The 57,671-nt window shown below is 43.1% G+C and carries 31 protein-coding genes and 1 CRISPR repeat array (1 of these 32 running past the window's edge); of the genes, 2 read left to right on the forward strand and 29 right to left on the reverse strand.

From position 1 onward, the window contains the following. Nucleotides 1–87: 87 nt before the first annotated feature. Nucleotides 88–407: a CRISPR direct-repeat array (repeat unit 35 nt; unit sequence TTTCCGTCCCCTACCGGGGACTTATATTTCTCAAT). Nucleotides 408–541: 134 nt separating this feature from the next. From csm5 to I2D69_RS02415, 9 genes are all read right to left on the reverse strand, one after another. Beyond that, complete coding sequence (csm5, locus tag I2D69_RS02375; RefSeq protein ID WP_173718032.1) at nt 542–1,639, reverse strand: type III-A CRISPR-associated RAMP protein Csm5; 1,098 nt, start codon at nt 1,637–1,639, stop codon at nt 542–544. Beyond that, nucleotides 1,636–2,562, reverse strand: coding sequence for a type III-A CRISPR-associated RAMP protein Csm4 (gene csm4, locus I2D69_RS02380; protein ID WP_173718031.1), 927 nt, complete (start codon nt 2,560–2,562; stop codon nt 1,636–1,638). The genes csm5 and csm4 overlap by 4 nt, the downstream gene beginning before the upstream one ends. Before the next feature lie 19 nt (nt 2,563–2,581). After that, nucleotides 2,582–3,247 (reverse strand): type III-A CRISPR-associated RAMP protein Csm3, encoded by a 666-nt coding sequence (gene csm3, locus I2D69_RS02385; protein ID WP_173718030.1) that lies wholly within the window; start codon nt 3,245–3,247, stop codon nt 2,582–2,584. 12 nt (nt 3,248–3,259) lie between these two features. Then, nucleotides 3,260–3,661: a type III-A CRISPR-associated protein Csm2 gene (csm2, locus tag I2D69_RS02390; protein ID WP_173718029.1), complete on the reverse strand. Its 402-nt coding sequence runs from the start codon at nt 3,659–3,661 to the stop codon at nt 3,260–3,262. 1 nt (nt 3,662) lies between these two features. Then, nucleotides 3,663–5,999, reverse strand: coding sequence for a type III-A CRISPR-associated protein Cas10/Csm1 (gene cas10, locus I2D69_RS02395; RefSeq protein WP_173772960.1), 2,337 nt, complete (start codon nt 5,997–5,999; stop codon nt 3,663–3,665). Further along, nucleotides 5,992–6,729, reverse strand: coding sequence for a CRISPR-associated endoribonuclease Cas6 (gene cas6, locus I2D69_RS02400; RefSeq protein WP_195379331.1), 738 nt, complete (start codon nt 6,727–6,729; stop codon nt 5,992–5,994). The genes cas10 and cas6 overlap by 8 nt, the downstream gene beginning before the upstream one ends. A 330-nt stretch (nt 6,730–7,059) precedes the next feature. Further along, on the reverse strand, nt 7,060–9,027 hold the full coding sequence (locus tag I2D69_RS02405; RefSeq protein WP_195379332.1) for an oleate hydratase: 1,968 nt from the start codon (nt 9,025–9,027) through the stop codon (nt 7,060–7,062). Nucleotides 9,028–9,386: 359 nt separating this feature from the next. Then, the gene (locus I2D69_RS02410) at nt 9,387–9,950 is read right to left on the reverse strand and encodes a TetR/AcrR family transcriptional regulator (RefSeq protein ID WP_195379333.1); all 564 of its coding nucleotides are present in this window, start codon (nt 9,948–9,950) and stop codon (nt 9,387–9,389) included. Nucleotides 9,951–10,218: 268 nt separating this feature from the next. Continuing rightward, entirely contained in the window at nt 10,219–20,067 is a 9,849-nt protein-coding gene (locus I2D69_RS02415; protein WP_195379334.1) for an InlB B-repeat-containing protein, read from the reverse strand. Nucleotides 20,068–20,649: 582 nt separating this feature from the next. Here I2D69_RS02415 and I2D69_RS02420 point away from each other — a divergent pair. After that, nucleotides 20,650–21,201 (forward strand): prolyl-tRNA synthetase associated domain-containing protein, encoded by a 552-nt coding sequence (locus tag I2D69_RS02420; RefSeq protein WP_118577811.1) that lies wholly within the window; start codon nt 20,650–20,652, stop codon nt 21,199–21,201. 116 nt (nt 21,202–21,317) lie between these two features. On the opposite strand, the gene I2D69_RS02425 is transcribed toward I2D69_RS02420, so the two are convergent. The 4 genes from I2D69_RS02425 to I2D69_RS02440 all read right to left on the reverse strand — a co-directional run bounded on the left by I2D69_RS02425 (nt 21,318) and on the right by I2D69_RS02440 (nt 26,242). Next, the gene (locus I2D69_RS02425) at nt 21,318–22,337 is read right to left on the reverse strand and encodes a sugar ABC transporter permease YjfF (RefSeq protein ID WP_148461387.1); all 1,020 of its coding nucleotides are present in this window, start codon (nt 22,335–22,337) and stop codon (nt 21,318–21,320) included. After that, entirely contained in the window at nt 22,334–23,395 is a 1,062-nt protein-coding gene (locus I2D69_RS02430) for an ABC transporter permease (RefSeq protein WP_118577725.1), read from the reverse strand. The genes I2D69_RS02425 and I2D69_RS02430 overlap by 4 nt, the downstream gene beginning before the upstream one ends. Further along, on the reverse strand, nt 23,395–24,951 hold the full coding sequence (locus tag I2D69_RS02435) for a sugar ABC transporter ATP-binding protein (protein ID WP_330656207.1): 1,557 nt from the start codon (nt 24,949–24,951) through the stop codon (nt 23,395–23,397). The genes I2D69_RS02430 and I2D69_RS02435 overlap by 1 nt, the downstream gene beginning before the upstream one ends. A gap of 307 nt (nt 24,952–25,258) precedes the next feature. Continuing rightward, the gene (locus I2D69_RS02440; RefSeq protein WP_173772959.1) at nt 25,259–26,242 is read right to left on the reverse strand and encodes an ABC transporter substrate-binding protein; all 984 of its coding nucleotides are present in this window, start codon (nt 26,240–26,242) and stop codon (nt 25,259–25,261) included. A gap of 597 nt (nt 26,243–26,839) precedes the next feature. Between I2D69_RS02440 and I2D69_RS02445 the strand changes: the two genes are divergently transcribed. Beyond that, a complete protein-coding gene (locus tag I2D69_RS02445) occupies nt 26,840–27,988 on the forward strand; it encodes a GntR family transcriptional regulator (protein ID WP_173718024.1) in 1,149 nt (382 codons plus the stop codon). Between the two features lie 9 nt (nt 27,989–27,997). Here I2D69_RS02445 and I2D69_RS02450 read toward each other — a convergent pair whose 3' ends face one another. The 16 genes from I2D69_RS02450 to I2D69_RS02520 form a co-directional block, all read right to left on the reverse strand. Then, nucleotides 27,998–29,602 (reverse strand): response regulator, encoded by a 1,605-nt coding sequence (locus tag I2D69_RS02450; protein WP_173770587.1) that lies wholly within the window; start codon nt 29,600–29,602, stop codon nt 27,998–28,000. Further along, complete coding sequence (locus tag I2D69_RS02455) at nt 29,577–30,608, reverse strand: ABC transporter substrate-binding protein (RefSeq protein ID WP_195379335.1); 1,032 nt, start codon at nt 30,606–30,608, stop codon at nt 29,577–29,579. The genes I2D69_RS02450 and I2D69_RS02455 overlap by 26 nt, the downstream gene beginning before the upstream one ends. Beyond that, entirely contained in the window at nt 30,605–32,191 is a 1,587-nt protein-coding gene (locus I2D69_RS02460; protein WP_148461381.1) for a sensor histidine kinase, read from the reverse strand. Before I2D69_RS02460 ends, I2D69_RS02455 begins: the two co-directional genes overlap by 4 nt. Before the next feature lie 121 nt (nt 32,192–32,312). Beyond that, a complete protein-coding gene (locus tag I2D69_RS02465; RefSeq protein ID WP_148461380.1) occupies nt 32,313–34,325 on the reverse strand; it encodes a diguanylate cyclase in 2,013 nt (670 codons plus the stop codon). Nucleotides 34,326–34,328: 3 nt separating this feature from the next. Further along, a complete protein-coding gene (locus I2D69_RS02470) occupies nt 34,329–35,057 on the reverse strand; it encodes an HAD family hydrolase (protein WP_118577735.1) in 729 nt (242 codons plus the stop codon). 281 nt (nt 35,058–35,338) lie between these two features. Then, nucleotides 35,339–36,733, reverse strand: a complete 1,395-nt coding sequence (locus I2D69_RS02475) for a trypsin-like peptidase domain-containing protein (RefSeq protein ID WP_148461379.1) — start codon at nt 36,731–36,733, stop codon at nt 35,339–35,341. A 95-nt stretch (nt 36,734–36,828) separates the two neighbouring features. Beyond that, nucleotides 36,829–36,990, reverse strand: a complete 162-nt coding sequence (locus I2D69_RS20660) for a DUF6783 domain-containing protein (protein WP_347708374.1) — start codon at nt 36,988–36,990, stop codon at nt 36,829–36,831. An 81-nt stretch (nt 36,991–37,071) separates the two neighbouring features. Beyond that, nucleotides 37,072–37,575, reverse strand: coding sequence for a GtrA family protein (locus I2D69_RS02480; RefSeq protein ID WP_118577927.1), 504 nt, complete (start codon nt 37,573–37,575; stop codon nt 37,072–37,074). A 13-nt stretch (nt 37,576–37,588) separates the two neighbouring features. After that, nucleotides 37,589–40,024 carry a glycoside hydrolase family 3 C-terminal domain-containing protein gene (locus I2D69_RS02485; protein WP_195379336.1) on the reverse strand — a complete coding sequence of 812 codons (2,436 nt, stop codon included), beginning with the start codon at nt 40,022–40,024 and terminating at the stop codon, nt 37,589–37,591. 306 nt (nt 40,025–40,330) lie between these two features. Continuing rightward, the gene (locus I2D69_RS02490) at nt 40,331–44,224 is read right to left on the reverse strand and encodes an ATP-binding protein (protein ID WP_195379337.1); all 3,894 of its coding nucleotides are present in this window, start codon (nt 44,222–44,224) and stop codon (nt 40,331–40,333) included. 58 nt (nt 44,225–44,282) lie between these two features. After that, complete coding sequence (locus I2D69_RS02495; protein WP_195379338.1) at nt 44,283–45,740, reverse strand: extracellular solute-binding protein; 1,458 nt, start codon at nt 45,738–45,740, stop codon at nt 44,283–44,285. A 320-nt stretch (nt 45,741–46,060) separates the two neighbouring features. Then, complete coding sequence (locus tag I2D69_RS02500; RefSeq protein WP_173718016.1) at nt 46,061–47,944, reverse strand: leucine-rich repeat domain-containing protein; 1,884 nt, start codon at nt 47,942–47,944, stop codon at nt 46,061–46,063. A gap of 344 nt (nt 47,945–48,288) precedes the next feature. After that, nucleotides 48,289–49,113 carry an ATP-dependent sacrificial sulfur transferase LarE gene (gene larE, locus I2D69_RS02505; RefSeq protein ID WP_173735966.1) on the reverse strand — a complete coding sequence of 275 codons (825 nt, stop codon included), beginning with the start codon at nt 49,111–49,113 and terminating at the stop codon, nt 48,289–48,291. A 112-nt stretch (nt 49,114–49,225) separates the two neighbouring features. Beyond that, nucleotides 49,226–52,114, reverse strand: coding sequence for a tetratricopeptide repeat protein (locus I2D69_RS02510; protein WP_195379339.1), 2,889 nt, complete (start codon nt 52,112–52,114; stop codon nt 49,226–49,228). 105 nt (nt 52,115–52,219) lie between these two features. Beyond that, the gene (locus tag I2D69_RS02515; RefSeq protein WP_173769149.1) at nt 52,220–54,826 is read right to left on the reverse strand and encodes a leucine-rich repeat protein; all 2,607 of its coding nucleotides are present in this window, start codon (nt 54,824–54,826) and stop codon (nt 52,220–52,222) included. A 452-nt stretch (nt 54,827–55,278) separates the two neighbouring features. Next, nucleotides 55,279–57,671: the 3' portion of a leucine-rich repeat protein gene (locus I2D69_RS02520; protein ID WP_195379340.1), read on the reverse strand. The gene runs 1,321 nt beyond the window's last position; the window shows 2,393 of its 3,714 coding nt (coding positions 1,322–3,714); the start codon falls outside the window, past its right edge — the gene reads right to left on this strand; the stop codon is at nt 55,279–55,281.

Below are 57,671 nucleotides of genomic sequence, written 5' to 3' on the forward strand. Positions count from 1 at the left end.
GAAGTAAAAAAAGTAGTGGAGGTCAATCCTCTATTTTCATTATAGGCTGTGATAAGCTTTCATGATTCGTTGAAAATGGCATACGGGTTTCCGTCCCCTACCGGGGACTTATATTTCTCAATTGTTCCGGTTTTAACTTCGCACGCGGGTTTGAATCCGTTTCCGTCCCCTACCGGGGACTTATATTTCTCAATTGTTCATGTAAAATCCGAAATCACTGATTTTCCATCATTTCCGTCCCCTACCGGGGACTTATATTTCTCAATAGATGGTCAACTCTTACTATACATCAGTAAAGGAAACATTTCCGTCCCCTACCGGGGACTTATATTTCTCAATATTTATTGGAGTAGTAACAATAGTAGGAACTAGTTTCCGTCCCCTACCGGGGACTTATATTTCTCAATACCATCTCCGCAATTCCTTGTAAACACTGACTGTATTACGCAATTTGCGTGGGAAATGATTTTTCAGAAATATAAGTTTATTTTTCATTATAAGAAACTCTCCAAATGCCTATTTTATGCGGTGCGCGGGAAAACTAATATATTTTGAATTTACATTGCCCCATCATATAAGTTTTCCCACAATATTTCGTACATTTTAGGACATGAGGAGAAACTCCCAGTCTGCAATCTTTGTAATGCTTATGTTCCTTTGGCACGTAAGTTTTATCAAAAATATCCTGCACAGCTTGAACTCCTTCTCTTTCTCCTAACAGAGAATATATCACAGTTTTTGAGACAAATCCACTTCCGCCACCAAGAAATACCGTTTCATCAAACATCTGATCTGCAATAGGATATTTGCTCTGAAATACACTATAGTAAAATTGATAAAATTTTTTTACTGCTTCCATAATTTTCTCACTTGTAATCTGATTGATTGATTCGTCAACTTTCATACTCGTCTTTATCACAGTTCCTGGCTTGACACATTCACGAAGCAGATTTAGTGTTTTGCTGCTACCATCGATATGATATTCCCATTTCTGACAAAGTATCATATCTTCATTGCTCAGTGGTTTACTGTCACTGATTATAATTCCTGACATAATATCATTCACTGCATCTTTGCTTTTTTCTGTTCTATTTAATTTATGAAATGCTTTTTCTTCAATTCCCCCTATATTTTTTTGTAAAATATTTCTATTTCTAATCGGTCCATCCAATTCCATTTTTATCTTCTGGACATCTTGTTTATAGTACAGTGGATTTTTCATAATATCTGCTGCAAGTAAAATTGTACGAAGCATTCCCTTTATTGAACTGCCAGGAATATATGGATTTCCATAAGGATCTCGCATGAAATTCATAATTTGCATGCGCCCTTTTTCCATCTGAATATCTCCTACATTTATTTTATACTTCATACAGCACTTGATTTCATCCAGAGAAATTCGATTTCTTTCAACCCAATGCTTCAAATCTTCTCTTCCATCTACAACCATAAATTTTTCAAACTCAATTTCCAAGTGCTTTTTCTTGGCTAACATATACAACTTATCAATATCTATAATACCAACTGTATTTCTATTCAAAAAAAGATATTCCTTTTTCTGAATTTCCATGCCACTTCCGACATAAACAGGTCCGCATACCTCTAATTCTAACTGATATGTTTTTAATACTCTTTTCATATGTCTACCCCCAGAAAAAGTGCTTTCTCATATCTGAATATAGGGTGTGTTCCACGATTCTTTTCTGTTATCACAGTTCCTTTAAATACTTGCTGAAAACAAGATCCCGGTATAAAAACATATCTTTCCTGTTTTCTCATCTGTTGTTCTGCATATTTTTCCGAATCTATAAAGCCCCCTCGCTTTAACAGACTATAATAGGCACAATCAAGAATCTTCTCCAGCTCCATATCTGCTGCCATCGCAGTAGAAAGCAATATATTTATTTTTCCAGCTTTTTGTAATTTTTTTTCTAAATTTGTAGAAATTTCACTTTCCTGATATTCAAAGCGCCCTAATCCTGTGCTCTTCTTTCCTCCAACTCCAGTATACGATAAACTTTCTAATAATTCTTCAAACAAATTTTTCACTTTTTCATCCTGAAAACCAACTATAATATATAGCCCGTTTCCATCATTGAAATAAAAAGCATTTACTCTATATGGCTCTGGATCCTCATTGCCACTGATTCCAACAGATACTCTCATTCCTGATTTTCCTAGATTATGGAGTAAATCCATTTGATCTAACGGAAAATCTCCATTTATGTATTCTTCCAAAAGCTCTACTGGAATATATTTCATATTTTTAATCAACTTTTTTTCTCTCGAATCTCCACGCGAAGCTGAACTTTTTCGTTCAATTTTTAACATTGGTTTTGGAATAAAATATTCCTTTCCAATATAGGGAAATCCATCTGAAAATAATAACCTATCATTTTCTACAAATTCCAAAAATAAATTTTCCTTATTTAATTTTAATGCTTCCTGATAAAGAGCCGAAAAAAGAGTATCTGCATGAAATGATATATCTGTACTGTCGAGATTCCCATGTCCAAATCGTACTCCATTAAAGAATTCCAAACGATAACTTGTGTAATTCAATGTTTTCTCCTTTCAGAATTCACTCCTGAATTGCTTGTGATAATATCTTATTACACTGCGCCAATAATTCTTCACTTACCTCACCTACAACAGTTTCCGCAATTATATTCTCAAATGCAATTTTCCCATATCCCCGTGAACCACTTCCTCCAATATAATCGTATTGAAGCAAGCGCATACCCTCTGCCAGCGTTTCCACATCTTCTATCATTTCTTTTTCATCTTCCACTTCGTATATTAAATCTAACTCAAAAATAGAACCTCGAACAGCTCTCTCTATTTGTCTTGGGTTTGCTACTGCAGTAAGTCTGGAAATCGAATTCTCAAATTTCACCTCGGTCATACTCTGCAGACCTGCTCGTCTTAATTCTCCTTCATTCGCCAATACCATATCTGAAAATAACAGCCTGCTTCGCTTTACGTTTCCCTTCTTAGCTGAACCAAATAAACGTACAATTCTTTCATGATCATTATCTGGATCCTGAAGACTTTCATTAAATTCCTTAGCAAGTAAACTCCTCATTTTGCCTTTTAAAGAACTTCCAGGAAGCAATGGAAGATTTGATCTTACATCCCTTACTATTGGAGAATCAACTGCTCCAATTGCCGCAAAAGCACTGCTTCCTCCAATATGCATACCGGTTTTCACTAAAATATCCCCATTAATTCTAATTTTTGCGTACATAATGCTCCCCCTTTACTGTTCTTTTCCACCATAGTACTTATGAAATGCAATAAGAGCTTCCATATATCGACTAAAAAGCAAATAGTTCTTTTTACTTGCACCAATTTCTTTCAAACATTCAATTATTTCAGCCTTTTTTATAAACTTTTCTACCTTGTGCTCATTATCACGCCCACATTCATACATAACCCGAACTCTTAAATATTCTATTCTTCCTAGCAGTTCATCATCAAGCCTCTCCGACGGATAAAGTAATACCTGATTATATATATCAGCTGTCATTGCCAGAAGATTTCGAAGTTTAGAGGTCGTTACAATATTTACACGCCCTCTGTTCTTCACCTTTGATTCTTCTGCCAGATCCGAAATTACTTTTTCAGCCTTATCGACATAATTTTTCTCATTTATTCGCATATTAATGAGCCCCCTTCTCTCTGTGCATATAAGCATATAGATTTATTGCTGTTTTCAATTCTCTACAGTCTTTTTCAGATTGCACCCATTGATACATTTTTCTGGAAAACTTGCGATATTTTTCTTTCTTTTCACCTTCTTTATCTGGCTCCAAGCGAGACAGAAGATAGACAAATCTTGCAAAGTTAATTTTCTCCTTCTGATTTCGGATCAGTTCCAGCATGCGGTATAAGAATGACATTCCTCTTTCATCTGATTCTCCAAGAAAATCTTGAATTACATCATATTTTTCTCCAAGAACACTCTTATATAATTCTTCCCACCGATAAGTACCATCGCATATTTCAAGTTCATTAATCAAATGCGTCTCACCATCATCCATTAACGTCACAGAATCTTTTTCAGGCATTCTTTTTGACTCCGCTTCCATTTCCCCAGTTTCATTCGCAATGGCACCTATCGGATATGTACATTCATAAATTCCAATTCCAGACGATATTGACAAGGTTCCTTGCGTGTATTTTTTAAATTTTTCCTGTAAATCAATTGATAGCTCGATTACCTCATTCCACGCACCTACAATAAATACGTCATCTCCACCTGAATATACAATAGTTGCATTTCTTTCTGTCAACTTCTTTTCTCCATCAATATGATACTCTCCATTTTTTAAAATTGAACGAATATAATATTTAAAGAAAATTGATAACTGCCTTGAAAGTGCTGCTGTTCTTGACAATGTCGCATATTTTCCAGCAAATCCAGCAACAAAAGTCTGTCCTAAATTATCCACATCAGCTCTCAAAACACCAATACGTTTAATTCCTTCTGCCTTTTGCGCAAATTTTTCAAATGTATCCCCAGTAGTGTAATCTCCTACCCAAAGCTTTGTGGCAATATGTTTTCCAGTATACATCTGATTTTTTGCATATACCCTTACGAAATATGAATCTTTTTCCATACGTTTTGATAACGTTTTTTCATCATCTGCAAGAAGTAAATATCCCCCTGGAAGCGGAAGACCATCCGCTTCTCCTTCTAATACGACAGAAAAGAAATCACTATACAATACATTATTGGATAATTTCTGTATTTTACTGCATAATGGACATAGTCCATCTTCGCTTACTTTCCCAACATGCTTACATACTTTACATTCTTTCGTATAATCATCAGCCTTTTGGCTATTTAACCAAATAATTTCGTCCGCTTCATATCGATGCATTTTTTCCGCTGACAGTTTTTCTCCCACCCCGCGAAACATTTCAGAATAACTTCCCTCAGGAATATTCCTCAGAGAATTAGCACTACATTTGACATATCCACATGCAACGAACAGTTCATTTTGAAAATGCTTTAGGAACCATAACTTTAACTCTTTTTTCCAATCTTCCAATTTATGTAGCGTATCTTCCGTATTTGCCAATAAAAGATAACAATGTCCGCCACCAGAATACAATAAATTCGCTCTGGATAATTCTAATTTTTCAAGAAGCGTATCAATAATGTGCTCCATCATTATTTCTAAATAAAAAGAACGTGCTCTTAATGTACGTAATGCATTTTGGGAAGTAATTGTATAAATAAAATTCTGAATACCTGAAATATCTAAAGAGCAAAGTAAAAAAGCCTGTCTGTCATAAAATTCTTTCTCTTTCGTGAAAAGTTCATCCTTACAATTCTTTTTTCCAGCATTTAAATAATCATAAATGCAACTGGCTACTGCTGCTGTAAATTTTACATGATCAAATAATGAAATATCTGCCAGCTCCGCCTTTGCTGTAGATGACGGTACATATGACAAATTTGCCTCCATTACAGCCAACAGGGAATTCACATATTCATCATTCCAGTCTATTCCTCGAAGATTATCCGTTATTCTCTGACGGATTTTTATATAAAATGTCTGTGAAAAGTTTTTCTTCTCTTCTGACGGATAATTGATTCCACTTTCCGGATCCATGTCTCCCGGTTGATAATAATATTCTTGTTTATTTCCATTTAAAATATTAAAAATGCTTTGAAGTGGAACCGCGATTTCAAATCCTTTGTCATCGACATTTTCTTTTTCTCTTCTATCTGCAAATGCCGCGATATTATCAGCTATATATGTTATATACGCCAGGTTATCATCTTCAAGATTTGCACTCTTTAATAGCAGTGCATGATGATATTTAACACAATCCAAAATTTCCTTTTCTTTTATGTCAGCTTCTTCTTTTAAGTAATCATATCCACTTACGCTGTGGTTTCTTTTGTCACCACCTTCTCTGTAGATTACTTTTCCAATATCATGTAAAAGGCTTCCTATAATCAGCTTCGCTTTTCGATCATTCATCCTTTTTCCCTCCGCATCTTATAGCTCCCATTCCCATTCCAGTTTTTATTCCCACTCCTGAAAATTCCCCGAAATGAAAAAGAAGCCTTATATATCTTGCTATAGTCTCTGAACCTTTCACTTTAATTCCAATTTTTCCAACAAACCCAGTCACGTTTATTTTTTCCAATGGAAATGGTATTGTTTGTAAACGATAATTTACGACTTCACTGCTCCTGCACAGTTCCTCTAAAGTGTCTTTATCTTCCATTGTCATCTGCTGTGAAAATGCACTATATTTACGCATTAAGCTTCCATATATCAGACTTAAATCCGGATAAAAAATATAATTTCCATCATGCTTAAATGCTGTAGGTGTTAAAAAATATACCTCAAAATACCTAGAGCATTTCTTGTCATAAAACTCATCCAATAGAGTTTTCGCTTCCATCATTTGTATTGTTTTTTTCTCAGGAACAATTGTAATTCCTCGTTTTCTTAGTGTAATCTCTTTCAGCTCGGACATTGGAAGTATAATATTCTTATATGCTTCATCTGTAACAGTCTTTATATGCCAAACTACACCGTTCTCTTCTTTTGACACATATTGACTATACGGATTAAGCTGATTTCCATGAAGAATTCCCGCATACTCCGTGCTTATATTCTCCATAATGACACCTTGTAAATTTGAAGATTGCTGAAAATTTATTTCTGTTTTTCCAAACTCCATGCATAATTCTACATACATGTTTCATTCTCCGTTAAAATAATTATCATTTTGGTCAAGTATGCAAATATTATAATACAAACGCACTATAAAATCATTGTTTTTTTGCATTTTTTGTATATTTTTATATTATTTAAAGTGTCTAATCTATTATCTTGCAAAAACATGACACAAAAAACCGTTACCTATGTCTGCTCAAAACATAAATAACGGTTATGCCTACTTTGATTTTTTCACTCTCCAATATTCCAACATTTTTCAGTCTTCTATCTTTCATTCATTACTATTAAACAAAGAGCCGGATCACTCCGACTCTTCGCTCGTTTCAGCATATAAAATTTTTACAACCGCTTATTTCTCCAGCATATAATCCTTAATCACATCATGGTCTCTCAGTACCTTCTCCACTAAGGTTCCCTTGATTGCTTTCAGCAAAGGTTTTTTCACCAGATTCAGCGGTCCAGGAAGCTCGATTTCAAGTGGGGATCTGCCATCCATAAGTTTTACGCTGGCATCGAGGAGTTCTCTTACATCGTAAACGCTGCCCCATACTTCCGGAACACCACGATCTACGCCCATAAGTCCGTATACAGCTTCCATTGCGGTACGAACAGAATATTCTGTGGTGAAGATGGTGTCTCTTGGAGTCTCAGCAAACTGTCCAAGGAATGCAAAGTTCACGCAGCCATCCGGGATAACGTCCGGTCTGTCGCCTTTTGCTCTTGGCATGAAGAATGCAGTGATGTAAGGCATCATGGTCGGTACGCAGACTGCGCTGTTTTCAGCCAGATCCTCGATCTGATCCGTCGGTACGCCCATATGGTACAGCCACTCTTCCGTGATTTCTTTACCAGTACACTCTTTCATCGGTTTCTTTACATAATCGCCAGGTACATCTGTGAAGAGACCATATACCCAGACGCAAACCTTATCTTTGTCCTGATCCTTGAACTGACCCTGACGGTTGATGGTCCAGCTTAACAGCCAGCTGGAATCCTGGCAGCTTACGATACCGCCGGTAACAACATTGCCGCTCTTTGGATCTCTCTTGCAGATGTCGGTAATATAAGGAATGATCTTGTCATCCAGTGTGGTAACAGTTGCAGATTCCCAGTTGGTCTTCGCAATGTCGGAGCAGAATTTCTCCGGATGTCCGAAAGACGGATCCTGTTTTGCAATATTTTTCCAAAGGCTCCAGCAGCCGCTTGTACGAACCTCAGCATCTCCGTTTGGAGCGTGGTTCTGGTCACCGTAGATAGTTCCCTCTGTACAGCTTCCGTTGGTAACAAATACGTAGTCATTCTCAGTAAGAAGGATTCCCTTCTCAACACCCTTTACCTTGCACTCAATGGCAGTTGCCACTTTTTTGCCATCATGGATATCAAAGATTACATTGGTAACCTCTGTGTTGAACTGGAAGTCAACGCCTGCATCCTCCAGATATTTCTTCATTGGAAGGATCAGGGACTCATACTGATTGTATTTGGTGAATTTCAGAGCACTGAAATCCGGAAGTCCGCCGATATGATGGATAAAACGCTGGATATAAAGCTTCATCTCCAGTGCGCTGTGCCAATTTTCGAATGCAAACATGGTTCTCCAGTATAACCAGAATGTGGAATTCAGAACCTCATCATCGAATACATCCTCGATGGTCTTATCGTAAAGATCCTCGTCCTTTGTGAAGAACAGCTTCATGATCTCCATGCAGCCCTTCTGGCTCAGGTTGAATTTACCATCTGTGTGAGCATCTTTGCCCTGATTTACAGTAGCACGGCAAAGAGAATAGTTTGGATCATGTTTGTTCAGCCAGTAGTACTCGTCCAGAACGGAGGCACCTGGTTTTTCCAGAGATGGAATGCTATGGAAAAGATCCCAGAGGCACTCGAAATGGTTTTCCATCTCACGGCCGCCTCGCATAACGTATCCTCTCATCGGATCAAAAATACCGTCGCATGCACCGCCTGCAATGTCCATCGATTCCAGAATGTGAATGTGATCGCCAGGCATCTGTGCGTCTCTTACAAGGAAGCAAGCTGCTGCCAGAGAAGCAAGTCCGCTTCCTACCAGATATGCATGCTTGTCATCTACGCCTTCCGGTTTCTCCGGGCGGGCAAATGCTTCGTAGTTACCGTTTGTATAATAAATGCCCTTGCTGTTTTTCTCATTTTTGCCACGCTCTGTATTGCGGTAATTCGGGTCTACGTGTGCTTCTGTGATCTGTTTCTCCTCGCGGCTCTTGTTTGCCAGAACTGCTGCTCCTGCACCTGCTGCGGCAAGTGCTGCCATGCCTAATACGGAATGTTTTTTCTTTGACATAAAAATTACCACCTTTCTGAAATTTGCCGTTACATTATTTCCGGCTATCTGTGTTTATTCTTGTTTTAACTTTTCGAATCAGCTTCTAAGCTTTCTCAGTTTTGTTTCCTAACCTTCAGATAAAAAGCTTTTATTTGACTAATTCGAAATTCTGCTGCCTTTTATTTAGTATTTCCTGTTTCTGAGTGTATTCTACGTCAAAAAATAATTTTCCTCAATTTACAAAACAAGACGGATGACAAAAAACTTATCATCCGCCTTACTTTGTAAAGTTGATTTCGAAAACTTTATGTCCCGCCCTTTCAGGATTAAAGCTGCTATGCCATAGTTATCCCTTATTTTCCGGATAAACTTAATCTTTATTGCCCTTCCTTCTCCATATTCCGCAGAGAATTCCCAATATTTCCATGCATGGTCACGCAGACCATATTCGCGATTTCTTCTGGGGCTTCCTTCATTCCTCTCTTGATCCAATCAAGCATAACACCTACGAAACTGTATTTGTAAAAATCCGCAATAAATTTCTTCTGTTCCTCTGTAACCCTCAGATTCTCGCTCTGCTCTTCCACCACTCCTTCGATCAGCTGATAGGTCAAGCTGTACAGATAATTTTCCACCTGCTCTCGTTTCACAGAGCGATACACGTTCAAGATAAATGGTTTATTTTCCAAAACAGCCTCAAAAATCTGCTGAAGCCCTTCCTGCCAGGTGTCGTAAGTCTTTTTTCCCTGCAAAGCCCGGGAAGCGTCCTCAATACAGGACCATTCTACCAGGTCATAAATGTCTTTAAAATGATAGTAAAAAGCCATTCGGCTAATTCCGCAATCTGTAGTCAGGTCGCTGATGGTGATCTTGTCCAGAGGCTTCTGAAGGAGAAATTTCTTCAAAGACTCTTCCAGTGCATTTTTTGTGATATTGTTCATTCAGATGTGCTCCTCTTGATGATTTTATTATGCAGTACGGCATCATGCAATCCATGAGGTCCGCACAGATTCTAGAGCGTGTTTGAAAAATCATTCCTGCAATCTGCAGGCTCTAAGGATTTTATAAATCCTTTTTGATTTTTTGTCAACAGGAGCATTGTTGAAAAAGCCGCTTTCACACCATTTTCACAAAGAAATGCATGGGAAAAGCCCCCTTTCGTGGAGGGCACATGAAGTGCTTTTCCAGAAAGGGGGCTAAGGGGAAGCCTTATTTCATTATATCTTTTTCATCTTTCTTCTTGAGAAAAATGATAAGAAGGATTGCAGCGGAGGCTGCGAAGAGCATGAATGCAAGCTGGGTAAGAGGTGAATCGTCACCGGTCTTGACGCCATTTGTTGTAACTGCCCTGTCCTCTGGCTGCTGTGTGATCTGAGGAGCCTGGGTGGGCTCTGCAGGAGCTTCTGTAGGTTCCTGTACCGGCTCTGCTGTCGGTTCCGGTTCTTCCTTTCTGGATGTGTTGATAATAAGGACTGTTGCATCTTCTGATGTCTCAGAAAGTGTTACAAAGCCGTCATTTATTTCCACATCATATTCAAAGGTATCGTTTAATGCTACCGGTGTACCATCTGCTGTAACCTCCGTTACATACAGTTTTATTTCTTCGCCGCCTACAGGAACTGTAACTTCTGTTTTTGCTGTTGCAGTGGATTCACCGTCCATAACAAGTGGAACAATGTTCTGGCTTACGCCGTCTGCAAGCTGTGTACAGTCTTCATCTTTGAAAATTCCTGCATAGAAGGTCTCTTCAGATTTCAGGTCTTCGCCGTTTTTCTTAACAACTGTCTTATTAATTGTGATGGTTTTCACAATATAGTACTCGTCTGGCAGAAGCAGGAACTGATTATCAAACTGGAACTGTGCTGCTGTTCCGTTCTCCGTAATCTCTACTTTATTGCCTGCCTGATACTGTGCTACATAAGAACCATTGTTGTAGGTACCCTCTGCAACGACTTTGCCTTCTGCGTCGGTCTCTGCTACATAGTAGGTACCGCGTTTCAGCTGGTCAAATGTTACCGAAGAGGTTCCCTGATTTTCATCAAAGTGAATCATCTTTGTGTCAGCTGCCTTCTGAGTCATTGCCTCGTCGGAGAACAATGTCACATAGAAGTCTGCTGCACGGACTGCAAGGAGTTCACCCTGGATATTTGTAAGCCGTTTAGTTACTGTAATACTGCAATTTGCCGGATCTTCTGTTGGAACTTCTTTCTCATCTTTGCCTTCCGGTTTCGGGGTGTCGGCCGGATTCTCCGGTACGTCACCTGTTGCGGTTGCTGTATTGAGAATGGATTTTCCAAGGTCAGATTCTTTCACCTGATAGGTGTAGGTTACGGTCTTTGCCTCTCCTGCTTCCAGGATGCCAAGGTCAAAGCTCTGGCCTTCTGCAAGCCGGATTCCTTCCAGACTGTCTGTAATCTTCACATTTGTGAGTTTCACGTTTCCGGTATTGGTTACAGTTACGCTGTAGGTAATGATGTCGTTCAGGTCTGCTTTTCCTGCTTTGTCTTTCTGGGTTCCATCTGCTGCTGTGATGGAAACAATGTCCTTCTTCACTTCAAGCTTCGGATTTTCTACTGGGTTATTCGTGTTGTCTCCTGGCTTCTCGCCATCTGGATCCTCTGGATTTGCAGGAGTTCCTACTGCTGCGTTGCTGATCGTATTGCCTTTATCTGCTTCCTGTACCACGTAATCATAAGTGATGGTTGCTTCTGCTTTTGGTGCAAGGCTGCTGATTGTGAAAATTGTTACCTTTCCATCCTGCTTACTGTCTGCGCCCTGAATGTTGGAAATCGTTCCGGCTGCATTCAGAGTATCTGTGATCTCTACATTTTCCAGAGTCTGGTTTCCTGTGTTGGTCACGGTGAGGGTGTAATGGATGGTTTCGCCTGCTTTGAACATTCCGTTTTCGTGAGTGCTCTCACTGGATTTCTTGGTAAGTGTATAGCTTCTTACCGGATCAACGGTGGTTACTGTATCAGTGTTTTCAAATGGCTTACCGCCCTCGAATTCCACTTTTACCGTATTTACAAAGCTTCCGTTAGCAATATCTGCCTCTGTAATTTTATAGGTTGCTGTTGCTGTAACAGTTTCACCTGCAGGAACCTTCTCAACTGTGAGAACGTTCGGAGTCTCCTGCGGTGCACCTTCGATCACAACACCAGGAAGTTCAATGATCCTTACGGTTTTCGCTTCGTCATAGATATTCTTTACATTGATTGTAAAGGTAACAGTCTCATCCAGATCATAGGTTTTATCCTCATGGGTCTTGGTTACAACCTGGCCTGGATCTACCGGATCTTCTTCACTTCCGTCTGTAACCTTCAGAAGTCCTGCAAGAAGAATAATGGAATAGTTCTTTGTCACATCCTGTGCTTCTGTCTCGCTGCCCTCAGCTTCCTGGCTTGCTGCATTTGCAAAAATCTTCAGATCTGTGATCTTATTCTCGCTTTCGCCAACCAGTGTCTGGCTTCCTTCTACATGTGCGATTTCCTGCTGGCCATCTGCCAGAGTTCCATCTGCCAGTTTCCATGTAGGAACCGTAAGCTCCTCGCCGTCATATTTCTTCTCGCCGCTGTCAGCCTGGAAGGTTACCTGGCGTCTGGTGATTTCAAGAGCTCCGTCCTCCACCTTAAACACAACGTTTGTAAAGTTCGGGTTGATGTTCTGGAAATCTTCTGCCTTCAACTCCATATCGTAGATTCCGGCATCTGTTCCTTTTACCTCAGCATTTCCAGTGAATGTGAAATCTTTGTCCGTATACAGCTTGTTGCTGATGTCTGCTACCGTGTAGCCGGTAACTGTTTTCTCTGTTCCGTCATAGACTTCTGTACCACTGTTTTCTTTCAGTGTTACCACAACCTGATCTGTTACAGGTGTAACAAGCAGGCTGCCATTCTTAGTTTCAATGGTGTAGTTGTCAGCGTTGGTATTTTCATTCAGCTTATAGGTGAATGTATTCTCGCTGTCACCTACAGTTGTCTGAGTTCCAGTTACATCATAGGATGCACCTTCGCCCTTGACAAATCCATCGCCACTTACCGTTACATCCTTTGCTGTTAGCTCTGTTCCATTGTAAACCTTCTGGGCACTTGCACTGGTAAGAACCAGATTACGTTTTTCGATTACAAGAGAGCCATCAATTACATGGAAGGTAACTTTTGCAAAGTTCTTATTGGTATTTGTGAAGTTCTCTTCACTCAGCCCCATCATATAAGCATCTGCATTTGTTCCTTTTACAAGAGCTATACCATCAAAGTTGAAATCACTTTCTTTATACAAAGGACTGGTAATGGATACTGTGTAGCCTTCTACCGTTTTCTCTGTTCCATCGTACTTCTGAGTGCCTTTGTTACCTGTGATTGTTACCACTACTTCATCTTCGCTAGAGGAAACAGTAAGGATTCCTTCAAATGGTGTGATGTTGTAGTTATCCGGTTTGGTATTATCTTTCAGCTCATAGCTAAAGGTATTGTTGCTGAAGCCTGCCTCTGCCTGACTTCCGGTTACGTTGTATACTGCACCTTCTCCTTCTGCGAAGCCGTCACCGCCAACTGCCACATTATCATTGGTCAGTGGCTTTCCATCATATGTCTTGCTGTCTGTTGCGCTGGTCAGAGTCACATCTCGTCTGGAAATATTCAAGGTTCCGTCTACGATTTTGAAGGTAACACTTGCGAAGTTATGGCTTATGTTGTTAAAGTCAGATGGTTTCAGTTCCATGTTGTAAATGTCTGCATCTGTTGCTTTAATAACATCATTTCCACTAAATGTAAAGTCATTTTCTGTATACAGTTCATTGTCTATTGCTACGTCATAACCGGTTACTGTTTTCTCAGTGCCATCATATTTGGCGCTGCCACTGTGTTCGGTAATGGTGACAATTACGTTATCTGTAACCGGGGTTACCTTAAGGGTTCCCGGAGTAGTTTTGATATTGTAGTTGATTGCCTTGGTGCTGCTGTTCAGTCTGTAAGTGAATTCATTATCACTTGATCCTGCATTTGTCTGGCTTCCGGTTACATCATAATCTGCGCCTTCTCCAGGAACAAACTGGTCACCTGCGATCAGAATGTGATTCTTAGTCAGCGGAGTTCCGTCGTAAACTTTCTCGTCAGAACCACTGATCAGTTCCACATCTCGTTTGGTAATCTCAAGCTGTCCGTCTACAATTTCAAATACTACATTTGCAAAATTTTTATTCTTGTTTGTAAAGTCTTCTGCTTTCAGATTCATCGGATATGAACCAAAGTCAGTTCCTTTCGCTGTGGCATCTCCGCTGAAGGTGAAATCAGTTTCTTTATAGAGGGTGTTGTCAATTGCTGTGTCATAACCTGTAACAGATTGTTCCGCTCCGTTGTATTTCAGGGAAGCGCTGTGCTCTGTGATGGTTATGGTTACTTCGTCAACAATTGGAGTGATCCTGAGGGTTCCAGGTTCATACTTAATATCGTAGTTTTCCGCTTTATAGCCAGTTTTCTGAGTAAAGGTAATTTCATTCCTTACATCCTTATCACTTACATTTAAAGCACTTCCAATTGCTTTGACATCAGACACTTCGCCATTTACGAAGCCATCCCCACCTATAGTTACATCCGGACGGATTAATGGAGTTCCGTCGTAAACCTTAGCAGCACTCTCGCTGGTAAGAGTTACAGAACGTGGGATAACCTCTACATAACCATCCGTAACTACGATTGTTATATTTGTGAAATTCGGATTTCCATTTGCGAAAGCGTCTGCCTTCAATCCCATAAATGTGGTTCCTGCATCTGTTCTTTCTGCAAAAGCACTGTCATTACCAATGACTTCAATATCGTCTTTTTGGTAAACACCAGATGTGTCTTCCACAATATTGATAACATAACCTTCTGCCACTTTCGGAGTGCCATCATATTTCTCACTTACATGATTTCCAATGATTTCAACTTTTACTTTTGTGGTAACCGGGGTAATTGCAAGTTCTCCCTCAACCTGTTCAATGGCATAATTATCTGCATTGAATTTTCCTTCAACCGGTGTAAAAGTGATTGTGTTTGGTTTTGGACTGTCGGCTACATTTGTAACGCTGCCGATTGCTTTGATATCTGTTACTTCACCATCTACGAAGCCACTACCAGTTACTGTTACATTTGAATTGGTTAATGGAGTTCCGTCGTAAATCTTGCTGGCACTGGCGCTGGTGAGGAGTACAGAACGTTTATTAATCGTTACAGTTGCTTCTCCCTGAACAGATTTGTAACCATACAGGCTCGCCTCAAATTTCACAGTTGCCGGAGTATCTGCTACATTCCTGTATTCAGGTGATTCGTCCAGATCATATGCATTTGTCTTTTCATTCCAATATTTGATTGTTATATTTGGATTCTCAATTTCTGCATTTTTAATCCGTGCTGTCGCTGTTACTCCATAGCTGTTTCCATCGTATTCCTTTACTACATCTGCTGCACTTACTGTCAGACCATTTTCATTTTCGAAGATGGTAAAGTCTGCAGGGATAATAGTAAAGGTATAGTTGGTATATTCTTTTTCCAGAGCTTCTTTGCTGTTCTGGATACTCAGCACATTCTCATGAACCTTTATAGTATCGTCTCCTGCATCACTTCTGATTACTGCAAGATCAAGATCTTTAAGCTCATCTCCTACACTGTTTTCCAATATTGCCAGTTCAAAAGCAGGATCTGGATTTCCGTATACCTTGCTGGACTCTTTGGCTTTGATGGTTACCGGGCATCTGGCAATTTCAAGAGTTCCATCTACAATTACAAATTTTACATTTGTAAAGTTTTTGCTGATATTCTTGAAATTCGCTGCCTTCAGTTCCATATTGTAGCTTCCTGCATTAGTTCCTTCTATAACCGCATTTCCGTTGAAACTAAAATCTTTTTCAGAGTACAGCGTATTGCTGATATTCGTTACATCGTATCCTGTTACGGTCTGTTTGTTTCCGTCATAAATACCTGTGCCACTGTGTTCTGTGATCGTAACTACAACCTCGGTGTCAACTGGTTTCACTTTCAGTTTTCCATATTTTTTTTGGATTTCATAGTTTTCTGATTTGGTATTTTCCTTCAAAGTATAATCAAATACATTGTCAGATTCTCCTGCTTCTGTCTGTGATCCTGTCACTCCATAGGAAGCAATACCTTCTCCTTCTACGAATTCATCTTCTCCACCAACTACAATAGTGTCATTCGTCAGTGGAGTTCCGTCATAGAATTTTTCGTCCTTTGCACTTGTAAGTGTTATTTTACGCTGTGTAATACTTATCTTTGCTTCTACTGCAGGTCCCACATTTCCATTATTAACAACACGAACCTTTATTACAGTAGTTCCGCAATCTTTATATTTCGGAAGATTGGTAAAATTGTCATTGAGATCAGTCCACTGACCGTCTCCGATCTGATATTGAATCACATCTCCCTCAATACCAGGCGCTGTAATAGTGATGGTATGCTCCTGGCCATCGTACTTGCCAGTGTAATCCTCTACAGAAAGAGACTCTCTGTTATAATAAACTTTAAGGATTAAACCGCCGCCTTTTACTACAGCCCCACTGCGCTCGATTTCTCCACTTACACAAGTAAAGCCAGTATAACCCTTAGGTGTCGCAGATACCCATGCACCAATCTTTTCTGCACCCTGAAGTTCAAATTCTTTCTTATAGTAAGTTCCATCTGGATTCTGAAGCCAATGTTCTACTGTGTATGTTGCTTCTGGGGCTGCATACGTGAAAACGATCTCAGTAGTCTGGCCTTTAATTGCCTGTACTACCGCCGGAGAAGTTAACTGATAACCCTCGAAAACCTTATATACAACAGTTTTCATATTATCAGTTGTGGTCACAGACTCTGCTGTTCCAATTTCTTTTCCACTCTCGTCTACATAGCGAATCGTATAAGTCCAGTTTTCAAGCGGTTTATAGATGAAAACAATCTCCTGTTTATCATTGTTTATAATTACACTCTTTGAAAGTTCCTGCGGATAGTAGTCGTCTATAGGCTGCGCGTTTACACTTGCATTTTTTCCTTTCTCAATGCTCTGTGCTTCGCTTCTCCATAATTCCTTTCCATCTACATCCTTTGCTACAATATAGTAAGTGATAATATCAGAACTTTTCCATTTCGCATAAAGGGTCTGATTTTTTACAATCTGTGACTCTTTTACAAATTTGTGAGTAAAAGATTCATCTGTGTACCAACCGAGGAATTCATCGCCTTCTTTAATTGGTGTTGGTAATGTATCTCCAAGTGTATGACCTTTGGTCACTGTCAAAGTTGACTCAGTTACTGTTCCACCATTTGGATTAAAAGTTACTGTGTATGTTGGGGCTTTCCATTTGGCATATAATGTAATGGTATGGGATGGCATTTTTGTTTGCCAGTCAAATTCTGTGCCATCTTCACATGCCGGGGATGTATACCAACCAGCAAAAATGTAATCACTGTCCACGTTTGCTGGAGGCTGTACATCTTTATCCAATGGTTTATAACCGGAGACATTGGCTTCAAATTTTATACTTGCATCTGCAACACCGGTACAATTGGCAAAATGAAGTACATAGGAATTACGAGAATATTTTAGCCAAAGATTACCTTCTCCCTTTTCTCTCCATGACTTCCATTTGAATCCATCAATTGGCATTTTATCCTCATCGGTTAAAAACATATCTTTGCCTGCTTCAAATGTTGCATATACATTATATTTTTCAGCTACAGCTGTACTATCTAAAGTCTCTGTATAATATATAATGTTTTTTCCAGTTTTCAAATCATACCCATACATCACTAAGTTTTCGGCAGGCATGTTGGCAAGCAACGTATAATATATGTTTGTCCCTTTTCCTGTTGACCATAAATATTGGTTATGCGCAGAATCATTCCACTGTGCTGAAACATCCTCACCGTATCGTGCTGAAATTTCTAAATTACTGTCTACTTTCCAATCAGTTGGATTTCCCCAATAATTTCGTCTTTGTGGAACATAAAATTTTATTGTATATGTCTTTCTGTTATAATAAATATTCTTAACAGCCTGCCCATCGGCTGTAATCTGAATATCTCCTTTATTCTTTTCTACAGCAGGTTCAAATCCATTATAGCGATTTTTTTCTACGCTATAAGAAATATTTTTTCCAACAACATCAGTACCATCAACTATGTCCGCTTCGCCATTCTTGTTCTTAGCCATCTCATATGTTCCTGGAGTTTCCAATGATTCCTGCCAGTAAATAATTCTGTATGCAGCTCTTGTATTAATTTCCCATTTCGCTGTTACAGTAGTGTCTTCTGCCGGCATCGTTGCCGGGCAATTATTCCAGCCTTTAAATGTATATCCAAGCTTAGTTGGCTCTTTCGGCAGTGTTATAGAAGCACCATACAGGATATCACTTGGCTCAACATAACTTCCACCGTCTGTATTCCAGGTAAGACGATAGCTGTTTCTGTCATATTTAATTTCAACGACAGTAGAACCGTCCGCATTTACTTTTGCCTGACTCACCTCTTGTGAGGTAAAGCCTTTATATGCTCTCGCTGCAGCTACAGTTGTAGTTCCTGTAGTACCGTCAATTGTTTCACTAGCATCTTCTGTATACGTTTTTCCATCTGTATTCTGAAGCAAATGCTTAACTGTATAAGTTGTTGCAGTTCCTGTATAGGTAACTGTAATTGTCTGATCTGTCTCTACTTTTCCACTAAAAGTTACTGTTGACTGGTCAACACTAAAACCCTCTAACTGAGGTGAAGTAATCGTATTCTCATAAGTTACACCTTTTTCAAATTCAGCTACCCATGGCTGCGCTGCTACAGTTCCATCTGTATATTGATAAATAATCTGATATTTTACCTTTGCACCAATTTCAGAATACTGAGCTGTAACTTCCATATCTGCTGTTACATTACTGAAATCTTTATCCCATCCGATAAAACGATAGCCATCTTTTTCAGGTGCAGCAGGTGCTACTGCAGCTTTTCCACTTTCTATCTGCTGAGTAGTTAAGGTATGGAGGGTTCCATCCTTATCCTCATATTTAAATACAACTTCATAATAAGTAATAACGTTCTGTTCGTGATCTGTTTCATCAAGCATTAATAATGCGATATTATTCTCTGCAGCTGGTGGCTCTGCCACTGGCTCCTGAGCTACTGCTTTGTATGTAACAGTAACTTTCTCATCTTTTGTTACAGCCTGGATCTCGTAGAGACCATCTGCATTTTTCTGAATATCTGCCTGAGTGTCTGCAAAGCAAACATGGTCTACTTCATATCCATCGTTTGCTTTAACAGAAAAAGCAAAACTTTCATTTTCTTTTACTTCTTTTCTGTAAGAAGAAATATTCTCCACCGGAGCCCCTTCGCCGCGAACCTGGATTTTTCCAAAATCTGCTGCGTGCTCGTCGAAAGTTACATGATAAAGAATTTCTTTCGCTTCTTCTGAAGGTTGGCTTTCCTGAGAATTCTCGGCTCCATTTTCGACATTAGTCTGGTCTTTATTTTCCCCAGAGTCAGATGCAGTAGGCTGCTCTTCTGTTTTACTCTCTTCCTGGCTATTGTTCTGGGCAGGTTCTGCCACTGTCTGACCCGTCGGTTCCGCTGGCTTTTCCACCTCTGCCTGTGTCGCCGGTTCCGCTGGCTTTTCCACCTCTGCCTGCGCTGCCGGTTCCGCTGGCTTTTCTGACACTGCCTGCGCCGCTGGTTCCGCTGGTGTCTCCGCCACTGCCTGCGCCGCTGGTTCCGCTGGTGTCTCTGCCACTGCCTGCGCCGCCGGTTCCGTTAGTGTCTCCGCCACCGCCTGCGCCGCCGGTTCCGCTGGTGTTTCTGACACTGCCTGCGCCGCCGGTTCCGCTGGTGTTTCTGCAACCGGTGCTGATTCCTGAACTGCCGGTGATGCAGACTCTTCAACCTGAACCCCCGGTTCCTGAGCCTGCTCTTCTGCAACCACAGCTGTATTATCAGCCACATAATTCTCAGCGGTGGTCATCACTGTATTCTGCCCGATCATTGCTACAGCCAGCAACGTTGCCATCGCTCTCCTGAACTGTAAAAACTGCTTTTTCCTCATAATGCTTCCTCCTTTTCGCAACCTTTTTTTTGTTGGCAGTTGCTTAACAGTTACTGTCCACTGATAACGTTTTGTATAATCTAAAGCGAACAATAACATTAAAGCATTTGAGATCCGGTGAATCTTTACTGTCCTTCACTGGATGCTCCGGAGCATGCTTGAAAAAGATTTTCTGCAAGGATTGCGGGAATAATTTTTTCAAACAGGCTCCAGCCTGTATGGCACTGTGAGCCATACGGCTAAATCTCTACTATGTTTCAATTATAGCACCTCCTTTTCCACTATCCTGATTTTGGGGAATGAACTGCACGCTTAGGGAACGAAATGCACAAAAATTTACGAAAATGTGCATCTTATATTCGTAACTAAGGACAGATATCCGCCTCCGAACTTATATATGCACATATTTTCTGAAATATCCATCGCTATTCTGGAATGTATTTGAAAAATGTTTTCTAAAAGATGTGCATCACAATTTGTGGGAGAACATCCTCCACTTTACAAGAAAAACTCTCAATGCTACAATATTCCCCAGATATTTGACAAAAAAGACCCTGTGGGGGAATACATAAGGAGAACACCATGGAATTAAAGCTTGAAAACGGACGTCCCGCAGATACCACGGGCAGACTTGAAAAAGAGATACGTACTTATGATTTTCTTGATGCACTTCAGGTGCCTTATCAGAGGATTGACCATGAAACTCTGATGACCATTGAAGCTTGTAAAGATGTGGATAAAGTGCTTGATGCAGTAATCTGCAAAAACCTGTTTCTCTGCAACCGCCAGGAAACGAACTTCTATCTGCTGCTCCTGCCAGGCGACAAGAAGTTTAAGACAAAGGAAGTATCTTCCCAGCTTGGCGTTGCCAGACTTTCCTTCGGCAATGAAACTTATATGGAGAAATTCCTTGATATTACACCTGGTTCTGTCAGTATACTTGGACTTATGAACGATAAGGAAAATCATGTGCAGCTGCTTATTGATGAAGACCTCCTGAAGGAACCTTACATCGGCTGTCACCCTTGTATTAACACCTCCAGCCTGAAAATTAATATGAAAGATATGATGGAAAAAATTATTCCGGCTATGAAACATGAACCGATTTTTGTGAAATTGGGACAGGAAGAATAAAATTGCAATTAACTAATTTGTATGTTACCCTTTCTTCCATTATGCCCAAAATAAAACAGACAGATACACATTTCAATCATGTACCCGCCTGTCTCATTTTAGTCTTTATTCAATTTTTATTTGCTCTTCCGCTCCTTTACCAGTGCAAATACACTCTGAAGTACAATGAAGAAGCACAGCAGGATTGCTGTTACAATGTTGGACCAGGAGCTGATCAGTTTTCCATTGGTTTTAACCAAAGTAGAAATCGTACCATTGATCAATACACCAAATAAGGAACCAAGTACATTTCCTACACCACCGGTAAGAAGTGTACCACCGATGACTGCGGAGGAAATAGCGTCCATTTCAAGGCCGGTTGCCTGGGTGGTAGTACCTGCCATGGTATTCAGACAGTAGCAGATTCCGCCGATGGAAGTAAGGAAACTGGAAAGAATATATGCTTTCATCTGTGTTTTCTTAACATCAAGTCCCATCAGGGTTGCAGACTGCTGATTGCCGCCTACTGCGTAAATACTGCGGCCGAAGCGTGTGTATTTCAGCATCAGATAAATAGCAAGAATTACGATCAATGCAACTACAACAGTTACACGAAGGTATGGAAACTGCATGATTCCCTTTTTGTTCAGATACCCTCCAAATGGAAGGGAAATCTTAAAGCTGGAAAGAGTGGTAAAAATCTTGTCAGAAACAATACTTACCTGCTCTTTACAGATCACGGCTGTCATACCTCTGGCAAAGAACATTCCTGCCATAGTAACGATGAAAGGCTGGATTTCCAGATAGGAAATACAGAAGCCCTGAACAATACCAAATATAATGCCAATTGCAAGAATCAGAAGCATAAGTACCGGGCTGGACCATCCCCACTGCTCGATTCCCACTGCCAGGATCATACAGTCCATAGCAACCAGGGAACCTACGGAAATATCAATACCGCCAGTAAGCATAACGCATGTCATACCAGCTGTGATGCAGATCAGACCTGCATTGTTGATCAGGATGTTCAGAAATGTCTGGAAACGGGTAAAGCCTTTGTCCGCATATACGATACATCCTGCAGCATACATTACAAAGAATAATACAATGGTGATCAGCAGCAACAGGTTATTGCTGTTTATTTTTTTCTTTTTCATGCCCGAGCTGCCTCCTTTCCGGATTTCTTTGTCAGCTTCTTAAAGAAGGCTTTGGCTGGCTCAGCCTGAATTACTACGATAATAATAACTACGATTGCCTTAAATACCGGTGCCTGTGCAGAAGAAACACCAAGTGCATACAGAGTTGTGGTAATCGCCTGAATAGTGTACGCTCCGATGATGGAACCTGCCAGGGAAAACTTACCGCCGCCAAGGCTGTTGCCGCCAAGTGCTACAGAAAGAATTGCATCCAGCTCCATGTTCAGACCGATGTTATTGGTATCTGCTGAATAGATTCTGGAGGTTGCAACCATACCTGCAAGACCTGCACAAAGACCGCAGATTGCATAGCACATAAGGATGATCTTTGCGGAATTAAAGCCTGCGATACGGGAAGCTTTTTTGTTAATACCAACACTCTGGATGTAAGTTCCAAGTGCTGTGTAGCGAAGTACAATAGAAGCAATTGCCACACACACAGCTGCCACAATGATCGGTGTTGGAATGATTCCGCAGTAAGCACCAAGCTTCTGGAAGGACGGAACTCGAACATAAACGATCTGGCTGTTGCAAAGAAGAAGTCCTACTGCTCGTCCTGCCGACCATAGGATCAGGGTGGCGACCATAGGCTGAATATTCATATAGGCAACCAGAAATCCATTAAAAACGCCACAGATCAAAGTGACAAGAAGTCCGGCTCCAATGCCAACCAGCAGCGGATGCGCATATTCCTGCACATTTACATTTCCGTATCCTGCAAGGATCATACAGCAGACACCTGCGTAAAGACTCATTACGGAACCAACGGAAATATCAGTACCACCGGAAGCAGATACAACAAGTGTCATACCGATTGCCAGTATGGCGATTTCACTTCCACGGTTCAGGATGTCGATCAGACGTCCGTAAAGTACACCATTCTTAATGGAAATCATAAAGAAGGAAAGCGGTGCACTTCCTGTTGCAATATCATATACTACGTTGATCAGCATGACCAGGATCATACTGAAAACCGGAAGGAACAGACGTTTCTGCGCCAGTTTTTTGAAATTACCCATTACTGCTCACCTCCTGCGATTGCTTTCATTACGTTCATCTGGTTCATATCTGCCTCATCAATCTCTCCAACCTTCTGACCGTCACGGAGAACTGCCATACGGTTACAGGTACGGAGCATTTCCTCAATCTCAGAGGAAATGAAGATCAGACTCTTTCCTTCATCTGCAAGCTTCAGAACCAGCTTCTGGATCTCTGTCTTGGTACCGATATCGATTCCTCGGGTAGGCTCGTCCAGAATCAGAAAATCCGGGTTTGTTGCAAGCCATCTTGCAAGGATAACCTTCTGCTGGTTTCCACCGGAAAGCTGTTTGATCAAGGTCTCACGGCTTGCACATTTGATCTGGAGAAGATCAATATACTTGTCTGCAATCTCACACTGTTTTGTCATAGGGATCTTTTTCAGAATGCCCTGTTTTGCCTGAATTGCAAGGATGATATTTTCTCTTACGGACAAATCTGCAACAATTCCTTCCGCTTTACGGTCATCAGGAAGAAGTCCCATTCCAAGATGCATGGCATCAATAGGATTTTTCACCTTAACTTCCTTGCCTTTTACTTTCAAAGTACCAGTCTGGGCGCGGTCAGCACCGTAAATAGTACGTGCCAGTTCGCTTCGTCCGCTTCCAAGAAGTCCGGTAAGACCGATAACCTCTCCTTTGTGGATATCAAGGTCAAATGGTTTGATGGTTCCTGCGTGGCTTAAGCCACGGGCTTCGATTACCATCGGTTCTTTTCTCTTATCTCCTGTGGTCTCCGGTTTAATGGAAGCAAGATCGTCGAAATCTTTTCCCATCATAGCTGCTACCAGCTTCACTCTCGGAAGATCTGCGATCTCATACTCGCCAACCAGCTGACCGTTTCGAAGAACGGTAATTCCGTCACATACTGCATAAACCTGTTCCAGGAAATGGGTAACAAATATGATTCCTACACCTTTCTCCTTCAGTCTGCGCATCATGGTAAAAAGCTTTTCTACTTCACGGTCATCCAGTGAAGAAGTTGGCTCATCCAGAATGAGCACCTTGCAGTCCATATCTACAGCACGGGCAATTGCGATCATCTGCTGCAATGCCAGTGAATATTCTTCAAGATTACGTGTTACATCAACGTCAAGCTCCAGCTGTTTCATAAGGGCAGCTGCCTGACGGTTCATTGCCTTTCTGTTGACCGTTCCAAGCTTTGTCAGCGGCTCACGGCCTATGTAAAGATTCTCTGCCACCGAAAGGTTTGGACAGAGGTTTACTTCCTGATATACAGTAGAAATACCCTTCTTCTGGGCGTCCATGGTATCTTTATTTACGATGGGATGATCAAATCCTTCCAGATAAATCTCTCCAGCCTCAAATTTATTTACGCCGGTCAGGCACTTGATCAATGTGGATTTACCCGCGCCATTCTCTCCCATCAGCGCTCGGATTTCACCTTTTTTCAATGTCAGATCCACGCCTTCCAGTGCTTTTACACCTGGGAATGTCATGCAGATTCCCTGCATTTTCAATACTACTCCTGCCTCCAACGCGATTCCTCCCTTCCCGTTATCAACTTCATTTTTCATTCTCCTCGTTATCGCGTTATTTGCCATAGGTTCCTCTGTTCTGCGGCTCATAACCTCGTATAAACAACGGGATAAAACACGCTCTGCGAGTTTTACCCGTTATCGCGGCAGTCGCCAAGGTCTCATGCAAGCATGGACTTCGGCTCGTTGCTCGCGAAAATTAAGGGGAAGAAAATCCGCCTTGGGACTTTCCTCCCCTATTTGTTCATCTTTATCGGTTTTCAGCTGCTTGCTGATAACCAATTTCGATGTTTACGGATTGTTTCACAGCTCTGCTGTTTTCACACTCTCCGATTGATTTTTCTGATTAGTAAGCACGTCCAGCCAGAACTTCATCAGTCATAGTTGTTGCATATTCGCTCTCGATTCCAGGTGCTACGAATGCCTGATCCTCAACAAGTGTTGTCTTCTCAAATTCTTCGCCTGCCTGCATTTTCTCGATTACGCCCTTAACAACCTCAGCCTGGATCGGGTTACACTCAACATCACAGTTGATCTTTCCATCTAATGTATACTGAAGTCCATCATGTGTTGCATCGAAGGAAATAAGAGTTACATCGCCATCAACACCATAGGTGATACCTGCTGCATCCATTGCATCCATTGCGCCGTATGCTTCGTTATCGTTCTGGCAGACAACTACATTGAACTGTCCCTCGTAGGATTTGATGAAGGACTCCATAACTTCCTGGCCACCAGCCTGTGTAAAGTCACCGGACTGAGAATCAAGGATCTTCCAGTTGTCATGCTCGCCAGCTACCTGATTGAATCCTTCTGTACGTCCAAGTGCTGCGGAAGCTCCTACGGAACCTTCGATTACAAGAATGTTAGCATCTTTATCGCCAAGATACTCAGCTAACCAGTTACCAGCTGTGATACCTTCGTTTGTTGTGTTTGTTCCAACCCATGCATCATATAAGTCGTCGCTTGCTTCGATCTCACGGTCTGCGATGATTACAGGGATTCCTGCATCCTGTGCTTCCTGAAGAACGGTGTCCCAGCCAGCGGACTGGATCGGAGCGATTACGATGTAATCCATATCTTTACTAATGAATGTACGAACTGCTTCAAGCTGTGCAGCATTGTCATTGTCGCAGTCTACAAGATCAAGGCTGTATCCGTTCTCTTCTGAGAAAACGTCCTGATAGTTCTGGGTGTTTGCTGTACGCCAGTCTGATTCATGTCCAACCTGTGCGTATCCAACTGTTACCAGATCGTCAGCGTAAACCGGCATAGCCATCATGCTGAGTGTTGCTGCTGCGAGTGCCATAACTGCTAATTTCTTTTTCATAGTGATTATTCCTCTCTTTCTTTTAGAAAAAATACTTTTGCAGGTCGCGCCTGCCATTGGTTTCTCGTTCAACACTGATCCGTTTGCTGTCTTAGCTTTCCGTCCGTTCTTTGAATCCGTGTTCTTCTTGATGTCTATAATTTAGCGAAAATCAACATAAATTTCAATATTGTTTTCCCGTCTTTTGGTTGTTTCGTCAGTTCAAACAATACAAATTTGTTGGTTTTCATAGTGAAATACAGACAAATTTATATTATAATGAATTTCAGGCAGGAAAAGGGGTGATATTTTATGATTTCTCATTTAGAAAGTTTGTTTTCTTATGATTTTGTGAAAAATATTACACCTTTTTCTATGTTTTTCGATTTGGCAAACTGTCTAAGATGGAAAAAAAAGGTTTGATCATTTGAAAAAAGGTATAATATTTTGGGTTTTAGAAGTGAAAAAGCAGAAGATTTATTGGGAAATCATAAATAATTCATGTGAAAATTTTATGAAATAACTATCCCAGCAAAATAAAAAAACCAGAGTGGCGCGGCAGATTGCAGGAATGCTTTTTCAAACACGCTCTAACCTAAGAAAGAGGAACTAAAATATATGGCGATCAAATATAAATGGCTGGTTGAACAGCTAAGAGAAATCATTTCAGATTCTATTCAAAAGGGAATCAACAAACTTCCCACCGAACAGGAGCTGGCTGCCAGATACCGTGTCAGCCGACAAACGGTCCGGGCTGCGCTGGCGGTTCTTGAAGATGAGCGGGAAATCCGCCGCATTAAAGGGAGCGGAGCTTACATTACCGGGCTTTCCAGCCTGGAAGACCAGAATATAGTTGGAATTCTGATTCCAGATGAACAGCAATATGAATATCCTGCACTGATAAATGATATTCGTGTGACGCTGGCTGCGGAGGGATTTTCCTGCAAGGTTTACCCCACTCACAATCACGTGGACCAGGAACGGCAAATCCTTCAGTTTCTTTTGAAAAGTCCGCTGCGGGCGCTTATTGTGGAGCCTGTAAAAAGCGCCTTACCATCACCTAATACAGAGCTTTATCAAAGGCTGATACAAAGGGGAACTTTCATTTTGTTCCTGGGATGTGCTTATCCCCAGTTGTCTCAGATTCCAGTAATCTATGAAGATAATCTATATGGGGCTGGTCTTCTGGTGCAAAGTCTTGTGGAAAAAGGCCACTCTTCTATCGCCGGTATTTTCCAGATGGACGATCAGCGGGGACTTGAGCGATACCAGGGCTTTCTGGATGCCATGCAAAATCAGGGGCTGACTGTACCAGACCGCAACATCTGCTGGTATACTACACAGGAGCTGGATGATTTCCGTCAGAGCCGGGATATCAGCTTCCTGAAAAAATTTCTGGAACGGATCACCCCCGACTGCACTGCGTTTATTTGTGAGGATGACTTTATTGCATGGCTGTTATGGGAAGAGCTGTCGCTTGGACAGGAGAAAAAGATAGCAACTCACGCTTCCCTTTCATCCTCTCTTCAAAACACTGGATTCACAGCTGCTTCCGCCGGCCATAGTTTCGAAGCCACAATAGCACTAGCCACCTTCAATACCAGCTACCTCACTACATCTGGTCTGCTCTGCGCCACAACACTGACACACCAGACACACCAGCCTGGTACTCTGGCCGCCCAGATGAGCATAAACAAATTAAAAGGACTCCCTGTCTCTTCGCAGGAAGTCCCATGGCAGTTATCACTGCCGAAATCGCATAATTAATTTTGAATATCATGCAGTCCCCTTACTCCGATATTCCCTTGGGCTGCACCCGGATTTTTTCTTAAACACATAACTGAAATAATGGGGATCCTTATATCCCACCTCCTGTGCGATCTCTCCGGACGACTTGTCCGTCTCGCGCAGGAGTTTTTTCGCTCTGTCAACACGTTTGCAGGTAATATACTCTACAAACGTCTTCTGCATATTCTGGCTAAAAATTGCGCTTAAATAGTTGGCACTCATATTCACCGCATCCGCTACTTCATTCAGGGAAATGGTCTCTTTATAGTAATTCTCATCAATATAATCCAGCACTTTCCTCATGGCGCTGTTGCCCTGAGACTCATTCTTCTCATCCCTGATATCAATGGCACTCTGAAGAATGTCCACACAATACCCTGCCACCTGCGATGCCTTGATACTGGTATCCTGATATTTTCCCTCGATCCGTTCTGTATAACCCTCTTTTTCCACACCAATGGATTCCAGATACATAATAGTTGTAAACCGAATATGAAGCACCACATAATCCCGGAACATTCTGGACTCCAGTGCCTTACTCATTCCACCCAGATATCCCTGAACGAACTCCTGAATCTCACTGCTGCTTCCTTTTGTGAGAAAATCCTTGATGATCTCAGGATTCAGCTGTGAAGAATCCACTGCTGCCAGCCGGTTCTCCCCCTGCGAGTTTACATAACTTTCCAAAGTTTCTTCTGTAAGCACATGAAGCCCCGGCACCATAAAACGATATGCAAAATAATGATTCACGCTCTGATAACACTGGGAAAGCAGGCTCAATCTCTCCACTGGTTTTCCTACCGCCACATACCAGTCCATCTGCTCTTCCCCTTCGCAGGCCCGTTTCACATACTCCACGCAATTATCTGTCAGCTCTGGAAGCCGGGACAATTCCCCCTTTACCAGAACTCCATAACTGTTTACATTCCAGCGGAAAAGCAGATACTGGGGATAGCGGAGAAAATAATGAAGCACTTCATCCTGTTTCCGAAGAAAACCTGCCATCTTGTCCTTATTTTTCTCCTGTAAATACAGGAAAAGCAGATTATATCCTGCTGCCGTAATTTCTATGGACTGACGCTCTGCCTCATCATAAATCTCCTTAACCGACAGCTCGCCCTCCAGAATTTTCTCCATAAAACGCCGTCTGGAAAACTGCTCATACTCCTGGATCTCATTCTGGAACTGGGTGCGGTAGTCCTCCTGCTCCTGATCCTGCTCGATCTTATCTTTCAGTTCAAGAAGTACATTTTTCAGCTTCATTCTGGTAACCGGCTTCAGAAGATACTGGTCAACACCAACTTCAATTGCCTGTCTCGCATATTCAAAATCATCATAACCACTGATAATAATAATCTTCATCCGCGGAAATTCTTTGCTCACAATTTTACTTAAGGAAAGCCCATCCATAAAAGGCATTTTAATATCCGTGATCAATACATCCGGCTTCGTCTTACGGATCAGGGGCAAAGCCATTTCCCCGTCTGCTGCTTCTCCTACAAAACGGTATCCGAACTGATCCCAGGGAATCCTGTCCCTGAGCCCTTCGCGGATCACCGTCTCATCTTCAACCAGAAATACCTTCCGTAACATTTTCTTCCTCCCCAACGTTCTCCTGGGTATACACCCGCTCCGGAACATAATATGCTTTCTCTATTTCTTTGCCAGCTTCCATATCCTGAATGATCTGCTCCACGTATTTTCCCTGGTCAGGATTACACTGGACATCAATGTTGATCTCCCCATTTCTCACCAGCTCCACGCCCGCATCCACCGCATCAAAGGAAATTACCGTAATATCGCCGTTCACTCCTGCAGTTTTTCCTGCTTCTCTGATGGCTTCAAGAGCACCAAAAGTCATGTCATCGTTCTGTGAAACCACCACATCTATGTCCTCATACTGATCCAGAAGCCTTGCCATCTCTTCTTTTCCTTTTGCTGTGGTAAATTCTCCGTCTACCTGCTGCAAAATGTTCCAATTGCGCTGCACCTTTGCCACTTCATTGAACCCACGGGTTCTGCCGATGGTGGCGGAGGCGCCTTTGGTTCCTTTCAGCACTACAATGTTAACTTCGTCATCTTCCCTGCCCTGCTTTTTCATGTAATCCTCAAGCCAGTAACCGGCATCCTGTCCTTCGCGGACAAAATCGGAACCAACCCAGGAAGCATAGAGGGAGTCATCATCCACAGAAACCTTACGATCTATGAGAATTACCGGAATCCCGGCATCCTTCGCCTCCTGAAGCACAGTGTCCCAGCCAGATTCCTCAATAGGAGAAAGTACGATATAATCCACCTGCTGGGAAATAAAGCTTCGGATGGCCTTGATCTGATTGGCCTGTTTCTGTCTGGCATTGTCAAAAATCAGCATGTAGCCGTTTGCCCTGGTGAAAGCGTCCTGAATGGACTGCGTGTGGGCACTTCGCCATACAGATTCGCTTCCCACCTGGGAAACACCTACTACGATCAGATTGTCGTCCTCCGCAGGAGTTTCCTGCACTTTACTGCTGCTCAAAGGACTTCCCAGAAGAACCAGTGCCACAAGCACAAACACAACCGGTGCTACAGCCCAGATGTTTTTTCTTATAAACTGTCTCATACGCCTGTCTCCTCCTGCTGTGGCCGTCCACCCTCAATTATCTTATTGGCATTCTGCTGTTTCGGATTACTTTTTATTTTTTTATTTGCGTCAGAATTCACGCTGTTGCCGACTTCAACTACTTTTGCTGTATCATTCCCTGTTTTCTCAACCGGAGCTTCCAGAAGAGCCGGAATTACAATCTCCACTGTAGTTCCCTTACCCTTCTGTGACTGGATCTTCATTCCATACTCCGGTCCGAAATACATGTGGATACGCTCATTTACATTTGCCAGGCCAAAGCCCTTCTCCGTCTCCTGGCAGGGCTTCTCGATCTGCTGACGAAGCTGTTCAAGCTCATCCTCATCCATGCCCACACCATCATCCCGGACAGTCAGACGGATAATATCTCCCTCTTTTTCCCCATGAATGTGAATACATCCCTTAGCACGTTTATACTTGATTCCATGGTAAAGTGCATTCTCCACCACCGGCTGAAGAGTCAGCTTCAGAATCTGATATTTATAAATTACCTGATCCAGCTGAATGTCATATTCCAGAATATCCCGGTAACGCATTTCCTGGATCTGGAGATAACTGCTGATATGCTTCTCTTCTTCCTTAATGGAGATAAATTCCTTCCCTTTGCTGAGGATCTCACGGAAAAAGTCCGACAGTGTAACAACCATGGTCACCGCTTCGTCCGGCTCATTGGACTCGATCAGCCACACAATGGTGTCCAGCGTATTATAAAGAAAATGAGGCTGGATCTGCTCCTGAAGAAGGCGCAGATCTGCTTTTCGCATTTTCCGCTCGTCTTCCTTTACCTTATCGATCAGAGACTGCATGCTTCCTGCCATTTTGTTAAAGCTCACTGCAAGCTCAGCCACCTCATCCTCGGAATCCGCCTGGGCTCTGGCATTAAAATCACCCTGAGCGATTTTCTCCGTAGCCTGGTTCAGCTGACTGATAGGCTGTATAATACCGGAAACGATCATCACCGCGCTGACTGCAACCACAATGATCAGCACGCCGATCAGCACACTGCACACCACCATAAACCGCCTGATCTGATCCTGCAGGGTATCCGTGACCTTGTCCATATAACGTGTCTGATAATAAATATAATACTGAATATCGTCCTGGATCAATTCTGTCAAAATGTAAATATTGTTGTCCAGCTTCTCAATATTCTCATTATATCTGCCACCGGCAGAAATGCTGTCCACAATATCGTCCACCCTTTTTTCCAGGGTATCGATATTGCGAAGAAGGCTCTCCAGCCACAGCTTGCTCTCAGATTCTGTGGTAATGGCTGTCAGTCTGGTAAACTCGCTGCGTAATTCATCTATTAAAGTATATGGATTCTTAAGACTTTTGTCTGTTTCGATGGTATCCAGAGTGACGTAGCCAACAACCAGCTTATACAGGCTCTCGTCCATCTCTTCTTTGAAATTCAGATTGTAATTGTTCGCTACAGTCATGTTGCTTACGATCTCATCGTAGGTATTGCTGTAGCTTGCCATCGAGGCAAGAAGATACATCACAAGAAGAATAAACGGCAGTGTTACCACTGCCGCCAGTGTAAGAATTTTCTTTTTCATAAAGTAAAACTTACCCCCACTCCCGCAGGTCCCCCGACCTGCAAATGCTGCTGTTCACGATCTTTCCCAAAAACCCTTCGCCGAACAATACCGCAATATAATACATTATAATAATCCATGCCTACTGCACCGTCTCAATCATCTTCCCCACATAAGAATTCTGCACAAGCATAGGCTGTTCTGCTGCTCTCTTCATTTCCACCTGGATATTGCCTTGAATATCCTGCAAACACTCCAGAAGCAGCGGATTGAAGGTTCCGCACTCACCAGCCAGGATCATCTCCATAGCCTTCTCATGGGAAAATGCTTTCTTATAAACACGCTCGCTTGTCAGTGCATCATATACATCCGCAACAGAAACCACCTGGGCTGCAATCGGAATTTCTTCCCCCTTCAGACCATCCGGATAGCCCTTGCCGTCATAGCGCTCGTGGTGCCATCTGCAGATCTGGTAAGCCACCTTCACAAGCTCTTCATTCTGATAAACACCAAGGCTCTTCAGCATGGAAGCACCGATCAGGGTATGCTTCTTCATTTCCTCAAACTCTTCATTTGTCAGTCTGCCTGGTTTATTCAAAATCTTCTCGTCGATTCCCACTTTACCAATATCGTGAAGGGCAGATGCAATTGTGATCATGTACTGGTCAGACCATTTCAGATCATATTTGTCCGTTTTCTGCATCAGTCTGTCCAACAGAAATCCGGTCAACATCTTTATGTGCTGAACGTGCTGACCGCTCTCTCCATTACGAAATTCTACGATATGGCTGAGAATATCTATCAAAATTTGACTATTTTTTTCTTTTTCGCGAATTTGATCCGTTACAAGTGTGATTAGGCGCCTCTGTTTTGCGTATAATTTAATAGTATTATATACACGCCGGTAAACAACCTTGGCATCAAACGGGCGGCTGATATAGTCTGAAACTCCCATTTCATACGCCCGGCGTATATATGATTCTGTCTCCTCACTGGAGATCATGATGACCGGAATGTCCTCAATCCAATGGTTCCGGTTCATCGCCTCAAGAACTGCAAAGCCGTCCATGCCAGGCATTACAATATCAAGCAACACCAGTGAGATTCCTGCACCATACTCCCGAAGCACGGAGAGACATTCCTCCCCACTGCTTACTTCCATAGTCTTAAAATCATGGTGCAGAATCTCCGCAAGAATATCACGGTTCAGCTCAGCATCATCCACGATCAGAATCTGCTGTTTCAGCTCATCACGATTAACCTCTGCGCCGTCTGCATTTCCATCTTTTATCTCATTAGACTCGGTTACCACCAGATTCTTACGGGTTTTCGCCTGGTACATAAAGCGGTCAGCTCTTCCTACCACACTTCCGATGGTTTCATCTGCCCCGGCAATTGTTCCTCCAATACTCACAGAAAGCTGAATCCCGGCATATCCCGGCACAGTAGCCAGATGGATCTTATCATGGATTTCCTGCAGTCTTCCGGCAAATTTCACTTCTGTTACTCCGGGAAGCACCAGAAGAAACTCATCCCCTCCATAGCGGATCAGAATATCATCCTTACGGATATGCTTGCATATGGTTTCTGCAACAACAGTCAGTGCCATATCCCCGGCATTATGTCCATATGTGTCGTTATAAAGCTTAAAATCGTCCAGATCGATCATGGCAATTCCAGCCGGTCCCATCTTGGACTTCAATTCTTCTTCATAATAACGTCTGTTGTATGCCTTCGTAAGAACATCCTGATACAGTCTCTCGTTATATCCGGTAAGGCTGCTGATCAGGCGCTCATGATCTTTCCGGTCGATCAGGCTGCTTTTGTCCATTTTCTTCAAAAGCTCCATTACATAAGGATTACCGTCAATTTCCAGATATTTAGCCATGATCTGATAAATGTCATCTCCAATAAATTCCAGCTTGCACAGCTCTGCCTTCCGTAAAAAGGCTTCCATTGCCACACAGCCCTGGCAAAAATGTCCTATGCACAAATCTGCTTTTTTTGTCTGTCCGCCCTCTGCTGCCAACAGACCTTCTGCATTCAATTTCTCCAGTTTTTCCTGGTCAAGAAGCCTTACAAAGTTAAAAACCCTACGGTAACAGACCATCTCGTATTCTGCCTGCTCCATGGTGATTTTGTAATCTGATACCATACTTTATCCATCCTTCTTCGTTGTAAAGCATATTTGGACAATAAGCTTTCTCAACTCTTCCTCTGTATATGCAATATAATCTGGTTTTTCCATACCTTCCGGAACCGTATAACGGTGATGGTTCATCCAGATGGTCTTCCATCCGGCATTTTTTGCACCTGCAATGTCATTCTCCAGAGAATCCCCGATCATAAAAGTATTCTCCGGCTTCATTCCCCATTTTTCTTCTGCCATGCGGAATATCTTCACATCCGGCTTGACCACGCCCACACCTGCAGACACGATCAGCTGATCCTCTGTAAACCATTTATCAAGTCCCAGTGTGTGAAACTTCTGAACCTGATGGGAAAAAGGTCCGTTGGTGATCACGCCCATTTTCACTCCGGCAGCTTCGCATTCGTCCAGCAGTTGTGTCATTACCCCTGAAACATGAAGATGGGACTGATTCTCTTTATATCTCTTCTGGAAGAGCTCTGCCTGCTCTCTGGTAAAGGGAATTCCCAGGTCTTTCATAGTATTTTCAATTCTGTAAATCCGGGATTCATGAATGGAAACCTGTCCACTCTCGCTGAACAGAAACATTTCAGCGCTTCTTTTCCCGAAGATCCGGTAAAACAGCTCCGGATCCGGAAGCTTCCTGCCCAGACTGAACTCACAGGCTGTAAGCAACGGCTCCATCTGGCTGTATAAGGTATCATCTATATCGAAAACCAGAAATCTTTCGTTGTTCATTTTGCTGACTCTTTTCCTTTTTCGTATAACTCTAAAAAATATTATGCCGCAGTCTGCAGACAATAAAATAATTATACCTTTTTAAGGTAGGTTACGCAATCTATTATTCAGTTTTCTATGTGTTTTCTAACTATTTCAAAGCAGAGTATATTTGAAAAATCTGTTTCGCAACCGGCATGCCTCGCTTTGTGGGAAATTTTGCCCGAAAAAAGAGGTCCACCTTTTTTACAGATGAACCTCTCTCATTCTATTATTTATTTTATTCACATTTCCGAAGCTTTTTAATTCCAGCCCTCGCCGTACTGGAGACCTGAGCCGCCTTCGTTATTCTCCCAGTCTTCCAGAAGATTATCATCCTGGCTGCTTCCCTGACCGTCACCGTTGTCCTTGGAATCCGTACTCTGTGTATTTGTGTTCTCGCCAAGAGTTACAGTTACTGTCTCTTCTTTGTAACCTTTTCCATCCGGAACCTCAATGGTAAGCTCTACATCCTCACCAGGCTCGTAGTAGGAAAGGAAATCAACCAGCTGTTCCTTGGTTGTAACAACCTTGCCTGCAAATTTTGTAATGATGGATTTTGCTTCAATACCAGCCTCATCAGCTGCACCGCCTTCTGTTACGTCTCTTACAAGAACGCCTTCCGGAACACCGTATGCTTCACTTACTGCACTGTCAACACTCCGAACTGTGATTCCCAGAACACCGTGGTTATCAACTTTATCTCTGGTCTCCTCATTCATCAGGCTCTCCAGCGTATCTGTTACATCAGAAATTGCAATTGCATAACCGATACCCTCAACCGCTGTGGAAGCAAGCTTTGCAGAGTTGATACCAACAACCTCACCGTTCATGTTCAGAAGAGCACCACCGCTGTTGCCTGGGTTGATTGCTGCATCTGTCTGGATCAGGTTTGTAGCGGAATTGCTGTCGCTGTCATAATCGCCGACTGTATCATCAGAATTCAGCTGACGGTTCTTGGCGCTTACAATACCGGTTGTTACGGACTGACCATAACCAAGTGCGTTACCAATTGCAACAACCTGTGCACCAACCTTCAGGTCATCGGAATTACCGATAGTTGCAATCGTAATGGCATCCATTGTATCGCTGTCAATATCATCCAGGGAAACTGCTACAACTGCAAGATCCCTCTCGCTGTCATAACCTTTTACCTTAGCCTCACATGCTGTGCTGTCACAGAAGCCAACAGATAAAGTCTCCGCACCTTCTACTACATGATAGTTGGTTGCGATCAGAAGCTCGGAATCGTTCTTACCAATGATAATACCGGAACCGCTTCCCTGTACTTCTCTCTGCTCAGGAGAGTAAGCACCGTACTGACCAAACATTCCGTAGTAGTTCTGAACCTCTTCTACAGATTTGGTTGTAATGGAAACGATACTTGGCATTGCCTCTTCTACAATATCAGATACATCAAGGCTACCCTTTGCTGTACTCTCATCTTTGCTGTCATCCTGGGAATCATCCGATTTCTTCTCGGATTTCAGCAGCTCAACTTTACCTTCGCTTGCTGCCTGTACGTTCTGCTCATAGCCTGTCAGATAGTTAACTCCTGTATATGTCCCTGCTGCAAGGCCGCCTGCCAGTACTGCGCAAAGACTAATGCTTGCTGCCTTTTTAAGTTTTCTCTTTAATTCTTCATTTCTATTCTTCATGATAAAAGCCTCCTTTAGAAACTCTTTTATGTTCTTTTCATTTGATAGTTCACAGTATAGAGACAATTTGTGTTCTCTTTGTGGGAAAAATGTGTTTAAATTGTTAAATTCCGCCTTTTAATATTAGAGCGTGTTTGAAAAATCATTCCCGCAATCTGCACGCCCCACTTTGCGGGAGATTTCACCCGAATTCGGTTGCCGTAGCCCGCTACGGTGCCCTCATCCGAGCGAAATCTCCCACAAATTGTGACGCACATCTTGCAGAAAGCCTTTTTCAAACACGCTCTAGCATTAAAAAACCCGGACTGCAAGGCAATCCGGGTAAAGAACAATCATCTTTATTTGTTCGGCATGATCCAGAATTTCATGGTCGGGTAGCTGAGAACTACCTGAACCAGAATGTTCAGAACATTTGCGAGTGTAGGTGCAAGTGCTTCGGAAATACCGATGTTTACGAAAAAGCTCTGGCTGTAAGCCGGAAGTGCTGCGGATACAAGCACCAGCACAACTGCAAGTACAATGTATTTCGGTACAGCCTTCTCAAACGCTGCATTGGATTTGAAAACCAGGTTCTTCTGTACAAAGAAGTTTACGGTCTGGGCTGCTGCAGTTGCAACCAAAAAGCTTAAAAATCCACATAAACCAAGATTGGACTCGATATTATCAGCGTAATTGAACACCAGAAACTTAAATGGTGTATTTGCAAAGCTTTTGAAAATAAAACCGGTGCACAGCCACATGATAATGAAGTTTGTAATAGTTGCGCAGTTGGATAATACGTTGAATTTAATAAACTCCCAGATATTTGGGTGATCTTCGATTAACTGTTTGATTTTTCCCATAATGATACTCCTCCTATTTCTGCTCTTCCAGATCTTTCTCGTACTGCTTGTTCAGCTTCTGATTTCTGAAAAATCCGCTGATTACTTTTCCAAGACCGCTGAAATGGCCGTTTACAACCTTCAGAAGTCCCTCTACCATTTCCATAGAAACCATGCCGCCTGTCATCTTAGCGATTGCACGGAATGGCATGTTGTACTGGAACAAGGTGTTGAGATCCGGAATTCCCGCTGCCTCGCTCTTTTTCAGCTTTTCGCCCAGCTTTTTACAGATGAAGCGGGCAATTCCGCTCTTCGCGTAATACATCTGGCAAAGGGCATCGTTCATGCCAAGCTCGCCGCTCCAGCTTCCGTCCGGGATGGAATGTCCCAGGATCGTCTCGTACTCCTCATTTCCGACCTGCTGGATTTTTCCCTCCACGTAAGAAGAAACGCGGTTAGTATAGTATGGCATTACCTCAGTGGTTCCGATAATGGCAAGAGAATCCTGAAGACGGATATCCGCACAGCTTGCACCGATCATAATGCTGTAAACGCCGCCTTCTACTTCCCATTTATTTGTCTTCATATTCCAGTAACGGAATGTCTTGTCGTCGAACTTAATGGTAACGGTTTTCTCCTCGCCTGCCTTTAAGAACACCTTGGAAAAACCTTTCAGTTCCTTGACCGGGCGGAAAACTTTTGCTCCCGGAAGTCCTACATAAAGCTGGGCAATCTCTGCACCATCATACTTTCCGGTGTTGCGAAGGGTAAACGTCGCCCCATCCGGCTTCACCTGAAGATTGTCATATTCAAATGTAGTGTAGGAAAGACCATATCCAAATGGATAGTTTACCGGCACACCTGCGGTGTCGAAGTAGCGGTATCCTACGTAAATTCCCTCTCTGTACTCAGAGTTCCGCTCCTGTGACGGATAGTAATTGTAAGAAGGAGTATCCTCATATTTCTTAATGTAAGTTTCTGCAAGCTTTCCAGATGGATTAACCTTTCCGGAAAGGATGTCAAGAACTGCGCCTGCACCAGCCTGTCCCATGAGGGCGGTATGAAGCAGGGCTTTGAAATGATGGTGCCATGGCATTTCGATAACAGAACCTGCGCTGATGATACCAACCATGTTTGCATTTGCTTTTGCCAGCTCCTGAATCAGGTTGATCTGGTTCTGGGGAATGCGGAGATGCTTACGGTCAAGACCTTCTGTCTCGCTTTTTTCGTTCAGTCCGAAGAAAAACAGAACTACATCAGAACGGCGTGCAAGATCCACGGCCTCTTTTTTCATAGCTTCGTCTTCCTTGCCGTCACGCTGATAACCGCGGACGATTCCAGTTACGGAAATTCCGCTGGTCTCCAGCATGTCCTTGATGGAATCTACTTTTGTGGAGTTTACCATGGAGGAACCTGCGCCCTGGTATCTTGGGTCAAAAGCGAAGTCACCGATTATGGCTGCCTGAACCTTTTCTCCAACCGGGAGAATTCCACCTTCGTTTTTCAGAAGGACTGCACTGTTTTCGCAGGCAAGACGTGCCAGCTTGTGATGCTCCTCATGAAGAGCCTTCTTGTCAGCCACTTTCTTGTAATGTTTCGCATTTTCGGAAGTAGTAAGTACCAGGTCAAGAAGCTCGTCTACACGCTCATCGATATCTTTTTCGCTGATCTTGCCGCTTTCTACACTGGCAAGAAGCTCTCTTGCTGCATCAAGTCCTGGAGTCGGCATTTCCAGGGTGGAACCGTTCTTTACACCCAGGGAATGGTCGTTGGAAGCACCCCAGTCTGTGATCACAGAGCCATCGAAGCCCCACTCATCGCGAAGGATGTCTTTGAGCAGATGCTCGTTTTCGTTGGCGTAGACACCGTTTACTTCGTTGTAGCTGCTCATAACCGTTTTCGCGCCGCCCTCTTTGATGGCAATCTCAAAACCGGTGAGGTAGATCTCACGGAGAGTTCTCTCATCTACCACTGCGTTCATTGCCATACGGCGAAGCTCCTGGCTGTTTACAGCGAAATGTTTTGCGCAGGCTGCTGCTCCTGTGCTCTGCACACCGCGGATAAAAGCAGCTGCCATTTTTCCGGAAAGATAGGGATCCTCGGAAAAATACTCGAAGTTACGTCCACAGAGAGGATTTCTCTTAATGTTCAGTCCCGGTCCAAGAAGAACGTTTACGTCTTCTTCCATGGATTCTTCACCAAGGGCAACGCCTACCCTCTGCTCCAGTTCTTCATCCCAGCTGTTTGCCATAGCTGCCGCTGTTGGGAAACAGGTTGCCGGCACTGCCGGATTGATTCCCAGATGATCTCCTGCTCCAGCCTGTTTACGCACACCATTCGGTCCGTCTGAACAGAAAATCGCCGGAATATCCAGACGTGGGAAATCTCTTGTCTGCCACTCGCTTTTTCCGCTGAGGAATGCGGCTTTTTCTTTCAAGGTCATATTATCTATGATGTTCTGATATTTCATGCTTGTAATTGCTCCCTTCCATATCATTTCAAATACAATTGCTCCCCGCCCGGCGGCACGCTTTAACATAAAATGCAAACCGGAAACACAGGGAACCTCTAATAGTATTTTCCCTTTATTTCGTGAGCATAATATAACACAACCCCGTCTATAAAAGACGGGGTTATCACAAACTGTCAATATATTGCACAAGATGCATTAAAAGACCATTCACTTTCAATCCTGACTTGAAAATGAATGGTCTTTTTAATCAGTAAAGTGTAGTTTAGAACCTGTTTTAAAAAAGGGCTCTGGCACTTTTTATTTTCATCCCAGCACTTCCCAAAGTGTCTTCTCCAGCACCTGCAGATTCACAGGCTTGGAAAGATGTCCGTTCATACCGCTTGCAAGGGAACGCTTCACATCCTCGTCAAAAGCGTTGGCGCTCATTGCGTAAATCGGGATTTTTTTGCAGTCCTCACGATCCAGATTCCGGATGGTCCGGGTAGCTTCCAGTCCGTCCATTTCCGGCATCATAATATCCATAAAGATCATATCGTAATATCCGGGAACGGATTCTTCCATGCGCCGCACAGCTTCTTTGCCGTTAACTGCCTGCTCGGTTTCAATTCCGTAATTTTCAAGGATCGTACAGATAATTTCCATATTCAGCTCATTATCCTCAACCACCAGGATTCTTTTTCCCGGGAAGCTGATCTCCTCCGGCCGGCTGGTGACCGTAGTCTTCTCACCGCTTACCGGCTGAAACTTCACGCTAAAGCTGAAGCTGCTTCCCTTACCAGGTTCACTTTCCAGCTTAATATCGGAATCCATCATCCGCACAATTCTTCTGCTGATGGCAAGACCAAGACCAGTGCCCTGTTTTCTTGCATTTTCAGAATTATCCGCCTGCTCGAACTGCCGGAAAATAAGCTGCTGTTTCTCAGGTGCAATTCCAATTCCATCATCCCTGACCTGAAAATACAGATTGGAAAACCCTTTCTCTTCTTCCGTCTCGCGAACGGTCAGCCACACATGTCCATCTGGCTTGGAATACTTCAGCGCATTTCCCAGAAGATTTACCAGAACCTGGTTCAGCCTCAGGGAATCTGCCAGAAACCAATGGTTTTTCAGCTGGATATCTGCTATATACTGAATGTTATTTTCGTTCAGCTTCGCTTCCAGCAAAGGACGAAGTCCCTGTATCATCTCCATGAGATTACATTTTTCTTCGATCAGCCTCATCTTTCCGCTCTCGATCTTGGACATATCCAGAATATCGTTGATAAGCCCAAGCAGATATTCCGAGGAGTGCTCGATTTTTCTCAGACAGTCGATTCGCCGCTCCTCAGTCTGTCCATCTTTCAATGCAATCTCCGTCATACCGATAATACCGTTCATAGGAGTACGGATCTCATGAGACATACGGGCCAGGAAATCCGATTTCGCCTTGGCAGAAAGATCGTGACGCTCCAGATTCAACCGGTTCTGAATAATTGCGCTGATTTCTTCCAGACACTTGCACTCTTCTTTTTTCTCCAGAACATCCTGGTCAATGTCCTGGAATACAATACTTCCGGAATACTGTCCGTTGTCTGTCATATGGAATACAATATCGTTTCTGCCCGAAGCAAAAGGCTGAATCAGTGGTTCTTTCCGTATGCTTTCCCCAGAGGTCAGAAGCTGCTGCATTTCCTGGGTCTCCACAAAGTGCTGATATTGCTTCTCAGAACAGTGGACCATACCGTCCCAGCCGTCCTTTTTCTTCCAGGTTTTCCAACAGTACAGCAGGTTATTTACCATATATTCCCCATTGAAATGGGTGATCACAATGTCTGTCAGATGGTATTTCTCCTGCAGCTTCAGCGCCAGAATATCCAGAACCACAGAAGTATCACCATCTCTGTCAAACAGGTTCAGAGCTATAGAGGAAAGTGTCATTTCCTTCAGACGTTCCAGAGAAGCCACCTCAGCAAATGCCACATCAGCAGCACAGGCTTTTTCCTCCGCTGAAAGCTCCTCATAGAACATGATTTCCTGCTTTCCATGACGTGCAGCTGTAAGAGCAGTCTTCGTCTGTTCAAGTGCCTCAGACAGCGAATTTCTGCTGCCTGTAACTGCGATTCCGCATTTCAGGGAAAGGGACAGATACTTCTCATCTGTAAGCGCCCCAAAATCCTTTTCCAGTCTCTGTACACTTCTCACGACCGGTCCGGTCGTACATACTGGCAGCCATACCAGCATCTGGTCTGCACCAGCCCTGATATAAATACCACCGTTTAAACCGTCCTCCTGGAAGCGCTTCGCCAGCAGACCGGCAAACTGCTCCAGAATAATATCTCCGAAGATCAGGCCATAGCGCTCATCGATTTTGGAAAACTGCTGGATTTCCAGAAGTACCAGTACTCCTTCCGGGTCATCCCGACACAGTGTTTCCACAACTTCCAGTCCGCTTCCAAGGCGGTAAAAAGAGGTAATGGAGTCATAAATCTGCTTTCTTTTCTGCGCCTGCTCCAGAAGCTTGTGCTGATGCACATTGTGAATACAGCCAACGACCCTGCTGCGCTCTTTATTCTCATCAAAAGTAATGCTTCCGGATAGATTTACCCACTGAAATTCTCCATTGGCATGCTGCAGACGAAAGTCAACATCCAGAACGCCGTCTGAGCTTTTTACTGCGTTCACCAGCTTTGCCTTATCTGCCGGATGGATACTGTCATTATCAAGAAATTCCGGATGCTTTCCGCAGTCCCATACACCGTCATTGCCTTTACTGTTAACTATTTCCAGCAGTTTTTCCTTACATTTGTAGGTAAAAAAGGCATCCTGGGAACTTTCTACCGCAATCCGATAGCGCTCCTTTTCCTCCAGAAGCTGATTCTCTGTCTGCATCTTGGTATCCGTCAGATTCTCTATCACTTTATGGAGCTCATCAAGCTCCTGAATACCTGACTCCTGAAAACCGTGAATTCCCTTCACTCCGCCTCGTACACTCTCCACCAGATGGTAAACCGGTTCCGTCGCATACTGGACAAGAAAATAAACCAGAATAACCGCCATCAGGGCACTTCCCAGAATCGCTCCCAGAATTCTCTCATAAACATCGGAAATCAATCCATACACAGAATCCTCTGTAACAAAACCGCACAATGCCCACTGCGTATCTTCATACGGCACATTTCTGCTGTACAGCTCCAGATTGCTCACAAGTCCGTAAATCTGCTGTTTCCCAATGGCAGCCCCCTGTACCAGCCGCAAATTCTCCTGCACCGGCTCCTCCAGAACAAAGTCACTTCCGTCCCGGGAAACTGCATCATACAGCGCACCCTCACCGGCAATTCCCTCATAATTTCCATTTCCATGGTCTACCACAAGGGCAAATCCTGCATTCAGATCGGAATCCAGATCTTTTACCTGAAAAAATTTGGTCAGATCATTCACTCCCACTTCAATTCCAAGCACACCGTAAACGGTTTTATCATAAACAAGAGGTGCCGAATATGTGATCATCTTATGGTTATCCTTATAGAAATCTTCCAGAATAAACGGCTTCGACCAATAGCCCAGATTTTTCATACTGGTGCGGGAATCAACGTAATTTTCTGCTGTTATATATGGCTGGTAAAAAAAGTCATCGGCATCTCTTTTCCCATTGCCCTGGAAGTGGAAATCTGTATGCCAGGAAGTATCCAGTGAAATGGACATATTCTGCGACAGTACCTTACTTCCACGCTCCATCAGCAGGTCCGTGCGGGAAGCCGTTTTGGTCTGGGGATCTGAGTCTCTCACCCAGAAGCCTTTGTATTCCCCTTCCGAATCTGTATCACCGTCATTTCCCAGAACCAGAAAAATTCCAGAAGTGGAATTGTACTGCAAAACCTCCACCATATCATAAAAAACCGTTTCCAGATATTCCTCCTGAACTTTCCCTGAGCCCATGAAGCCCTGCATATCCATCTGATGATCGCTCAATACCTTTGTCAGCGCAGAGGAAAGACTGTCACTTTCCTTGTACACGCTGCTCCACTGCTCGATCATATCGTTCTCCAGAACCACCTTACGGTTCTCCACCGTATGACTGTCCAGACCGATAACCGCATTCTCCATGTTTGAGCGGATTCCGCTGAAAATCAATGACAGGAATGGGACTGCACCCTGTACAAACACAATGATCAGTATAGGAATCAGAAATATGTTCCAAAGAGATTTCTTTTTCTTCACAGTCCTCCGCACCTCCTTATGTCCAGAATCTGTCTAAAAAACCACTTTGAATGTTTTTTCAAATACACTCCAGGCTATGGCAGAATTCCGTATACCAGTTCTGGAAATTCTCATCTGTCAGATACTGTGCAAGAGCCTCTTCCCGGCTCTCTCCGTCTGCGATTGCAGCGTCCATGGCATCTTTATCAGCCTTTGCCTTGTCAGCCAGAGAATAATCCAGGATCTTACGGGCACTGTAGCTATTGTCAAAGGCTCCAATTGTATAGAAACTTGTTTTATCAAAGTCTTCCATTTCCGTTGTAAAACAATCGTAAACCTTCTGGTTGACTTCTATATTATTCTCTTTGATAACGGAATCCAGTGCGTCTACGCTGTTGGCTTCTTTCAGAACCGGCATATAGGAGGATTCGCATACAAAGCGCAGGTTCTGGTTCTTCTGTGTGAACCATTTCAGGAATACACTTGCAGCATACTCATGTTCCTCATCAGACTTGGTCACTGCCATTCCGGCACCTTGCTGAACTTTTATGTTCTCGCCGCCCTCCATAACCGGAGAATCACATACGATGTAATCAATCGGATAGCTTTTATTCCCTATTTCCACGGTATCCGGGAAGTATACGGCAGAAGATGTGGAGCCCGTGTATGCAAGAATATCTCCTGTCTTCACATCATCGGAACGGAATTTTCCAAGAGATGCGAAATAGCCCTTCATATATGGTACATAGTAATTATCCCAAAGGCGGCGGATCAGATCTTCGTCTGTGTTTAAGGTCATTTTTCCATCTTTCACCTGGAAAATTTCCTTTCCCATCTGCTTCATGCCAATGATAAAATAGTTGGACATGGAGTCTCTGCCGTAGAATGCTTTTCCATCGTCCGGCACATCCGGGGTCTGCTCATCCGTCCACTCATAGTAGCGCTGTGCAACTTCTGCAATACCTTCTGTAGTGGCAAGTTCCTCCACTGTAGTTCCAGTGGCTTCTGCAAAAGGCTCCCAGTCAGTCTTATTGATCATGGTGATCTCTGTGGATTTGGCAACTGGGAAAAGATATAAAGCGCCATCCTGGTTAAAATAGCCCTCCTGGATGTAGGAATCTACATACCTGGACAGCTCATCTTCTGTAAAATACACGGAAAGGTCTGCCAGCTTATCCTGCTGCTGTACTGCGTAAGCAGTATCAGAATAGGAAGAAAAAATATCCGGCAGTTCTTCTGCTCCTACTTCTCTGTTCAAAGAGCTGTTGACTGCTTCCTCAAGGTCGGATACGGAACCCTGACTGTAGCTCTCCACGTAGATACCCTCCTCTTTTCCAACGGAGGCATTAAATTCCTTTACAAGGGTGTCAAACATTGCCTGTTGGGCACCGTTGTAATAATGCCAGATCGTCAGGGACACCGGGTGATCCGAATCCAGCTTTACAGATTTACCGCTTCCGTCCTTGCTGCTTCCACAACCAGCTAAAGATGCGGTCATTATTGCGATTAACATCATTGCCACACATTTTTTCTTCATACTCTTTTACTCCCTCACGGCACCTGATACCGCAGCTTAACTCAATATATACTTCTGCCCGCAGCACTGTCCAAAGACCTGCTGCCATGGCAGACCAGAGCGTGTTTGAAATCCCAAATCTTCAAAACAAAAAGCCCCTGCAACAGGTAAAATGCATCGCTGACTTCTACGGGATACAATATCCTTTCCGGCGTTTTTACATGTCACATGGGTAAATTTATAACACATAGGCTTATTATAGGAAATGTGAGAAAAAGAATCAATAAATATTCATGAAAAAGGACAGAAAATATTTCATTCCTGTCCTTTCAAAATATACGTTATTTCACAGTCACCTTACACTTAACTGTTTTCTTCCCTGCTTTCACCGTAATTACGGCTGTTCCTTTTTTCTTTGCAGTAATTCTGCCCTTGGAATCTACCTTTACCACCTTGGAGGAGCTGGATTTGTAGGTGATTTTTTCTTTGCTTGTTACTGGTTTTAAAACCGGTTTCAGGGAATATTTCTGATTTTTCTTTAATTTCAGTGTTTTCGGCACACCTTTGATCTTTGTGGTTTTTACAGCGGTTTTCTGGACTTTTACGGTAACAGACTTTTCATATCCGCTGTTCAGGTATATGTGAATACGGGTTTTGCCTGTAGTTTTACCGGCGGTAATGTTACAGGTTCCATCTGAACTAACAGATACATCTGCAATACTCCAGTTATCCGTACTCCAGGTGGAAATGAAATCTCCCTTTGCAAGCCCGGTTACTTTCAGACACTTCGTCTTCTGTCCGGTCTTCAGCACAATACTGGACTGATTCAATTTCATTGTTGGCTGCAGTCTGTCCCGGGTAATTTTTGTTTCCTGCTCACCGCATGCACTGCAGGTACGTGTCTGGACTTCTTCCTCATCCACAGTTGCTTCCTGTGTTACTGCCCATGCAGAAAATTTATGTCCGGTTGCTTTTATTGTAGTTCTCTTTTCCGTATCGCAATATCTGCAGGTGTATTCATCGACTCCGTCATCTGTACAGGTTGCATCTTCATGCCATGACCTTACCCAGCTATGTCCGGTTGCTGGAATTGTCTCTTTCTTTTTGTCACCACATCTTCTGCAGGTATAAGTTTTTTCTCCGTCACTTTCACAGGAAGCATCTTCTGTTGTTTCCCCACGGTTCCAGTCATGACCAAGTGCCGGTGTTTCTTTTGTATAGTAATCACCGCAAAATTCACAGATTTCTTCTTCAGATCCCGAATAGGTACAGCCACTCATTTTTATCACATGTGACTTGTAGGAATGAGTATGGTTCGGATTGTAGCTGTAATATACGGTTGTATTTGAATCACAAATGTATCTGGGCTGCCACGTGCTGCTATTTGCATAGCAGCGGATACTTCTCAGCTTGGCACAGTTTTTAAACGCATCATTTCCTATAGATGTCAAACTTGCCGGGATTTCTATGGTTTCCAACGCATTACATCTGCCAAAAGTCTGATCTCCAATTCTGGTCAGGCCCTCTGAAAGCTTTACACTTGTCAGACTGGTACACCCCTGAAATACACCGCTTCCGATGCTCGTTACGCTTGCAGGAATAGTTATGCTTGTCAAACTGCTGCACTTCCAGAATGCCTGAACTTCTATAGAGGTTACCGTTCCCGGAATGGTTACGCTTGTCAGACTGGTGCAATTGCCAAAGGTCATACCATCTATGACGGTTACGCCTTCTGGAATTGTCACACTTGTCAGATTGGTGCAGCCAGTAAATGCACCGGAACCAATGCCTGTCACTCCTTCTGAGATAACCACACTTGTTATCTTAGTGTTGCCAGCAAATGCATCATCTGCTATGCTTCCAGTTCCGGAAATTACCAGTTTCCCGTCATCTGACAAGGTATAGGTAATTCCTGTGTCTTCTCCATCTGAAAAAACCAGAGCTTCGTCTGCTGTTGCCGCTTCCTCGTTCTGCCATTCTACAGCTGTTTCCATGCCAGACGCATCTGAGAATGAATCCTCGGATGACTGATCCATCTCCGGAGTCTGAACCTGTTCCTGAACCTCATCCTGATTGTCCAGACACTCATTCTCCCCTTCGTCAAAAACGGCTTCTGATACTTCCTCAGAAGAAAAATCAGCTCCACTTACTGCCAGTGCTGCTCCGTCTGCACTTGTGATTGCCAGCAGCAATGCTGCAGCCAATGCCAGTCGTCTGTTTCTCATACGCTTTACCTCGCTATTCTTTTTTTCGTCCTTTCAAACACACTCCAGAGGCAAAGATTTTTCCATTAATATCTGCTGCATAACAATAAACGCTTCCTCTAAATGGATAACCTGCTATTCTGCAAATGAGCCCGCAGCATACTCCCTCCCAAAATTTGTCAGACGATTAATTTAATGATAGCGTAAAACCGCATTTAAAACAATTAACTAACAGCATAGTATAGACGATAATATCAAAAAAAGACAGAGAATCTTTCATCTCTGTCCAAAAGTTTGGTCTCATAATTATAGCAATGCACAACTTTTATACATTACAAGCCTACCGTTCACAACGTAAACCAAAACTATTTCTTCAATGTTTCATTCATACTTCCCATGCGGTATCCCTGGAGATCCATGGTCACGTATGTAAAGCCATATTCTTTGAAGGCTTTCACGATCTGGTTGCGGTTCTCCAGGACTTTCTGGAGTTCATCTGGCAGTACTTCAATTCGTGCCAGTGTACCATGAATACGCACACGTAGCTGATGAAATCCCAGATCCAGAAGAAGCTGCTCTGCCTTATCTACCATGCCAAGTTTCTCCTTCGTGATGGTCTCGCCGTACACAAAACGGGAAGAAAGACAGGCGAAGGACTGTTTCTCCCAGGTGGGAAGGTCAAGGTCTTTGGACAGGGCGCGGATGTCTTCTTTATATAATTCGCTATGGCGCAGCGGGCTCTTAACTCCAAGCTCTGCAACAGCCTGTAAACCAGGTCTGTAATCGCCGTTGTCGTCCATATTGGAGCCTTCTGCCACTGCATTCAGCCCCTCTTTTCTGGCAATGTCCCAAATTTTCTCAAATAACTCTTTCTTACAGATATAGCAACGATTGGCAGGATTCTGGCAGAAGCCCTCAATTTCCAATTCTTCAGACTCTACTGTAATGTGTCGGATTCCTTCCTTCTCACAGAAGGCTTTCGCCTCCTCCAGTTCTCTCTTCGGGAAAGAACAGGACATGGCAGTAATCGCGATACATTTATCCCCCAGCACATCGTGTGCTGTTTTCAAAAGAAACGTGGAGTCCACCCCGCTTGAAAAAGCCACAGCCACACTTCCCAGACTGCGTAAGTATTCTTTTAAAGCTTCGTATTTATTCTGCTGCTCTTTGGTTGCAGTGATTTCGCTCATATGATTATCCTCCCACGGCGATATGTTGCTATTTATGTTACTACGAATTATCCTAGTATGTCAATGGGATTAATTGTGATTTTCTTCATCATCCTTAACTTAAACGCCAGGTTCATTCCCCCTGGTGTTCTTTCAGTCTCTGTTCAGCTGCGATCCGCTTGGGATGTTCCGGTGGGTAGCATTCCCGGAAGCCTTCCACGGCGGCTTTCAGATATATATCTTCTTTTTCTTCATCTCCAAGTGCGCGGTAAACGCGTGCCAGATTCCAGGTAGGCTCTGCAACTGCCGGACCTACAAGTCCATTCTCCTTCGCAAGCTCCAGCGCCTCTGTCAGATATGGGATCGCTTCTTCCGGTCTTCCCAAGTCCAGGTAGACTACACTCATATTGTTGTCCACCATCAGAAGTATAGAGCCCTCACGATAGCCATTCTTAAGCAGCTGATTGCGAACCGCAAGATGACATGCCAACGACTCTTCCCTTCGTCCGGCGGCATTGTACATTCGTGCCAGTTCCTCTGACATGGCAGAATATATCTGATTTTTCTCACCACAGTACATTTTGCACCTTTCCGTTGCTTGTTCCATACAATAGGCGGCTTCTTCCATATTCTGATCCATAGCTGCAAGCTGACCACGAAGCTGCCATATTGCAAACTCACTCTCACCCTGACGCTTTCTTTGTATCTGTTGTATCTGCTCTATTTTTTCCAGACAATCTGCCAGCTTTTCTTTTTCCTGAAGAAACATATGACATTCTGCTTTTTGATAAAGAAAATCCAGTATTCTCTGGCTATGCCCCCATTGTACACACATAAGGATTCCACGTTCTGCCCACATTTCAGCCTTTTTCACATTAAGCTTCAACATCTGCATATTCGTCTGCAAAAGCACATATCCAATTTTATAATCAATATTATCCTTCTGTTGAAAAATTAAATCACAGATCTCCCGGTAACACTCATAATTACTGCTCTGCTCCAACCCATTGCAAAAATCACTTATAGCAAACAACATCCATTCCGATGATAGCGTTCTCTTTTTCAGCTGTTCGCGGAAGAGTTCTATATATTCTTCGTTTTGTTCAGGTTTTGTCTCTGTCAGACACGCTACCATAAACTTCGTCTCATTGGAAATCTGTGCACATCTTTTTTCCAGTTTCCGGATTTTCTCGCACATAGGAACAGGCAGCTCCAGATATCGGGCAGCCTCTGACGCCAGTGCCACAAGCTGGTCACTGACCGCTCCCTGCACTCTGGAAATTCCCTGGAAGACAAGCCACGCAATTTCCTCCATACGAGGATCCTCATCTTTCGGTGCCTGTTTCGGGAAAAAGCACTTCTGTGCCCGCTCCCAGAATGACTGAAACTCTGCTTCTGAAAAATCCTTTGTACACAGACTCTCTGCAATTACAGGATGCATACGGTAACCATTTCCCGTATCTTCCAGCCAGCCGAATTTCACCAGTCTGCCAAGCGCCTCTCCCAGAGTTTCGTTTTTCTTCAAAAATCCCTGGAAAAACATCACAGTAAAATTCCGGTCAATTTCCTGATAAGGCAGAAGCGCGAACATCCTTGCCAGCTGGCTTCCTGTTTCTCCAATATCAGCCAGTTTGTACAGCCCACGGTACATATCAATGAGTCCGGACTCTTCTGCAACATCATTCCAGTTATTCTGCAGCTCTTCTTCCAGATAATCCCAATTTCCGAAATAGTAGGTTCCCGCTTTTCCAAGAAGCTTCAATGTCAGAGGATGCTGAAAAATCTCTTTTTCCAGCAAACGACTCAGCCGGTCTTTTTCCTCTCTGGAAAGTATTTTGTTGTAATTGTCACGAAAAATCAAACTTAAGGCACTCTTTTGCGGTGCCTTTATGCCAAATGTAGTAAACCCATCCAGATGTTTCTGACGTGAAGTAACAAATATGGTGCACGGCAGATCTTTCAGCTCTGACAGGTAAGGATCTTCCTCTTCCGTATGGTTCATATTATCCAGAAAAAGCACTGTTTTTTCCTGATGCTCTTCTGACAAGTGATAGATACCTTCGTGAAATCTTTCTTCCACGCTCTCACCAGTAAGATTCAGAAAACTTCTGGAAAAGCTGACCGCCAGATTCTCCTCATACTGAACAGCTGCGATCCGGCACTTTACTTCTTCCTGCTCCATCCAGCTCACAAGCTGACGCATGAGTTCTGTTTTTCCAATTCCTCCAATTCCGGAAATCAGATACTTTCCGGAATTGAAGAACATCTCTTTCAAGTCATATAACTCTTCTTCTCTGCCAAAGAAATGGCTGGCTTTCACAGATTTCCGGAACAATTCACAGTTTCGTAGAGTAAGAAAACTCTGCCTGGTCTCTCCGGAATTCTGGTAAATACAATTCCAGATATGCTTCGGTTTTAAGTCCTCCCGGTTCCTTACCAGTTCCATTTTCACTTCTGACATTTCCGGACCTGCCATTGCATGCAGACAAAGCATGGTAAAGAACCAGGCAGCCCCAAAGGATCTGGAAAAATCCTTCTGCTTTTTCTCTATGTAATTGATCCAGAAAGTCAACTTTTCTCCACACTCTCTGGACAGCCATGGATCTGATTCCATGGCCATGTCCAGAAATTTTCTCATCTTCTGCACAAACACAGAATGGTTATAATTTTTCTCTTTCAAGAATTTTTCAAAAATCAGTATCTGACTGCCAAATGTCTCCGCATTCAGGCATTCCAGCACTTCCTGCAGATATACCTGGTACAGGGGAAAGCTCTCCTTGCGGTTACAGAATTCCGAATGATAGCGGTTCTGGCTTCCATCCTTTCGAAAAATCATTTTTCCGTGTCTGGTGCTTTTCCACTCATAGAGAAGATATTCATCCCAGAATCTGACCAGAGTCAGACCCTTTTTACTTTTTTCTCCTAGAATTCCGGTAGAATAGACCGGATAATCTTTCACGGTAAACAACCGATATAAGTTTTTCAGCGAAAGCAACACATTTGTCTGCTCATCTTTTTTCATGTCACGTTCTCTCCGGTTGTAAACACAGTTCCTTTTTTATTACTGTCTGCTGGTCACCTGACCAGCAGCACTTTTTGCAGGTAACTAAATACAACAACTGATTTCTTATTTTTTGATTGTAATCTTAGCTTTCTTTGCGTACACGCCAAACACCTTCTGTTTCTGCTTGTTCAGCTTATAGGCACAAGCACGTATATAATACGTATGTCCCTTAGAAAGATTCTTTATCGTTACTGTATTCTTCTTGGATTCCTTGATTGCTACAATATCTGTAAGACCGGAATCTGCTGTCACTACAAATGCATAACCAGCAGCACCTTTTACCTTGGATGCCGTAATGGTGATCGCGCCCTTCTTGTTATTCTTTACACTGATCTTCTTTACCTTCGGCACAACATAGGTTGTAAACTTAACAGCCTTGCTATACTTTCCAGTAACCTTCTTGCCGCCGCCCTGTGCGACTGCTCTTACTTTTACATAATAGGTCTTTCCAGATTTCAAACCGTAGATCAGTTCATTGTTTTTATTTTCCTCAACAATGTAATTCTTTACATTTTTCTTGAATTTCTTGTCAGTGGAAATTGTGATCTGATATCCGGTTGCTCTTGCAATCCGCTTCCAGGAAATCTTGGCACCATCGGTAAGTACATTGGTGGCCTTGGTTCCGGTAAGCTTCGGAAGCTTGGATGGAATTACAGTGTTCTGATTATTATCAGAAGCGTTCGGAGTCTTCGTCGGTTCCGGAGCAGATGGAGCCTTGGTCGGCTCTGCATTCGGAGCTTTTGTCGGCTCTGCCGCCGGGGTTTTCGTCGGTTCCGGTGCCTTGGTAGGATCTGGGTTCTTTTTCCAGTTTGCAGTCAGTTTAACACCACTTACCAGTTCACCCATTGATGGTGTGTAAGAACCGGAAAAGTTTACTTCTTCATCCGCATCTACTGGCGTCCATCCGGTAAAGGTATAACCGCTTCGTGTAGGCGCTTTCAGCTCAATACTGTTTCCACCTGTGAAAGTGGATGGGTTGGAGCTGTCATTTGTTCCGCCAGCCAGATCATAACTGATTGGAAGCACATCACCATTTTCATAATAAAAATGATAACGTGTATTAAAGTAATTGTCCACATAAGAATTTTTTACAACGTATAATTTACAGCTGTCTTTGATAGAATCAAAGGCATAATATGTGTTCGTATCTCCTATAGAAGCCATAGAGTCATAATCCAGATCCAGTACACGGGCCGGAATGTGAATCTCTGTAAATTTACAGGAATCAAATGCAAAACCGCCTAACAATACTACATCTGACGGAAGTGTATAGCTTCCTGCCCAGCTTTTTCCTGCAGGATAGGTGAAAATACTTCTGCCAGCCACTTCCCCTCCGCTGCTTTTATAGACCTTACTGTAAAGCACACCGTCCTGGGAAGAAAGGTACGGATGTCCTGCGTCAACTGTGATTTCTTTTAAGCTTGTGCAGCCCTTGAACATTGCACCAACTGTATATGTTACATCAGCACCAATGCGGATACTTACAATTCCACTGTCGGTGAACTGATATTTCAGGCTGTCAGTTCCATGAATATATACATTTTCAAGATGGAGGTTCTTGCAGCCCCTAAATGCACCTTCTCCGATACCTCCGCTTACGCTTGCCGGAAGAGAGGTAAAACCTGTAAGCGCTGTACAGCCTGCAAAAGCATAACTTCCAATAGTGGTTAAGCCCTCCGGGAGATTAATGTAAGTAAGGTTCTTGTTATCCTTAAATGCGTCCCAGCCAATTTCCTTCAGTGTGGAGGGCAACGTTACTTTTTTCAGTGTTTTAATGTATTCTCCCTGTCCGCGCGAGGGACTTCCATCCTCATTCCATTCATAAGCTACAATAGTCGAAATTCCATCGACATATGTAAGTCCTTCTGCAAAGGAAACCTCCTCAACACCGGCACAGTACTGATCCCAGCCCAGTTCCAGCTCGGATGGGGCATTGTAAATTCTTTTCAGGTTACAACATTCCCCATAACTGTAAAAAGCTTCTTTATCAATCTCGTTATAAGCTCCTGTTGGCGGAAACGTTATCTCTTCCAGTTTCGGACAGTTACCAAATGCCTGCTTCTCGATTTTTACAGGCTGTGCACCTCCTACTGCGTCATTAAAATGCACGATTTGAAGATTCTTATCCCCATAAAACGCACTTTCTCCAATTACAAGCCGTGGATTCTGCGGCAGCTGAACGGCTGCCAGTCCGTCGAATGCATCCTTACCTCCCCCGAAGCGATTATCTGTTGAAAATGCATATGGTGCCACGTAGCAGAGTGTATCCGGAAGAATCACCTTATACAGCATATAGTCGCTATTCTTTCCATCGTAAAAGAAACAGCCGAACCGGGCCCATGTGTAATCATATTCTGCATCCGGCCTATAACTACCGATTCCAATTACCTTCTTCGCCACACCATCCTTATACACATATGACGGAACCTGCAGTTCCATAACTGCCTCGCTTACTGCGCTGATAATGGCTTCTCCATTTGTTCCATATTCATGGGCATACCAGATCTGCCCCTGACTGTCTGTCCAGGAAAATCCTTCCTTGTTCCACTTTTCGCCGTCGAACTGGAAAAACTGTCCTGAGCCTTCTGCATGCACGCTAAGCGCCATACCCAGGCACATGATAATGCCAAGGAACAGCATTTTCACACATTTTGAAATTTGTTTTTTCACGCTTTCATTCCCCCTTATTTTTTCGGCAATTATAACTGTTCAAAAATCCATTTGGCTCTGAATAGATACCAGCAAATTTTCAAAAGCTGGAAAATTGCTCTTTTTTTCTCATAAAAAGAATATCATAATTGAATTTTTGAGACAATAATGGTGGGAAAGGTTGTGGTTTTTATGCACAAGATTGTTATTTTTATGCACAACACAACCTGTTTGACAACTATCCAGAAGGCAGTGTGAAGATACTAAACAGTTATCCTGTTTGAAAAAAACTGCCGTGTTCAATATGTTTCTTAAACATATCAGACACGGCAGTTTATCAGAGGCATCATACATCCTGTAATATTGGCAGTTCTAAAGTCTGCCCCTTAATCATTCTTACAATCTGCACGCCCCGCTTTACGGTATATTTTGTCTTCTTTCAGTAGGCGTAGCCCGCTTCGCGCTCTTGCAACTTACCACACTTTGACTTTAATAACCACCTTTTTTCTGCCGGAGCGTACCGTAACTTTTGCAGTACCTTTTTTCTTCGCTGTAATTACACCACCTTTTGTCACAGTGCAGACTTTCTTATTAGATGTGGTGTAGGTCACTTTCTGCTGGGTTGTGATCGGTGCCAGAACCGGTGCCAGGGTCTGTTTCTTCCCTTTCTTTAAGGTGATTTTCTTCGGTACACCTGAAATTTTGGTGGTTTTCACAGTTCCCTTCTGGATGGTAACATTCACAGTTTTTACTGCACCGCCAGCCAGAGTCACTGTAAGTTTCGTCTTTCCTGTTTTCTTCTGAGCCTTCAGCGTAACTGCACCGTCTTTGGTGTAGGAGCTTACTTTCAGAAGCTTACTGTTGCCTGAAACCACAGATGCTACATAGTCCCCACTCTCCATGCCGGAAATCTTGAGCACTTTTGTGGTCTGTTTTATTTTCATTTTCAGGCTGGAGGCTGTAAGTGTCATTTTGGAAGTCAGCGGATTTCCATTGTCTCTTTCTTCTGTGGTCTGGCAGAGCTTACAGATTCTTTTCTCTTTCTGAGCCGCAAATACGGTAGCATCTGATGTCTTTTCCCATTCTCCCCAGGTATGTTCTGTCTTTGCGATTGTTTCACCGCCGCTTAATCTGGTTCCGCAGGTCTTACAATAAGTGTCGCCTGTATAGCCTTCACTTGCACAGGTTGCTGCTTTTTTCCCTCTGACCTCTGTTTCCCCATGTCCCTTCGCGGGCAGCTTCTCGGTTCTGGTCTGTCTGCAGTTCACACAGGTAAAGGTTCTGATACCTTCCTCAGTACAGGTGGCTTCCTTTGTCACATTTCCGTTATCCCAGCTGTGGGCGTCCGGATTCACCGGTAAAACCTCTGTTCTGGTAATATGGCAGTCCGTGCACTCATAGCTGATAATTCCTGTGGAAGTACAAGTCGCTGCTATGACTACCGTTCCGTTATCCCAGCTGTGCTCTACCGACGGTTTTGTCTGCGATACCATACCGATATTCACTTCGGTTCGAAGAGGCGGAACGGTCATCCAGTCACTCCATGTAGTTTCATATCCCTCTTTCTCGTATTTTACTCTCCACCAGCCTTCCGGAACATCCCATGCATATTTTCCGTCTGCATTTGTCTGAAGAGGATTGTACTGGTTATACTCCCCCGCATTCCATTTCGTTCCATACTCGGATGGGGACGGCGTTTTATTCCAGAAATCATCAGATTCATCATATGGAATCCAGTAAGCTGTTACGGTAACATCCTCAATTCTCTCTCCTGTGGAAAGATCAAACACATAGCCGCTTGGATCTACTACAAAACGAAGCTTGAATTTTTCCCCTTTAATATCTGCTTTTCTGATATCCCAGAATAATGAGGAAGCTGCTGTAATCGTTCCCAATATGGCAGTCAGCGCAATTACCGGGCCTGCGCCCATCGCCCCTCCTGCTACGACCAGTGGAATCATCGCTGTCATGATCATAAACATTTTCTGGTCACTCTCCAGATTATCCACAGCTTTCAATTTCTCCTTTAATTCCTGGTCAGAATAGTGACCGCCGGAAGCCAGTACATCTTTTCTCAGCTCATCCATGTCTTTCTCAATCTGATAGTTCTGATATAACATGGACGCTCCCTTATTTATTGTTGACAGGTGGGAGGAAATCTGGGAAAGTGTCCAGTACTGATCCAGAGTCCCGGCATTTTCAGTAGCAGTGTCCAGCATAAATCCAATGTATTTATTTCCGGTAACATCCTTTACCAGCATATACCAGGTGCCTTTGTCGGAATAATCCAGGTTGCAGATATACTTGCTGTCATCGTACCCCGGGATCAGATAGCCCATATCTTTATTGGCTTCGTCGATCAATCCCTTCCATGTTCCCATACTGGAACCGTTGCTCTCGTCAAACACGCTGATGGTGACATCCAGTCCTACATCTTTCAGATCCTCCCCGAATTTACTGAGATCAATGGTTGCGTCATAATCGGTTGCTGTATTTTTCCTTACCGTAATATCCTTTTCTGCGCCTTCAGGAAGTCCTTTCTGCAAAGCCTCCCAGTCAAAATCCTGTCCCATTTTTACTTCTGGAACTGTTTTGTTATATTCATAGCTGATCACACCAGGAACATAATTGTGATCGGATTCATCGAAATATCCGTCTGTCACAAACGCATTTTTTTCTGGTTCATAGGTTGCTTCCAGATATTTGGTCTGGTTGTTTCTGGTGCTTGTAACATACAGAGTCTTTATCTGTTCCGGGTTTTCAAAGGTAAGCTCATAGTCAAATTTGCTTTTCGGAAGATAATACACCAAAGGTGTTACTCCGTCTGTCTTTGTCAGATCGTAGGATTTTATTTTGTCATGCTCAT

The organism is Ruminococcus sp. D54t1_190329_F1 (assembly GCF_015551645.1).
In the GTDB taxonomy this organism is placed as follows: Bacteria; Bacillota; Clostridia; order Lachnospirales; family Lachnospiraceae; genus Blautia_A; species Blautia_A faecis.

Coding starts and splice junctions, on each gene's coding strand:
- csm5 (WP_173718032.1), bottom strand. CDS start 1,639: ATGAAAAGAGTATTAAAAACATATCAGTTAGAATTAGAGGTATGCGGA.
- csm3 (WP_173718030.1), bottom strand. CDS start 3,247: ATGTACGCAAAAATTAGAATTAATGGGGATATTTTAGTGAAAACCGGT.
- csm2 (WP_173718029.1), bottom strand. CDS start 3,661: ATGCGAATAAATGAGAAAAATTATGTCGATAAGGCTGAAAAAGTAATT.
- cas10 (WP_173772960.1), bottom strand. CDS start 5,999: ATGAATGATCGAAAAGCGAAGCTGATTATAGGAAGCCTTTTACATGAT.
- cas6 (WP_195379331.1), bottom strand. CDS start 6,729: ATGTATGTAGAATTATGCATGGAGTTTGGAAAAACAGAAATAAATTTT.
- I2D69_RS02405 (WP_195379332.1), bottom strand. CDS start 9,027: ATGTCAAAGAAAAAACATTCCGTATTAGGCATGGCAGCACTTGCCGCA.
- I2D69_RS02410 (WP_195379333.1), bottom strand. CDS start 9,950: ATGAACAATATCACAAAAAATGCACTGGAAGAGTCTTTGAAGAAATTT.
- I2D69_RS02415 (WP_195379334.1), bottom strand. CDS start 20,067: ATGAGGAAAAAGCAGTTTTTACAGTTCAGGAGAGCGATGGCAACGTTG.
- I2D69_RS02420 (WP_118577811.1), top strand. CDS start 20,650: ATGGAATTAAAGCTTGAAAACGGACGTCCCGCAGATACCACGGGCAGA.
- I2D69_RS02425 (WP_148461387.1), bottom strand. CDS start 22,337: ATGAAAAAGAAAAAAATAAACAGCAATAACCTGTTGCTGCTGATCACC.
- I2D69_RS02430 (WP_118577725.1), bottom strand. CDS start 23,395: ATGGGTAATTTCAAAAAACTGGCGCAGAAACGTCTGTTCCTTCCGGTT.
- I2D69_RS02435 (WP_330656207.1), bottom strand. CDS start 24,951: ATGAAAAATGAAGTTGATAACGGGAAGGGAGGAATCGCGTTGGAGGCA.
- I2D69_RS02440 (WP_173772959.1), bottom strand. CDS start 26,242: ATGAAAAAGAAATTAGCAGTTATGGCACTCGCAGCAGCAACACTCAGC.
- I2D69_RS02445 (WP_173718024.1), top strand. CDS start 26,840: ATGGCGATCAAATATAAATGGCTGGTTGAACAGCTAAGAGAAATCATT.
- I2D69_RS02450 (WP_173770587.1), bottom strand. CDS start 29,602: ATGTTACGGAAGGTATTTCTGGTTGAAGATGAGACGGTGATCCGCGAA.
- I2D69_RS02455 (WP_195379335.1), bottom strand. CDS start 30,608: ATGAGACAGTTTATAAGAAAAAACATCTGGGCTGTAGCACCGGTTGTG.
- I2D69_RS02460 (WP_148461381.1), bottom strand. CDS start 32,191: ATGAAAAAGAAAATTCTTACACTGGCGGCAGTGGTAACACTGCCGTTT.
- I2D69_RS02465 (WP_148461380.1), bottom strand. CDS start 34,325: ATGGTATCAGATTACAAAATCACCATGGAGCAGGCAGAATACGAGATG.
- I2D69_RS02470 (WP_118577735.1), bottom strand. CDS start 35,057: ATGAACAACGAAAGATTTCTGGTTTTCGATATAGATGATACCTTATAC.
- I2D69_RS02475 (WP_148461379.1), bottom strand. CDS start 36,733: ATGAAGAATAGAAATGAAGAATTAAAGAGAAAACTTAAAAAGGCAGCA.
- I2D69_RS20660 (WP_347708374.1), bottom strand. CDS start 36,990: ATGTGCGTCACAATTTGTGGGAGATTTCGCTCGGATGAGGGCACCGTA.
- I2D69_RS02480 (WP_118577927.1), bottom strand. CDS start 37,575: ATGGGAAAAATCAAACAGTTAATCGAAGATCACCCAAATATCTGGGAG.
- I2D69_RS02485 (WP_195379336.1), bottom strand. CDS start 40,024: ATGAAATATCAGAACATCATAGATAATATGACCTTGAAAGAAAAAGCC.
- I2D69_RS02495 (WP_195379338.1), bottom strand. CDS start 45,740: ATGAAGAAAAAATGTGTGGCAATGATGTTAATCGCAATAATGACCGCA.
- I2D69_RS02500 (WP_173718016.1), bottom strand. CDS start 47,944: ATGAGAAACAGACGACTGGCATTGGCTGCAGCATTGCTGCTGGCAATC.
- larE (WP_173735966.1), bottom strand. CDS start 49,113: ATGAGCGAAATCACTGCAACCAAAGAGCAGCAGAATAAATACGAAGCT.
- I2D69_RS02510 (WP_195379339.1), bottom strand. CDS start 52,114: ATGAAAAAAGATGAGCAGACAAATGTGTTGCTTTCGCTGAAAAACTTA.